Source organism: Pseudothermotoga sp. (genome assembly GCA_025060105.1).
Lineage (GTDB): Bacteria > Thermotogota > Thermotogae > Thermotogales > DSM-5069 > Pseudothermotoga_A.
In genome coordinates this window covers 173,014-215,413 of sequence record JANXCS010000004.1, presented here as the reverse complement: position 1 = coordinate 215,413, position 42,400 = coordinate 173,014, and the positions used below count along the sequence as shown (strand labels likewise).

At 45.1% G+C, this 42,400-nt stretch carries 40 protein-coding genes and 4 tRNA genes (1 of these 44 cut by a window edge); 26 read left to right on the top strand and 18 right to left on the bottom strand.

Translation table 11 applies throughout. The features are described 5' to 3' along the window. Window positions 1-197 precede the first annotated feature (197 nt). Window positions 198-728: a hypothetical protein gene (locus NZ875_05795; protein ID MCS7175247.1), complete on the top strand. Its 531-nt coding sequence runs from the start codon at window positions 198-200 to the stop codon at window positions 726-728. Window positions 729-778: 50 nt separating this feature from the next. Here the strand turns inward: NZ875_05795 and NZ875_05790 are convergent, their stop codons facing one another. Beyond that, complete coding sequence (locus NZ875_05790) at window positions 779-979, bottom strand: cold-shock protein (protein MCS7175246.1); 201 nt, start codon at window positions 977-979, stop codon at window positions 779-781. A gap of 80 nt (window positions 980-1,059) precedes the next feature. Next, the gene (gene mgtE, locus NZ875_05785; protein MCS7175245.1) at window positions 1,060-2,403 is read right to left on the bottom strand and encodes a magnesium transporter; all 1,344 of its coding nucleotides are present in this window, start codon (window positions 2,401-2,403) and stop codon (window positions 1,060-1,062) included. A gap of 308 nt (window positions 2,404-2,711) precedes the next feature. Between mgtE and NZ875_05780 the strand changes: the two genes are divergently transcribed. Both NZ875_05780 and NZ875_05775 read left to right on the top strand, forming a co-directional pair. Then, window positions 2,712-3,467 (top strand): FMN-binding protein, encoded by a 756-nt coding sequence (locus NZ875_05780; GenBank protein ID MCS7175244.1) that lies wholly within the window; start codon window positions 2,712-2,714, stop codon window positions 3,465-3,467. A gap of 293 nt (window positions 3,468-3,760) precedes the next feature. Beyond that, window positions 3,761-6,136, top strand: a complete 2,376-nt coding sequence (locus NZ875_05775) for an AAA family ATPase (protein MCS7175243.1) — start codon at window positions 3,761-3,763, stop codon at window positions 6,134-6,136. Here the strand turns inward: NZ875_05775 and tsaB are convergent. The 14 genes from tsaB to NZ875_05705 all read right to left on the bottom strand — a co-directional run bounded on the left by tsaB (window position 6,133) and on the right by NZ875_05705 (window position 16,845). Continuing rightward, window positions 6,133-6,795, bottom strand: a complete 663-nt coding sequence (tsaB, locus tag NZ875_05770) for a tRNA (adenosine(37)-N6)-threonylcarbamoyltransferase complex dimerization subunit type 1 TsaB (GenBank protein ID MCS7175242.1) — start codon at window positions 6,793-6,795, stop codon at window positions 6,133-6,135. The genes NZ875_05775 and tsaB overlap by 4 nt on opposite strands. Beyond that, on the bottom strand, window positions 6,792-8,513 hold the full coding sequence (locus NZ875_05765) for a CehA/McbA family metallohydrolase (protein MCS7175241.1): 1,722 nt from the start codon (window positions 8,511-8,513) through the stop codon (window positions 6,792-6,794). The genes tsaB and NZ875_05765 overlap by 4 nt, the downstream gene beginning before the upstream one ends. Before the next feature lie 4 nt (window positions 8,514-8,517). Then, entirely contained in the window at window positions 8,518-11,280 is a 2,763-nt protein-coding gene (gene uvrA, locus NZ875_05760) for an excinuclease ABC subunit UvrA (protein ID MCS7175240.1), read from the bottom strand. Between the two features lie 146 nt (window positions 11,281-11,426). After that, window positions 11,427-11,501, bottom strand: a tRNA-Gly gene (locus NZ875_05755). 4 nt (window positions 11,502-11,505) lie between these two features. Continuing rightward, window positions 11,506-11,593, bottom strand: a tRNA-Leu gene (locus NZ875_05750). A gap of 2 nt (window positions 11,594-11,595) precedes the next feature. Beyond that, window positions 11,596-11,671 (bottom strand) — tRNA-Lys (locus NZ875_05745). Between the two features lie 68 nt (window positions 11,672-11,739). Further along, complete coding sequence (locus NZ875_05740) at window positions 11,740-12,297, bottom strand: hypothetical protein (GenBank protein ID MCS7175239.1); 558 nt, start codon at window positions 12,295-12,297, stop codon at window positions 11,740-11,742. 19 nt (window positions 12,298-12,316) lie between these two features. Next, on the bottom strand, window positions 12,317-12,505 hold the full coding sequence (locus NZ875_05735; GenBank protein MCS7175238.1) for a hypothetical protein: 189 nt from the start codon (window positions 12,503-12,505) through the stop codon (window positions 12,317-12,319). Between the two features lie 109 nt (window positions 12,506-12,614). Beyond that, window positions 12,615-14,120 carry a YifB family Mg chelatase-like AAA ATPase gene (locus tag NZ875_05730; GenBank protein MCS7175237.1) on the bottom strand — a complete coding sequence of 502 codons (1,506 nt, stop codon included), beginning with the start codon at window positions 14,118-14,120 and terminating at the stop codon, window positions 12,615-12,617. Between the two features lie 12 nt (window positions 14,121-14,132). Next, window positions 14,133-14,492, bottom strand: coding sequence for a divergent PAP2 family protein (locus tag NZ875_05725; GenBank protein ID MCS7175236.1), 360 nt, complete (start codon window positions 14,490-14,492; stop codon window positions 14,133-14,135). Further along, window positions 14,485-15,570, bottom strand: coding sequence for a redox-regulated ATPase YchF (gene ychF / locus NZ875_05720; protein MCS7175235.1), 1,086 nt, complete (start codon window positions 15,568-15,570; stop codon window positions 14,485-14,487). Before ychF ends, NZ875_05725 begins: the two co-directional genes overlap by 8 nt. Further along, complete coding sequence (locus NZ875_05715) at window positions 15,567-15,863, bottom strand: DUF1844 domain-containing protein (GenBank protein ID MCS7175234.1); 297 nt, start codon at window positions 15,861-15,863, stop codon at window positions 15,567-15,569. Before NZ875_05715 ends, ychF begins: the two co-directional genes overlap by 4 nt. 4 nt (window positions 15,864-15,867) lie before the next feature. Beyond that, complete coding sequence (locus NZ875_05710; protein ID MCS7175233.1) at window positions 15,868-16,422, bottom strand: macro domain-containing protein; 555 nt, start codon at window positions 16,420-16,422, stop codon at window positions 15,868-15,870. A 9-nt stretch (window positions 16,423-16,431) separates the two neighbouring features. Continuing rightward, the gene (locus NZ875_05705) at window positions 16,432-16,845 is read right to left on the bottom strand and encodes an OsmC family protein (protein ID MCS7175232.1); all 414 of its coding nucleotides are present in this window, start codon (window positions 16,843-16,845) and stop codon (window positions 16,432-16,434) included. A gap of 54 nt (window positions 16,846-16,899) precedes the next feature. Here NZ875_05705 and NZ875_05700 point away from each other — a divergent pair, with 54 nt between their 5' ends. From NZ875_05700 to NZ875_05685, 4 genes are read left to right on the top strand one after another with little or no spacing between them, the layout of a single operon-like run. Next, complete coding sequence (locus NZ875_05700; GenBank protein ID MCS7175231.1) at window positions 16,900-18,435, top strand: ABC transporter substrate-binding protein; 1,536 nt, start codon at window positions 16,900-16,902, stop codon at window positions 18,433-18,435. A gap of 7 nt (window positions 18,436-18,442) precedes the next feature. Further along, window positions 18,443-19,405, top strand: coding sequence for an ABC transporter permease (locus NZ875_05695; protein ID MCS7175230.1), 963 nt, complete (start codon window positions 18,443-18,445; stop codon window positions 19,403-19,405). Further along, window positions 19,402-20,265 carry an ABC transporter permease gene (locus NZ875_05690; GenBank protein MCS7175229.1) on the top strand — a complete coding sequence of 288 codons (864 nt, stop codon included), beginning with the start codon at window positions 19,402-19,404 and terminating at the stop codon, window positions 20,263-20,265. Before NZ875_05695 ends, NZ875_05690 begins: the two co-directional genes overlap by 4 nt. 1 nt (window position 20,266) lies before the next feature. After that, window positions 20,267-20,956 (top strand): hypothetical protein, encoded by a 690-nt coding sequence (locus NZ875_05685; GenBank protein MCS7175228.1) that lies wholly within the window; start codon window positions 20,267-20,269, stop codon window positions 20,954-20,956. 1 nt (window position 20,957) lies between these two features. Here NZ875_05685 and NZ875_05680 read toward each other — a convergent pair whose 3' ends face one another. Then, window positions 20,958-21,551 carry a histidine phosphatase family protein gene (locus tag NZ875_05680; GenBank protein MCS7175227.1) on the bottom strand — a complete coding sequence of 198 codons (594 nt, stop codon included), beginning with the start codon at window positions 21,549-21,551 and terminating at the stop codon, window positions 20,958-20,960. Window positions 21,552-21,675: 124 nt separating this feature from the next. On the opposite strand from NZ875_05680, the gene udk reads away from it, so the two are divergent. From udk to mnmE, 13 genes are all read left to right on the top strand, one after another. After that, a complete protein-coding gene (gene udk / locus NZ875_05675; GenBank protein MCS7175226.1) occupies window positions 21,676-22,293 on the top strand; it encodes a uridine kinase in 618 nt (205 codons plus the stop codon). After that, window positions 22,290-24,710 (top strand): hypothetical protein, encoded by a 2,421-nt coding sequence (locus tag NZ875_05670; GenBank protein ID MCS7175225.1) that lies wholly within the window; start codon window positions 22,290-22,292, stop codon window positions 24,708-24,710. The genes udk and NZ875_05670 overlap by 4 nt, the downstream gene beginning before the upstream one ends. A gap of 4 nt (window positions 24,711-24,714) precedes the next feature. After that, window positions 24,715-26,175 carry a glycogen synthase gene (locus NZ875_05665; protein MCS7175224.1) on the top strand — a complete coding sequence of 487 codons (1,461 nt, stop codon included), beginning with the start codon at window positions 24,715-24,717 and terminating at the stop codon, window positions 26,173-26,175. Window positions 26,176-26,187: 12 nt separating this feature from the next. Continuing rightward, window positions 26,188-27,189, top strand: a complete 1,002-nt coding sequence (gene galT, locus NZ875_05660; GenBank protein ID MCS7175223.1) for a galactose-1-phosphate uridylyltransferase — start codon at window positions 26,188-26,190, stop codon at window positions 27,187-27,189. Between the two features lie 82 nt (window positions 27,190-27,271). Continuing rightward, window positions 27,272-27,544 carry a stage V sporulation protein S gene (locus NZ875_05655; protein MCS7175222.1) on the top strand — a complete coding sequence of 91 codons (273 nt, stop codon included), beginning with the start codon at window positions 27,272-27,274 and terminating at the stop codon, window positions 27,542-27,544. 3 nt (window positions 27,545-27,547) lie between these two features. Further along, window positions 27,548-27,796 carry a hypothetical protein gene (locus tag NZ875_05650; protein MCS7175221.1) on the top strand — a complete coding sequence of 83 codons (249 nt, stop codon included), beginning with the start codon at window positions 27,548-27,550 and terminating at the stop codon, window positions 27,794-27,796. Between the two features lie 57 nt (window positions 27,797-27,853). Beyond that, window positions 27,854-27,928: transfer RNA gene (locus NZ875_05645), tRNA-Gly, on the top strand. A 68-nt stretch (window positions 27,929-27,996) separates the two neighbouring features. Beyond that, the gene (rpsO, locus tag NZ875_05640) at window positions 27,997-28,260 is read left to right on the top strand and encodes a 30S ribosomal protein S15 (protein ID MCS7175220.1); all 264 of its coding nucleotides are present in this window, start codon (window positions 27,997-27,999) and stop codon (window positions 28,258-28,260) included. Window positions 28,261-28,326: 66 nt separating this feature from the next. After that, on the top strand, window positions 28,327-30,501 hold the full coding sequence (locus NZ875_05635) for a polyribonucleotide nucleotidyltransferase (GenBank protein MCS7175219.1): 2,175 nt from the start codon (window positions 28,327-28,329) through the stop codon (window positions 30,499-30,501). Between the two features lie 16 nt (window positions 30,502-30,517). After that, a complete protein-coding gene (locus NZ875_05630) occupies window positions 30,518-31,753 on the top strand; it encodes an insulinase family protein (GenBank protein ID MCS7175218.1) in 1,236 nt (411 codons plus the stop codon). Further along, entirely contained in the window at window positions 31,743-32,795 is a 1,053-nt protein-coding gene (locus NZ875_05625) for an HD domain-containing protein (protein ID MCS7175217.1), read from the top strand. The genes NZ875_05630 and NZ875_05625 overlap by 11 nt, the downstream gene beginning before the upstream one ends. A gap of 18 nt (window positions 32,796-32,813) precedes the next feature. Then, a complete protein-coding gene (locus tag NZ875_05620; protein MCS7175216.1) occupies window positions 32,814-33,263 on the top strand; it encodes a GatB/YqeY domain-containing protein in 450 nt (149 codons plus the stop codon). Window positions 33,264-33,267: 4 nt separating this feature from the next. After that, window positions 33,268-34,620, top strand: coding sequence for a tRNA uridine-5-carboxymethylaminomethyl(34) synthesis GTPase MnmE (mnmE, locus tag NZ875_05615; protein MCS7175215.1), 1,353 nt, complete (start codon window positions 33,268-33,270; stop codon window positions 34,618-34,620). 27 nt (window positions 34,621-34,647) lie between these two features. On the opposite strand, the gene NZ875_05610 is transcribed toward mnmE, so the two are convergent. Further along, window positions 34,648-34,920, bottom strand: a complete 273-nt coding sequence (locus tag NZ875_05610; protein ID MCS7175214.1) for an HU family DNA-binding protein — start codon at window positions 34,918-34,920, stop codon at window positions 34,648-34,650. Window positions 34,921-35,188: 268 nt separating this feature from the next. On the opposite strand from NZ875_05610, the gene NZ875_05605 reads away from it, so the two are divergent. The 6 genes from NZ875_05605 to NZ875_05580 all read left to right on the top strand — a co-directional run. Continuing rightward, window positions 35,189-36,463, top strand: coding sequence for a hypothetical protein (locus NZ875_05605; protein MCS7175213.1), 1,275 nt, complete (start codon window positions 35,189-35,191; stop codon window positions 36,461-36,463). Between the two features lie 13 nt (window positions 36,464-36,476). Continuing rightward, on the top strand, window positions 36,477-39,143 hold the full coding sequence (gene ppdK / locus NZ875_05600) for a pyruvate, phosphate dikinase (GenBank protein ID MCS7175212.1): 2,667 nt from the start codon (window positions 36,477-36,479) through the stop codon (window positions 39,141-39,143). 32 nt (window positions 39,144-39,175) lie between these two features. After that, entirely contained in the window at window positions 39,176-39,769 is a 594-nt protein-coding gene (locus NZ875_05595; GenBank protein MCS7175211.1) for a methyltransferase, read from the top strand. Between the two features lie 3 nt (window positions 39,770-39,772). Next, window positions 39,773-40,459, top strand: coding sequence for an energy-coupling factor ABC transporter ATP-binding protein (locus NZ875_05590; GenBank protein MCS7175210.1), 687 nt, complete (start codon window positions 39,773-39,775; stop codon window positions 40,457-40,459). Continuing rightward, window positions 40,446-41,069 carry an energy-coupling factor ABC transporter ATP-binding protein gene (locus NZ875_05585; GenBank protein MCS7175209.1) on the top strand — a complete coding sequence of 208 codons (624 nt, stop codon included), beginning with the start codon at window positions 40,446-40,448 and terminating at the stop codon, window positions 41,067-41,069. Before NZ875_05590 ends, NZ875_05585 begins: the two co-directional genes overlap by 14 nt. A 63-nt stretch (window positions 41,070-41,132) precedes the next feature. Then, window positions 41,133-42,400: the 5' portion of an ABC transporter substrate-binding protein gene (locus NZ875_05580; GenBank protein MCS7175208.1), read on the top strand. Its footprint extends 586 nt past the window's final position; 1,268 of the gene's 1,854 nt are visible here — the first part of the coding sequence; the start codon lies at window positions 41,133-41,135; the stop codon falls past the right edge of the window.

Genomic DNA, 42,400 nt, shown 5'->3' with positions numbered 1-42,400 from the left:
GCGATCATGAACGGTGACAAATCCGCGTTGATAGAGTTCTTGATGAGAGATCCCAGAACAAATTCTCTCGAGCAGGCTGAAGGTGTGATTGAGGAAATACTGGGCTTGGAGGAGAATCAAAAAATGAGACTACATTACGAGAAAGGCATGAAACTGTGATATACTCCTTTTAAGATTGCTAGAAAGGAGGAGTTGAGATGAGAAAGCTCATCGTTTTGACTGTCGTACTCTTTTCTGTACTAGCCTTGGCAGGAGTCAACCTCGATGTCTTTGGAGGTTATCACTTCACACTCAGTGCTAGTCCAACTGTTGGAGCAAGCATAACTTACTTGAGCTTTGGCTTGCAACTAGCGTATGAGGTTACTCAAGGCGTTCAAATTGGCGGAGGTGTGGGTCTGGCATACTTCCTTCCAGATGCGACGACCGCAACAGCGTTCTTAGGTGCGGCAAGTTCAACGCAGTACACGCTTGACTTCATCGTGAGTGCTAAGTATTTCATACCGATCAATGATTTTTCTGCCGTCATGGTTAGAGGCTACGGTGGACTATCCATACCTGGCTTCAAAGAATTCAACAAACTCGGCTACATAGTTGGAGCAGGTGTGTTCTACGTCTTCGATATGGTAGATTTCAATGTTGGCCTCGGTGCTAGTATTGAGATGAGAACTTACAAGAGTTCTACGATCACCTCAATTCCGGTGGGAGTCATAGCGAGCGTAAGGTTCTAAGGTAAAATGAAAGCCCCGGTTTTTGACCGGGGCTTAATTATGGTCAGGAATCACTTAACAACCTTAACATGAGCAGCCTGGGGACCTTTAGGACCTTCTTGAATTTCAAACTCGACTTCCTGACCTTCCTTGAGGGTTTTGAAGCCTTCCATTTCCACAGCTGACCAGTGGACGAAGACGTCTCCACCCTCCTTCTTGGTTATAAAACCGTACCCCTTTTTGGGGTCAAACCACTTAACAGTACCTCTCATGACACAACTCCTCCTCACCGAAAAACTGCCCTTTTGGGGCTTAGCTCAATTATACACCCCATGGCTGGAAAAAGTAAAGATCAAACTGATAGCATCAAGTTCGCTATGGTGAAGTATATCCATATGCCCATTAGGTCCACGATCGTCGTCAACAAAGGCCCCGCCATGATGGCAGGATCGATCTTCATGGCTTTCGCAATGAAGGGTAAAGAAGCTCCTATTATGTTCGAAATCACGACCACTACGAACAGAGCTGTAGAAACAGCGAGCATGATCTGCGTTACTCTGGTGATGAAAATGGCGCGCAACAAAACGGTTATTGCCAAAATGAATGCTAATATGGCGCCAATGAGCAATTCTCTGAGAATAACCCTCCACCAATCTTTCTGTTCGATCTCTCCGAGCGCCATTCCCCTTATCACGAGTGCAGATATCTGTGAACCGATGTTTCCTCCTGTATCGACCATTGCAGGCATGAACGCAGCGATGATAGGCAGTGTGGCAAGCAATGCTTCGAATTTCGCTATGATACCACTGCTCAAAGTACCCAACAACAACAGCGCCACGAGCCACGGTAAACGATTGACAGAAAACTGCCAGACAGAAGTGTGAAAGTATGGTTGTTCAGTAGTGACGATGGAACTCATCTTCTGAATATCTTCAGTCGCCTCTTCGTCTATGACATCCACGACGTCGTCTATGGTGATGATACCTACGAGTCTTTGTTCACTGTCAACAACAGGAACAACGAACAAGTCGTATTTTCTCATGATCTGAGCCACTTCTTCTTGGTCCGTGGTCGCATAAACGTAGATGGGTTGATCGTCCATCACTTGTTCTACGAGCGCGTCTGGATCAGAGAAGATCAAATCTTCGAGTCTCACCACACCCAGAAGTTTTCTTTGTCGATCTATGACTGGCATCAAATAGATCGTTTCCTTGTCCTTGCCCTCCTTCCTGATCTTCTCTAAAGCTTCCTTCACGACAGTGTCTGGGTACAACTCGACACATTTTGGGGTCGTCAAACGGCCAGCTGAATTCTCAGGATAGTTGAGCAAAGACAAGGTTTCTCTTCTTTCCTCGGGGGTCAAATAAGACAGAAGTTTGTTAACAACATTTGCAGGCATTTCTTCGAGTAATTCTGCGCGGTCATCTGGACTCATGGAAGAAATGATCTCTCTCAGCTTTTCTTCTTTGAACAGTTCTATGAGTGCGATCTGATCGTCTGGTTCCAATTCACTGAAGACTATCGCAGCTTGATCTTTTGGAAGTAAACGAAAAACGACAATTTTTTCATCTGGGGGCAACTCTTCAATCATTTCGAGTATGTCTGCAGGTTCTTGTTGAGAAAGGATCATCTTCAACGTGCGAAAATCTCCTCTTTCAATGAAATTTTTGATGTCCAGTTTCACCCTAACCTTCATCGGATCACCTCCAGACACGATTTATGGCGGTAAACTCAGAGAACTACTGGTACCTTCCAAGGAACTTCACCTCCTCAAAAAAGACTTCTTCAAACTTATTTTACGTTTTGGACCACCAGCTGGTGCTGTTTGAAAATTGAAGATATGCGAATGAAAGAGTTAAGAGTTTTGTAAAAGTGAAATCGGTTTGCATCGGCTGTGAGTTACTGATGAGTAACATTAAAGAAAATAACATTGCACTTTCGTGCATATGTGGTAAAATACAAAATGTAAAAATATACTGAATCTATTTGAAAGGAGTGATCTTTTTGAAGAGATTCCTCATTCCATCTTTGATCACCGCTCTTTCGTTGGTCTTGATAGTGTTCATGTATGGTAACAGTGCGAGCAAGGTTCATAGGGATGGAACGTTCGTCGCAGCTTCTCAGGGAGACAAGTACGGTTACGTTGTGGTGACTTTAACTATCGAAAATGATAAGATCAAGAACGTGGCGATCAAGGAATTCGATGGTTTCGGTGTAGAAAAACTCTACGATGTTTATGGCGCATACTTTCCAATATTGAAGCAAGCTCACGAAACACTAGCAAAACGCATAGTTGAAGCAAACAGTTGGCAAGTGGACGTGTTCACTGGAGCAACTGGTACTTCTAAGAAAGTGATGGAGGCCGTCAAGTTCGCTCTTGAAAAAGCCAAGGTTGAACCGTCCCAGACAAAGTATTTGAGTGGAACTTTCATGGGCGTTTCTGACTTCACAGCCAGAGGTCATGCGGTCGCTTGGGTCACGATCGAGAACGACAAGATAATTAAAGTGGTCTTCGAGGAAACGACGCCTTCTCTCAAAGATGGTAAACCTGTTTTGGATGCAGCTGGTAGACAGGTGTGGGTTTTCAAAGGTGGAGATTATCCCTGGCCAGAATTTCATCAGGCCAAGGAAGCCATAGCCAAGGCCATCATTGAGAAACAAACGTATCAAGTGGATGTCTATACGGGAGCCACATCCAGTTCCAACAAATTCATTCAGGCTGTACAGAGAGCTCTAGAATGGGCAAAGGCACGTCAATGAGTGAGAAATGAATCTGAATCTTGAGTGGGGCGCTGGAAGCGCCCCTTTCGTTTTATACTTGAACTGGAGGTGGCGAAATATGCCGATTTACAGATACATTTGTCCCAAATGTGGAGAAGAACAAACCTTCTTGATGCGCATGAATGAAGAAAATCCCAAGTGTCCAAAGTGTGATGTGGAGATGGAAAAACAAATTCCCCGGGTTCAATTGAAGGGGACAGCTGGTTCATGTAACGTTAGTTGCTCTTCTTGCTCTGGTTGTTTTTCGCGCTCTTGAGGGTGGGGTGTTTTCGATGATGAAAGTTTCTCACCGTGATCTGGCTTACAAATGTCAGTATCTGCCGAAATTCAAAACGACCGAGGAAATAGAACCGGCGCATGGATTCATAGGACAAGATCGCGCACGGAAGGCAGTCGAACAAGCTTTAGAAATAAAGGAGAAAGGTTTCAACGTTTTTGTGGTGGGATTGCCGGGTACTGGAAGGAGGAGTTTCGTTACATCTTATCTGCAGTACGTAGCTGCGTCGATGCAAACGCCAAAAGATTGGATATACGTGTACAACTTCTCCAACCCATCGGAACCTGAGGCGATTTCTTTGGAACCTGGCAGGGGTAGGACTTTCAAGCAAGATATGCAACAGCTCATCGACGAAGTGATGGATGCTTTGGAAAAGATATTCGAGAGCGAGGAATATGGGAGGAAAAAATCTGAGCTTGAAGATGAATACATACAGAAGAGAACGAAGCTTTGGGAAGAACTGAAGCAAAAAGCCACGGAACTAGGTTTCGCAGTTCAGGTGACTCCAACAGGTGTGGTGAGCGTGCCTGTTTACGATGGAAAACCTGTCACACCTGAGGTTTTCGAATCTCTGCCAGAAGAGATACGACAAGTTTTCAACGAGAACAGTCGAAAGCTGAAGCTCATCGTGGAGGGTACACTTTACAAATCGCGTAAACTCGACAGAGAGTACAGAGAGAAGCTCATGGCCCTCGACAAAGAAGCCGCCCTGTTCACGATCGGCGCGATGTTCGAGGAATTGAAGAGTCAATACGAATCGAACTCGCTCATTTTGAGATATCTAGCGAACGTCCAAAACGACATACTTGAGAATCTAACACAGCTGCGCAGTGAGGATCAAGAAGTTCGTCAAGCTTTCAAGAAGAGATACTCAGTCAACCTCGTTGTAGACAACTCCGCTACGGTGGGTGCACCGGTCGTATTCGAGAGAAACCCCACCTATGCCAATCTCGCGGGAAAAGTTGAGTATTACAGTAAGAGCGGGATGCTTTTTACTGATTTCACGATGATCAAGCCTGGAGCTTTCCACCGTGCAAACGGAGGTTTCCTCATATTGGAGGCGGAGAACGTCTTGAGATATCCTTACGCTTGGGAATACGTTAAAAGATGCCTCATGACGGAACAAATAGTGGTGGAGAATTTGGAATCTGCCCTCGGTCTGTCGAGCATCGTTTCTCTCAGGCCTCAGCCTATACCGTTGAATGTTAAAGTCTTTCTCATATGCTCACCGAGACTCTACTATTTGCTTCACATTTACGATGAGGATGCAGAAAAATTGTTCAGAATAAAAAGCGAGTTCGATTGGGAAATGGAGGCAAACGAGGAAAATGTGAGAAAGTACTTGGGCTTCATCTCTTCCACTTGCTGTAGATTGGACACACCCCACTTGGAGAGGGCTGCAGTGGAAAAGGTGCTTTGGTATTCATCGAGGCTCGCAGGTGATAAAACGAAGCTTTCCGTCAGATTCGGTGAGATAAGCAGTCTCGTGAGAGAAGCGTGTAATATCGCTATCAAAGAGGGTTCAAAAGTGGTAAAAAAAGAACACGTCGATGAGGCGATGAAACAACGTGAAGAGAGGGTAAGTTTGCTACAAACCAAATACGATGAACACATTAAAACCCGAGACTTGATGATCGAAACCGAAGGAACTCGAGTGGGACAAGTCAATGGTCTCACGGTGATAGATTTGAAAGATCATTCTTTCGGCGTTCCGGTGAAAATAACCGCGAAGGTTCACTTGGGCGAAGGCGGAGTTATAGATATACAAAGAGAAGTCGATCTGAGTGGTAACATCCATAACAAGGCTGTACTGACTATAGAGGGTTTCTTCAGAGAAAGATATTCTAAGCACGTTCGCCTAAGTCTCAACGCAACTTTGAGCTTCGAACAAGTGTACAGCATCGTGGAGGGAGACAGCGCTTCTATCGCGGAAGTTCTAGCGTTGATTTCAGCCATTGCGAATGTGCCTCTGAGACAGGATATAGCCGTCACTGGTTCTATGAACCAGCACGGTGAAGTACAGCCAGTCGGTGGTGTTACTGAAAAAGTTGAAGGATTTTACAGAGCTTGTAAATTGCGCGGATTTACGGGAACTCAAGGTGTCGTCATTCCAAAATCGAATCTGAAGAATTTGATTTTGAAAGATGAAATTTTAGAGAGCATCAAAAAGGGAGAATTTCATATTTGGGCTATAGAACACATAGATCAAGCCATAGAACTCTTCACAGGCAAAAAAGCTGGAGAGATGACCAAAGATGGTACGTTCGAGAAAGACTCGGTGAACTACCTGGTGGTTCAAGCTTTGAAGCAAGCAAGAAAGGCTGAGCAGGAGAGCACGAAAATGAAACGAAGGCGTAGAAAAAAATCCTAGCCTTTCAGGCGCTTTTCTAGGTTCATTTCGGCGATCGATTTCTGTAGATACATCGGCTCAACTTGGTGCGGTTCAAGCACCAAGTTTTTTTCGAAGTTTCTCAGAGTTTCTTTGAGTAACAATTCGCCTCTAAGGACTTCCAATTCACTGGGTACCACTTCACCGTAATTCTTGAAAAAGTCCTTCGCATCCCCAACGAATATGGGATTTTCCAGAGTGGAAACCGTTTCGATGGCTTCTTGAACGCTGAGTATTTTGGGAGCCACCGTTTCTTCACCTTTTCTATAGCAAGAAAAATAGACAAAGCCCTCTCGAGCGTGCTTCACGACGACTATGTCTCCAACATGATAGATGAAATTCATAGCCAGTATTTTTGAAGAAACTACTGGGACGATCTTCTTTTTGAATGCACACGCTATACCCTGAACGGTGGCGATACCTATCCTTAAACCAGTCAAACTGCCAGGTCCTATGCCGCACGCCAACACGTCTACTTCTTCGAAATTTATACTCGCAAGCTTGGAGAAAGATTCTATCATCGGTGCGAGTTTTACGATGTGCCTTGATTCACCAGAGTATGAGGCAGAGTACGTATTTTTGTTATCACAGTAAGCGAGACAGATCTGTTCGGTGGATGTGTCGAGCGCGAAGATTTTCATCTCAACATCTCCTCAAGAAGGAATTTCACATCTTCGGGAGAATCGATCCTTGCGAAGAAAAATCGGTTCGATCTGTACTGCTTGAACAATCTTCCATCAACACCAATGAACACAGAGCCATTTGCTTCCACCAGATTCAGTCGGTCATCTACCTCTTTCAGAAAGCGAGAGAAGCTTTCTTCAATTAAGCACCCGTCGAAAGCTATCATCGCTATCTTTCCATCCAAAGAGAGATGTTGTTTGAGAATTTCTATCTCTAAGTCGTTGAGCCGTCTGCTTTCAGCGAAACTCGTTTTTTTCGGAAGGGGCAAGATCACAATTTTCTGTGCTGGAACTTTTTTGAAGTATCTGTTGTTCAGTTCGATGTGAATCCCAACAGTTTTGGAAACTTCTGAGAGCCATTTGTTGATTTTGGGTTCATCGTTGTCGTGACTGACGTCCAGAAGCATAGTTTCTCCTACGATTTGTGTTGTGCCTCTCCAACCTAATAAGCCGTTGATATCGATGCGAACATCGATGAGACCAGAGGTCAAATCACTGTAAGTTTTGTTGAAAGTGAGTTTGCTTCTTGGCTCCATTTTGGTCGTAAATGTTTCACACTTGTTGGCGACAGTAATTTTTATTTCGGCTTCGGTTGCCTCATTAGAAATGTTGACCAGATCAAAGGAAAGGTTCAGCGTTTTTGGCTGGTTCGTGATCCTCACGTTGAGTGGGTAAATATCCAGCTTTCTGAGCCATATGGGTGAAGAAACGATCCTGTCTCCATCCTTTTGAACGGCGAAAACGAAGTACCACTCGTTGATGTCTGGTGTGACCAACTCTATCTCGACCTCAAAGTAAGGTTTTTGCACTGTCCATTCTGTTACTGTGCCGCTCTCGGAAATGAGGTACAGTTTTTCAAAAGGTTCATCGTCTTCACAGCGAATAGCGAGTTTACAACGTTCGCGCGCCATCACGATCGAACCCATGGGGAAGGAATCGCACGAAAACCAGAGTTTCGCATCTTTATCTTCGGAAGCGTAAGTACGTCTGTTCCACAGAGCTTCGAGTACCGATTCGAAAGTCAATTTATCTGTCAGTATGACTGTGCGTGTATCGTTCGAAGATCCCCAGTTACCCTTGTGGTTATCCTGCCCTGCCGTAGCGCCGAGATGCCAGCCTTTTTTCAACGCCAGAATATAATTGGATAACATTTCGTCGCTCATCGTTCGACCTCGCCAGCTTCCGTTGCCAACTTCGATCAGGTTGATGTATTCGTCTACTTTTGGATCGTAATCAAAATCGTAGAAAGTTCCGAACGTGGCGATGGGATGGTTGAACTGCGCGAGGGCCTTGTTCTTAATGATCCAGCCGTACAGTTCATTCAAATTGTACGTTCTATCTATCCACTCGTCCGTACAATAAACGTTGATGTGACCAACTCCTCCAGTCCATTCAAAACCCCACAGCGCCAAGAACCGATCATCTTCCGATGCTGTCAGCGCAGATTGTTTGATGAGACTCAACTTATCTTTGCCGTTCAATTTTTGTGAGAAGTATTCCGCGTGATCTGTTATTGCTTGAATTTGAACGTAGCTTTTTGCATGTTTGAAAGCTTCTTCGGGTGTACCTGTTCCATCCGAATAGGATGTGTGAGCATGGAGATTTGCAAAATAGAATCGATATCCAAAACCCAAAGTAACTGTCACTAGTAGAACAGTTAAGAACAATTTTCGCACGTTATCACCTCAAAACTTCCTTGAGAAATCTTCCTGTGTGTGACGTTTCTACCTTTGCAACTTCTTCAGGAGTGCCACAGGCCACCAGGAATCCCCCATCGTCGCCACCTTCTGGTCCAAGATCGATCACGTAGTCTGCGTTCTTTATGACATCGAGGTTGTGCTCGATGACTATCACGGTGTTTCCCTTGTCGACCAACTTGTGAAGCACACCTATCAACCTTTTGACATCCTCAAAATGGAGGCCAACGGTTGGTTCGTCCAATATGTATAAGGTCTTACCAGTGGCTACCTTTCTCAGTTCAGAAGCGAGTTTTATTCTCTGCGCTTCTCCACCAGACAGCGTCGTTGCCGCTTGACCCAGTTTTATATACCCCAACCCCACCTCGTTGAGTAAGCTCAGCGTTCGACGAATGGTAGGTACATTTTTGAAAAACTCCAAAGCTTCCTCCACCGACATTTCGAGCACCTCGTATATGTTCTTCCCTTTGTATCTGACTTGAAGCGTTTCTTCGTTGTATCTTTTGCCTTTGCAAACATCACATTCAACGTAAACGTCTGGTAAGAATAGCATCTCGATCTTGACCAAGCCGTGTCCCTGACAAGCTTCACATCTTCCACCTTTCAAGTTGAAACTGAACCTGCTTTTGTTGTAACCCTTCGCTTTCGCTTCCGGAGTCATTGCGAATAGTTCTCTTATATCGTCAAAAACTTTCGTGTAAGTGGCCGGATTACTGCGGGGAGTTCTACCTATGGGTGATTGATCTATTGCGATGATCTTGTCTATGTTCTCCAAGCCTTCTATTCTGTCGTGTTCTCCAACGGGTAGCTTGGTCTTGTAAATCGAATTCATGATCGCGGGATACAGTGTATCTATGACGAGCGAAGACTTTCCCGATCCCGAAACTCCCGTGATACATATGAATGTGCCGAGTGGAAACTTGACGGTGATGTTCTTCAGGTTGTTGTGCCTCGCACCCACCACAGTCAAGAACTTCCCATTTCCCTTCCTCCGAGTAACTGGGTATTCTATCTTCCTCATGCCCGATAGATATTGCCCAGTTAAAGACCCGTCTGGGTTCTCGATCAGATGCTTAACGGTTCCAGTGAAGATCACTTTTCCCCCGCGATCTCCACCGTACGGGCCGAGATCGACTATGTAGTCGGCGTTCTTTATGATTTCTTCGTCGTGTTCGACGACTATAACGGTGTTACCAAGATCTTTCAATTTCTTGAGTGTGTTGATCAATCTCAAGTTGTCGCGCTGGTGCAAACCGATCGTGGGTTCGTCGAGTACGTATGTGACTCCCGTCAGCCCAGAGCCAATTTGAGTTGCGAGCCTGATCCTTTGAGCTTCCCCACCAGATAAGGTGTTGACTGGCCGAGAAAGGGTCAGATATCCCAAGCCAACGTCGATCATGAATTGTAGTCTTTTTCTGATCTCCGTCAGAAGATCGCCAACGATTTTGATTTCTCTCTCAGACAAAGAATTTTGTAAATCTTCGAAGAATTTGTGAGCTTTGTCTATAGTCAAATTCGTCACATCGATTATGTTGAGACCCCTGATGGTGACGGCGAGCGCCTCAGGCTTGAGCCTTTTACCGTTACAAACAGGACAGATCCTTTGTACGATGAAATTCTTTTCTATCCATTCTTTCACGTCTTGCGAGGCGGTCTGCTCATAGCGTCTTTCGACGTAATTGACTGCACCTTCGAAATCTGCATAACCATAGAGAAGAGCATCTTGAACAACTGATGGCAGTTCTCTGAATGGAACTTTGGTGGAAGCACCAAACAGTTTCACAATTTTGCTCACGATGGAAAGATAATACTCACTCTCACCGAAGGGTAAAAGTGCTCCTTCTTCTATACTCAAGTTCTCGTTCACAACGAGTGAAGGGTCTATCTGGAGGTTGTAACCCAATCCATGACAATTCGGGCAGGCACCGTAAGGGTTATTGAACGAAAAGAGTTTTGGATTTATCTCTGGAAGGCCTATACCACAGACAGGGCACATCATGTGCTCACTGAAAAGGAGGTTTTCGTTCGTATCGGCATTCTTGATTTCCACAAAACCGTTGCTCTCTCTGAACGCGATCTCTATATCGTCTGCGATCCTGTGTTTCTCGTTCTCAGATAGTATCAATCTATCGATGACGAGTTTTATCGTGTGTCGCTTGTTCTTGTCCAATTCGCCCACTTCTTCGATTCGAAAAATCTGTCCATCGATTTCAACACGAACAAATCCTTTAGAAGCGAGTGTTTGTAACTCTTTCTTGAATGTACCTTTCTTATCGATCGCGATGGGTGCAAGTACGTAGACGCGTGACGAAGCTGAAAACTTTGAAAAAACGTCTTTGACGATTTCGTCTATACTCTTCTTTTCAACGGGTCTACCGCAGGAAGGACAGTGTGGTTCGCCTATTTTTGCGAACAAGACCCTCAAATGGTCATAAACCTCCGTCGTTGTGCCCACCGTAGACCTCGGATTGTGTGATGCGCTTTTTTGATCTATCGCTATGGCTGGGGAAAGACCTTCGATAGAGTCTACGTCAGGTTTTTTGAGCTCCCCCAGAAACTGTCTCGCGTAGGCTGAGAGCGATTCTAAGTATCTCCTTTGGCCTTCAGCGTATATCGTGTCCATGGCGAGGGATGACTTTCCTGAACCTGACAATCCAGTTATAACCGTGATGGTGTTCTTCGGTATTTCCACGTCTATGTTTTTCAAGTTGTGTACTTTTGCACCTTTTATTCTGATGGAATTCAAAACTTTTTGACACCTCCGCACCAAATATCAATTATGATCCATGCGCGACAAGATCTCATTGAAGCTACTTGAAAATTGTTTTAAGTATGGAGTTCTTTACGATCGAAAACAATGAAAAAACCCCCTGTGACACAGGGGGTTATCTTTGGAGCGGGCGACGGGTTTCGAACCCGCGACCTTCTGCTTGGCAAGCAGACGCTCTACCGCTGAGCTACGCCCGCAATTTGGTGCGAGAGGTGGGACTTGAACCCACACGGACTCATCGCCCACTGGATTCTAAGTCCAGCGCGTCTGCCAGTTCCGCCACTCTCGCCCTGGTGACCCGCCTGGGACTCGAACCCAGGACCCCCTGATTAAAAGTCAGGTGCTCTGCCTGCTGAGCTAGCGGGTCAACCAGTCGACAGTGCAAGTACAATCTTATCACAGGACCTTGGGTCTTTCAAGAGGTGAAAAGGTCCGTCAAATCTTTTGCAACTTTTCAACCAATTGCCTCATCACTTCACTCTCATTGGTCTTCTTTGTGAAGCCGTGAACACCGAGCAAATTGTATTTCTTCTTCAAAGACCTCGAGACATCTTCAGGTTTAGTCACTTCCGAAACGGTCACGAGTAATATTTTCGATGGACCGAAATGTTCAATGAAAGTCCGTGCAGCTGGTGTGATTGATCCGGCCCAGATGGGTGTGATCAGAACGAATCGATCAGCGTTGAGCTCTTCTTCAATTTCGATCTTCGTTCGCCTTCCAGTCAAAGCGTAGAAACCTGCCTTCATGAAACCAAGAAAGCCAGACCAATTCACATCATCGTACAACCTGACAGCGCGAAAACCTGTCGTTTCAGCGATCTTTTTTGCTATTCTCTCGCAAGTTCCACTTCTCGTGAAATACACTATCATCCATTCCATAGCTTTCACCAAAGAGATTATACAAAAAGCTTTCAAACTTGGTGGAGTAAGTTGAAACGAATCAAACACCGTTCTTGACAGTTCTACAGTTCTTTCTGCAAAGTTTTTCGTCAAAAACTTCAGATGATACCACCTAGAAAGTGATTCGGATTGAAATACAGTGTTTGTCGAGTAACATCGCCATTTTCCTCAGTTTTTTGGATCGACCATCGAATCTGATAGCATCATCGATCATCAAATAAACTTTTTGAGCAACTCGTTGTATCAGAGGACAGACAACAATGAAATCAGCATCGTCCAGATCCATTTTTGGTTGAACCATTCAGCGTTCGTAAGCTCTATCGTCTGGAAATCTTTTCAAAAACCAGCGTTTCTAATCAAGATGGTTTTTTATTATCCTCTCACTCCCGTTGGATCGGACCAGCTCGAGATCATTCTTGGTTCAGTTTGTACTGAATTGACTCGGCAACATGTTTGTACTCGACATTTTGTGAATTTTCTAGATCAGCGATAGTCCTTGCGACCTTCAAGATTTTGTCTATCGATCTAGCTGACAAATTGTACTTCGAAACTGTGAGCTTCAAAAGTTGTTCTGTTTTCTCATCGACTTTGATGAACTTCTTGATCAATTTAGAGTTGAGCTGGGAGTTCGTTGAGATTTTGACATCTTTATATCTTCTCTTTTGGATCTCTCTCGCTCTGCAAACACGCTCTCTTATCTTCACACTGCTCTCGGAGGAATCCTTTGAAAAGTACTCTTCTGGATCTATCCTTCCTACATGAACGAGTATGTCAATCCTGTCCAGTATAGGTCCAGAAATTTTCTTGTTGTACCTGATGATGTCGTAAGGCGAACAGTTGCAAACGGTTTTCGGATCACCGTAGTTTCCACACGGGCAGGGATTCATTGCTGCGATGAGCATGAAACGGGCAGGATAAGTCACAGTTACCTTGGCCCTCGCGACCGTCACAGAGCCTTCTTCGAGGGGTTGTCTGAGAGCCTCTATAACGTCTCTGCGAAACTCAGGTAATTCATCTAGAAAAAGCACACCGTTGTGTGCAAGACTTATTTCACCCGGTCTCGCGTCGTTCCCTCCACCTATGATGGCCACACTCGATGCGGTGTGGTGTGGTGCACGAAAAGGGCGTTTGAGTTTTTCAAAATCGATTTGACCCACCGCACTGTAAACCATCAAGGTTTCCAAAGCTTCCTCCTCAGATAAGGGTGGCAATATCGTGCAGATCCTTTTTGCAAGCATGGTTTTACCTGCCCCAGGGCTTCCCTTCATCAGCACGTTATGTGCGCCTGCGGCAGCGATTTCCAAGGCACGTTTAGCGAGAGTCTGACCTTTCACATCGGAGAAATCGAGATCTTCATCGTAGGAGAATGGCGGAAGTCCTTCGAACTCAACAGGTTCATGGACGATCATTCCGTTGATGAACTCAACGACCTGTTTCACGTGGTCAAAACAGTAAATCTTTAGATTTTTCACCATTTTGGCTTCCACTTCGTTTTCTTTTGGAACGATTATAGGCTTTGAGAATCCACCCATTGAGAGCTGTAATAACATGGTGAGCACGCCCTTGACCTTTCTGATTCTACCGTCGAGCGATAGCTCTCCGATGCAAAGAAAGTCAAACTTTTTTAGATGTCCACAAGCTTGCAGAACGCCCATCGCTATCGGTAGGTCCAGAGAAGTACCTTCTTTTTTAAGATCCGCAGGTGCCAAATTGACGATGATCCTTCCGTGTGGAAAATCGAACCCAGAATTTTTCAAAGCGCTCTTGATCCTCTTCTTGCTCTCTTTCACTGCGGTGTCCCCAAGTCCAACGATGTCCACATCGTGTATGACACTTCTTCTGTCGATATCCACTTCTACTTCGACTGGAAAGACATTCAAACCAACGAGTGTTGCAGAAGAGAGCTTTGCAGGCATTGAAATCCTCCTTCACCAAAGAGGAATTCTCGCTGGTAGAAGGTGAGAGACGATGAACCCTACCGCAATACCAGCGAAGGCTTCGAGCCAGGTGTGGCCCAAATCTTCCCTGACGTAGGGTCTCAAGTTGACCGCGTCCGACACGACAACCATGAGCAAAGCTACGGCAACTGCCGTGATGGGAGATGCGTAGCCTAGACATCTTCCAAGTGTGAATGCGAGTCCAGCCATAGCTGCCGCATGACCTGACGGCATACCACCGTATTTTTTGAAAGCCTTAAAATTTCGATGTGTGACGATCTTTATGAGCTGCGCAACCAGAAAAGAAAGAACTGTCGCAACCAACGGCGTATTTTTCAGAAGATCAAGCATGGAAGAGAAAATGGACAACGTCTCCCTCCCTGATCAAATAATCCTTACCGTGTGATTTAACCGCGCCTGCTTCACGTGCTTCCTTGAAGGAAGAATAGTGAACCAGTTCTTCGAAAGGAATCACTTCAGCTTTTATGAATCCCCTTTGGATATCCGAATGGATCATCCCTGCCGCATCGTACGCCGATGTTCCTTCAGGGATCAACCAGCTCCTCGCTTCATTTTTTGTTGCGGTGAGGAAGCATATGAGCTTTAGGGCGCGTTTGATCTGTGTCAAGAACCTTTTCTTAAGGTTCTCTCTGAATCCATAAGCTGAGAGTAATTCCATCGCTTCTTCGGCCGAGAGTTCTCTCGCCTCGAACTCCAACTGAGCATTAACCGCGAGAAAAGCAGAGGATCTTTCGTTCGCCATTCGCTCAACGATTCTGTCCAAGCCGTTTTCTAGTCCCCAATCGTCGACGTTCGCAACGTACACGATCGGTTTTTCTGTGAGGAGAAACAAGGAATCCAAAATAGATTGTTCTTGTTGATTCCTCTGAAGGGTTCTTGCGAGTTTGCCAGCTCCAAGATGTGCTCTCAATTGTTCGAGAAAGTGAAGCTCAAATCGCGCGTGTTCTTCCCCAGCCTTAGCTTGTTTGGAGATCTTTTCGATCCTTTTGTTCACTGTCTCTAGATCTTTCAGTATCAATTCGACCTCCACTATTTCGATGTCCCTCGCAGGATCGATACTGCCCATGGGGTGGGAGACATCGTCGATTTTGAAACAACGAACAACATGAAAAATCAGATCCACTTTGCTTATATGATCGAGGAACTGATTACCCAATCCTTCCCCTTTGCTCGCCCCTTTCACTAAACCGGCGATATCGACGATGTGAAAAAAAGGATGAACTTGCTGTTTGGAACCTTCCATCCGAGCGAGCTTTGTCAATCTCTCATCCTCAACGGCGAGTATTCCTACGTTGGGATCTATCGTGCAGAATGGGTACTTTTCTGCTGGGACACTTTGATCCGTCAGTGCGTTAAAAAGCGTTGACTTTCCACTGTTTGGGAGGCCAACTATGCCTGCCTTTTTCATGTTTTTACCTCTTTCGTCTTGCTGTACTGATTGAAGTAGTTCAGTTTCAAGTTAGCCAAGACCGCTTCGAGTTCTCTTTTGAGATCTTCTTCCAGATCATCCTCAATCGCTTTCAAAACCGCATCGAGTACATCGATGCCCATCCTGGCCTCTTTGAGATCTTGTCTCAGTTCACCGTATTCGTCTCTCGTGAGGCCCAATCTTGCCCAACAGCGACCAGCAATGGTGTTGAAGAAAAGAACTATCAACTCTTGCATGGAAAGTTTTACAACTTCTTTCTCCTCGTTCTGCACCTTCTCACCTCCCGCTCCTTTCAAAAACGGAGAGAAAGATTCTACTCGTCTCCTCATCTATGTTGCAAAGCCTTATGAGTTTCAAGCAAGTATTTTGCCTCTCTGTGAGGAAATCCGTTATGGCCTTAAAAAAGACCTCGGCACACTGATCCTTCGGAAAACCGAAAATACCGCTACTTATAGCCGGAATACTGATCGAAGTTACACTCATTTGCTCCGCCTTTTTCAAAATGTTCTGAACGGTTCTGTAGAGTTTTTCGTGTTCGTTCCCCTCACCCCATCTGGGACCGACAGCGTGAAAAATGTATTTCGCTCTCAGTTTTCCTGCTTTAGTGACTGCTACCTCTGAAACTGGAACTGGTCCATTCTTTTTCACATATTCGTCGCTTTCCTTTTGTATTTCTTCCCCACCTGCGCGGACTATCGCGCCGGCCACGCCTCCACCGTGTTTCAAATGAGAGTTAGCGGCGTTCACTATGACCTCGGTGTCCTGTTTCGTGATATCATCTTGAACGATTTCGATCGTTGTGCTGAAAAATTTGAAACTCGCTAAAAGCATGAGTTCACCTCATTCATAGATGATCTCGTAAGTTAGATCTGCGGATTTTTTCAACATACCAGAGACGCTACAATACTTCTCCTGTGAAAGCTGGACAGCCTTTTCAACCTGTTCTTTGAGTGGTTGGTTTTTGAATTTGAAGATATACTTCAAATGGATCTTCGTGTACACTTTTGGATGATCTTGCGCGCGATCCGCTGAAACTTCCATTCTAAAACTTTCCACCTCGTCGATCACTTTCATTTTGGAAAGTATCGAGATCACATCAATACCGGTACAACCTGTGAGTGCTGCGAGTACGAGTTCCATCGGACTTGGTCCTGCGGATAAGCCTCCGTTTTCTTTCTTCGCATCCATCAAAATTTGCCTGTTTGAATCTGTGTAAGCAAGAAATGCCATCTTACCAAGCCATTCTGTTCTCAATCGAAGCACCTCCTGTATAATAATAACAAACGAAATTCGAAGGGGGTGTAGAGAATGAAACGAGTTCTCATACTAACGCTACTCGTAGTGGTTGTATCTTCGATGCTTTGCTCCCAGCTCAACGTGGCAGTTTTAGGTGAAGTGAGGTCTTTGAATCCCTTTTTGGTAAAATCTTCCGCTGAGCGCATCGTCGTTGGTTATCTTTATGAGACGCTTTTGACGGAACGTTCTGGTCAAATCGTGGGAGCTTTAGCTCAAGACTTCCAGGTGGACTTTTCGAACAACAGTTTGATCTTGAGGTTGAGAGACAGAAAATTCCACAACGGTTCACCCGTTACGGCCGACGATGTGGTTTTCTCGTTCAATTACATCCTTCAAAAGAGACTCCCACTCGGTCCGATCCTTGCTTACCTGACAGGTGCTGAGAAAATGGACGAGAAAACCGTGAAGCTCACTTTCAGAACGATGAACGTTTCGATGCTCTCTTTTGCACCCATGGCGATACCGATCATCCCGAAAGCTGTCTGGGAAAAGATCGAAAAACCACTGGAATTCCCGAACATTGAAAGACCAATCGGTAGCGGTTTACTCGCTTTCGAAAAATTGACTCCACAGAGTGTTGTTTTAAAGTTTTTCAAAGATCATCCAGATGCACCCCAGTATTTGCAAACCGTAGTTTTTCATACGGTCCAAGATGAGACCATGGGATTTTTGGGATTAGTGAAGGGTGACTACGATTATCTTTTCTGGAATCTTGATCCAGAGTTGGCTAAACAGGTCATGGAGAATCCCACCAAGTATCCCAACGTGAAGGTTGCTCTCATCGAGGGTGGCGTGGTGAACGTAGTGATGTTCAATCACAGAAAAGCCCCGATGAACGATGTGAATTTCCGAAAGGCTGTACTCCATGCTTTAAACTACGTAGAGCTCGTAGAAAAAGTTTACGGTGGTCTTGCAGACATCGCATCACTTGGACTGATACCGAAAAGAGCGAAGGTCGTGTACGATGAAAGTGTGGGGACTGTTCAACAGAATCTACCGCTGGCCAAGGAATTCTTGAAGAAGAGTAACTACGATGGGAGAAAACTGACGCTTTTGGTTTCTTCCGATAGGAGATCGATGGATACAGCTGAGTATATCAAACTCTATCTGAAAAACGTCGGTATTGAGGTTGAATTGGATGTTCAAGGGCCAGAAGGTTTGACGACGAAGTTGAAAAAGGCTGACTTCGATCTGGCACTGCACGCTTACAATCTTGGGAGCCATCCAGAAATGGCATTCTACCATCTACATTCATCTAGAGGTACGATGAAGGATGGTCAAGTGACGGGGTTCAATTACGGCGGTGTGAGTATTAAGGAGCTCGATTCGGCACTTGAATCTATATGGATGGCATTCTCTGAAAATGAGCGCATTCAAGCTTTTAAGAATTTACAAAAACTCATTGCAGAATTCGTCCCCGTTGTGCCTATACTTGTGCCTGTGGATATAGAAGCCTACAGTGTTAAGAACTTCACAGGTTGGATTGTTTCACCAACGGAAGGTGTGATGAATGTAGAATCGTTGAAATCGCTTAAACCTGTAAGGTGACATTCTCATGAGTTTTTCTTACCTTATAAAGAGAATAATCCAGATGTTTTTGACGATCATACTCGCATTGACTGTAAGTTTCATTCTCATAAGGGCTCTGCCGGGCGATCCGGCAGAGCGTTTTTATGGCGATCCCAGGATTCCTGAAGAAGTCAAGCAGGAGATAAAGGCCGCTTTCGGTTTGGACAAACCTGTGCTCATTCAATATTTGAGCTTTTTGAAACAGTTCTTCAGAGGAAACCTTGGAGTATCGTACACTTACAACAGAAGCGTCGTGAGTGTGGTTTTGGAACGACTACCCTGGACGTTGTTGCTCACGGCTGTTCCAACGCTTCTCGGTATGCTGGCTTCATTGCAACTCGGTGTTTATATAGGTTGCAAGCGGAATTCTTTCGCAGACAGATTCGTTCGTTATGTGGCTTTTGCCCTCCATTCTGTTCCCACGTTTTGGTTTGCGTTGCTGTTAGTACTTTTGTTCTCTTTCAAACTCGGTTGGTTTCCACTTCAGGGAATGATCGATTCGAACGCAACAGGCATTTCTGCGTTTTTAAGTTTGCTTCGGCATGCCTTTCTCCCTTGGCTTGTGATTTTCATGGTGAACGTACCGGGATTCGCTATGTATGTTAGAAACATGGTTATTTCGATTCTCAACGAAGAGTTCATTCTCACAGCTAAGGCGAAAGGATTGAGCGAACGGCGGATAAGAAAGAGGCACATCCTCAGGAACGTCTTGGGTCCTCTTTTTTCCATGCTCACGCTTCGTATCGCTGGTATGCTGGGTGGCGCTGTGCTCATCGAGACCATTTTTTCCTGGAAAGGCATGGGTCTTTTAGTACTCGAAGCTTCAAGGAACTCAGATTATCCTTTATTGCAAGCAACGGTCATCATAACGATCGTTTCTGTAATTCTCGCCAACTTCATCGCGGATGTGTTGCAAGCAGTGTTCGATCCAAGGGTGAGATTTGAATGAGACGCAGAAGAATCTTCTACTTTTTCTATGAGCTTTTCAGTTCTTTTGAAGGAACGGTTGGGTTTGTGATTCTTTGCTCATTCGTCTTCTGTGCAATCTTTGCACCACTGATTGCTCCTTACAATCCTTACGATATCACCCAAAGAGGTCGTAGGCTTCAACCTCCTTCAAAGCGACACATCATGGGCACAGATTGGTACGGTGCTGATATCTTCAGCCAGATCGTTTATGGAACTAGAACTTCACTGACTGTAGGAGCTTTGACAGCTCTCGGTGTCACCGTCGTTGGTGGTTTGCTCGGAGTGATCGCGGCCGCTTTTGGTAAGGGGATCGACACTTTAATAATGAGGACCGTCGATTTCGTCATGGTGTTACCAGGTCTTCCGATCATGATAATGATCCTGACGTATCTGGGGAGTAGTTTTTGGACTTTAGTGTTCGTACTGGTCATCTTTGGTTGGGCTGGCGTTTCGAGGGTGGTTCGCGCAATAGTTCTTTCTGAAAAAAAGAGGGGTTACGTTGAGGCGGCCTTTTGCGCTGGGGCGAGCAAGTGGTACATCATCAGGAAACATCTATTGCCTGCTTCATACCCCGTTTTAGCGGTGAACGCGGCTTTTTCCGCCGCCGGTGCGATGCTCGCGGAAGCGGGGTTGTCTTTCTTGGGCTTTTCAGATCCAAGGGTTGTTTCATGGGGCAAGATGCTGAGCTTGGCGAGAACGTGTAACGCACTCGTTCTTGGTGCATGGTGGTGGATCGTTTTCCCAGGGTTGGCCATCTTTCTTGCTTCTTTTTCGATAATGTCGCTCGGTGTGGCGAGTGAAAGGATCTTGAATCCCAAAATTTCTAACAGGAGGGAATGATATGAAATTCACAACCAACAACGTTTTTGTGAATGTTCACGGAGAGGAAAAATGTTACAAGCTTCACGAAATGGATGAAGCATTTTTCAACTGGCAGATTCAAACACGCACCAAGAGTTTGAAGATCTTTCTAGGTTTGGAAAAGGGTGTGCCGAATTTTTCACCACACACCGTTGTCATGTCAACTTTCTCGAAGGAGGGTGAGTTTCCAATAAACAGTTGCATCAAAGGACTCGGCTTGGTACCAAAGCAGGAGTATCTTGAAGAACTCGCAAACAAGGCGATCAACCTCATAGAGATGGCGAGACAAAAGGGTGTGAACGAAACGTTCAAAGAAAGAGTACAATTTTTGCTCGATCTGTACGAAAAACCTGAAATTTTTGATAGAAGAATACTTTCAAGTATAGAAATGTTCTATAAAAACAGTTATCGAAATGTGCTGAAAGATCCCAGAGCGACGTTGTTGTTTTACGATCAAATGAGCGGTTACAGCGTAATGTTCAATGTCGTAGTAGAACTCGTTCCCCGTGGAGACACGTTCTATAAGTATGTCACCGCTGTTCACGATTTATTCCACGTACCAAAGGATCCGAACGTGAAAATTGATAGGTACGAATACGTTTACAGATTCTGGCCGATCGAGGCGTACGACAAAACTCCAGGTCCCAAGGCGAGTAGCAAGATATTTTGAGTCAATCAAGATGACAAGTGTCGTTCAAATAAACTAACCGCGATCTACTCTGCGTTTCAACGAGACTGATTGAGGCGTTGTCCAATTTAAAATTTTTGTGCTCTGTGAGTGGTAACTTCAACACCCAACAAATGAACGTTCGAAGTATCAATGCGTGTGACACCACCGCAACGGACTCGAAGGCTTTCTTGTTGATCTCTTCAACGAACCGCAGAAAACGATCTTGAACTTCTTGGAGGGATTCTACACCTTCGATCTCAGCGTTGGGTTGTGTTGACCAAAGCGTGTATTCGTTGTAGTACCTTTCGAGTGTTTCTTGCATCGTCAGACCATTCCACAGAGATATCTCACACTCTCTGAGCCGTTCGTCGATAAAAAGTGGAACGTTCAACATCTCCGAGATGACGGAAGCGGTCTGCTTGGCTCTCAAAAGCGGACTAGTGTAGATCGCTTCTACATGTTGCTTTGAAAGTTTCTGAGCGATCTTCTTTGCTTGTTCAAAACCAGCTTCGTTCAGAGGCACATCGGTGTTTCCCTGCCAGAGGCCTAGATCGTTCCAATCGGTCTTGGCATGTCTGATGAGAAAAATTTTCAAAAACATCACCGTCCGGAAATTCCACCAAGATTTGGATTCCATTCAATTATATTGATGATCGGTAAGTTTTGCTTGGCTATTTTCAACAGGATGTGTTAAATTGAGTTATGTAGGGGTTGAAAGCTTGATCATGATCGGTATAGGTGGAGGAACTGGTTCTGGGAAGACTACTGTTGCGAGAAGGATCGTACAGCATCTGGGTGAAGAGAGATGCGCGATATTACCAATGGACAACTATTACAAAGATATGAGTCATATGCCACTGGAAGAACGCAGAAAAGTCAACTATGATCATCCAGATGTTATAGAGTACCAACTGCTCGTCGAACATCTGCGGAAGTTGTCTTCTGGTCACACGGTTCAGGTTCCTACCTACGATTTTGTGACCTACACTAGGAAGAATGAAACGATCAGTTTTTCACCAAGGCAAGTGGTTTTGGTCGAAGGCATCTTTGCGCTCTATTATGAAGAACTCAGAGAACTTTATGAACTCTCAGTTTATGTGGATGCCGAAAGCGATATCAGATTCATAAGAAGGCTCATGCGTGACATCAAAGAGAGAGGAAGAAACGTTGAGAACGTGATAGCGCAATACCTTGAAACTGTTAAACCTATGCACGATGCCTACGTGGAGCCAACGAAACGCTACGCAGACATCATCGTGCCAAAGGGTGGTTACAACGACAGGGCAGTGGAGGTCGTTGTCAACTACATAACTAAAAGATTGGAGAGAAGCGGATGAGATCGTTACACTCGTTTTTCCTTATCATCGTTGCTTCCACTCTCTGGGCAGCAGGAACTTTCAACATGTTATCCACAAAATATCTGGACATACTTTACGATGATGGTTTGGCAAGATCGGCGTACAGATTGTCCCAAAAAGCAGATGAAGTGTACGAGAACTTCACGGCTGAGTTCAAATCCTCCTTGCGGAAGCGACCGAAAGTTTATCTGCTCAAATCTGATCTTTCTAACGGTTATGCAAATCCATTGAACAACGTGATCGTCATCTACGTGAGCGATATGGACCCGTACCAATTCACACCAAACTATGAAGACTGGGTTGTATTCTGTTTCAGACATGAACTTGCTCATCTTTTTCTTGCCAATAAGTTCGCACCTTATGCAGAAAAACTCTCGATCTTTGGGCATTCTGTAGCTGCTGCCGTTCAATCGATCTTGACTCCCATGTATTTGCACGAAGGAGTCGCAATAGTTTACGAGTCGAAAGAGCAGGGAGAAGGTAGGGCAAACGATGTGATTTTCGATCTTTACAAACAGAACGCTTTGTCCACAGATATCGGTTTGAGATACGCTTCCTCCATCAACACAACGCGTTTCACACCTGGTGGAGCGAGTTACACTTTCGGCTACGCTCTGCTCGAAACGATTGAAAAGAAAAAGAGAGGGGCAACTGTCCATTTGGTGGAGGATTTCTCCAAAGATCCACTCGCAACATTCTATAGGCATCTCAGGAAAATTGCTTCTCCCAAAGAGCTTGAAGAAGCTTGGTCGAACGTTGAGCGTTCCTTTGATGGTGAAAAGCTGACCGAACTTTCCCTGCTGGCTTCAAAATTGAACTTGGAATTGTGGAGAGTTTATTACATCTTCAAAGGTTATGATGAAACAAGTGCGATCTATTTCTACGATATCTTCGAAGGCAAACATCACAAGTTGTTGGAAACTCCAAGCATAGTGAGTTTCTCGGTGAATTCTCGAAGAGAACTCGCAATTGTGAAAATGGTAGTTGAAGAAGGAAGGTACGTTTCTAAACTGTTGCTCTGGAACGGTTCTGTGAATGATTTAAATGTGAAACATGTGATCGACGTATCGTGGGTAGACGATGAGAGGTTAGCTTTAATCGTTCAAGAGAACGACATAAGAAAGATCAAAGTTTTGGATGTGAAAAGATCCATCACTCAAGACGTTGTTATTCCACACAACTTAACACCGCTTCAAATCTCCGCTTCGAAAAATCGCATCGTTTTCACAGCGAAGGATGCTAGAAATGTTGATCTTTACATGCTTGAGAGTGAAAGATTGATCAAACTGACGAGTGATGGAAAAGCAAAGCTTTCACCTGTCGTTCTGGGAGATGTGATTTATTTTGTCAGCGATCGAAAAGGTGAACTTCGAACGTTCAGGTTAGATCTTCGAACGAATCAAATCCATGAATTGGGTGTCAGCAACAGTATCTCTGCTGTACAGTATGAAGGATACATCTTTTCGATCAAGCCACTCCCAGGCGGTTATGCACTGTTCAAGGAAGATGCCAAGATCGTTGAGCAGCGTATCGAAGAACCCAAAGTGATTCTCGGTAATGACTGGTTAAAGTTGGAAGATGTGGAAATTTCTTCAATACAGTACCACGATGCGTTGAAGATGAGATTCTTACTGCCGTTTCCATGGATAGATTTGATTCAAAAGGATTTTGGAGCAGGCGTGATGGTTGGTTTTTGGGACGATTTGATGGATAACGTTCTTGCGGGAGCATTTGTGAAAACTGTCAACATGCATTATGGTCAAGTGTTCTTCAACAGTTCAAGGGGATTAACGGTATCACTTTCGACGTTGAACCAAAGGTTAACGATCGACTTAAGTATATCTAGCAAAACCTCAAAGAGTTTAAAAAACGATGTGTTTTCCGTGGCGATGGGCTTGGACATATCGAGTGATGGAACGATCCCAAAACTCGCGTTCGGATATGCTTTAGGTAGTGTTGGAGGACTTATACACCTAAAAAGATTCGCTGATTTTTCTTTCACCGTTGGAATATTGCCAAGTATGTACTTCGGACTCTCGAAGGCGTTCTTATTCAAAGGATTGTTGCTGGAAGTGAGCGGGAGGTTGGGGCTTGAAGGCCCAGTGTACGAGATGGAGGTGGTTCTCCCGACGATAAGAACAAATTTTGGTAGCTTCGACGGATTCTTTGCGCTCGACGGTCTCGCACTGAGTTTTGGCATGTTGCGTGGCACAGATGAAGAGTACTGGGCTAAGTTGTACTTCAATGGGCATATCTCTTACCAAATTCCGTTGATACCTTACGTCAAGTTGGGATTGAAAGATGGAAAATTTTTCTTTCAAGTTGGATTGGAGGAAGTTCTCAGCAGTCTTCTTCAGTTTCAAAAGGATCATGCTATAATTCCGACAGCGAGGTGAAGATATGAGGGTCGCGATGATTGCTTATGAAGTTCACCCCTTTGCCAAAGTTGGGGGACTTGCCGATGTGATTGGTGCTTTGCCCAAAGCGATAGAAAAAAGTGGGGCTAAGGTTTCGATCTTCATGCCCTTGCACAAGCTGGTTCTGAAGAATAGCGAGAAGTTTGGATATCGAATCGTGGAGGTTGCCAAATCTATACCCGTTGAGAACGTACAAACGCAAGAAAAATTCGATCTTTACAAATCGCAGTTGCCCGGTTCCAACGTCACTGTTTACTTCATAGCGAACAATTACTATTTTTCAGCGGACAACGTGTATGAAGGGCCTGATCTCGCGGAACAAGCGATATTTTTCTGTGCGGCTTCTATTCAAGCGATAAAGCATCTTTCTGAGCAATTCGACATCGTGCATGCTCATGATTGGCAGACGGGTTTGGTCCCAGTTTATTTGAAAACACTCTATAGAGTCGATCCTTTCTTCAGTAGAACCGCGATTGTTTTTACGATCCACAACCTCGGATATCAAGGTGTTTTCAGCCCGAATTACATGAAGTTCGCTGGCCTTCCAGGATATCTTTTCAACATAGATGGATTGGAATTTTACGGTCGTATAAACTTTCTGAAGGGCGGAATATTGTTCAGCGATGTCATCACCACCGTGAGCCCAACCTACGCGCAGGAGATCCAAACGGAAGAATACGGTGAGAAACTCGACGGTGTGCTGAGACTCAGAGCGGAAGATCTCTACGGAATTTTGAACGGGATAGACTACGAAGATTACAATCCTGCGACGGATAAAAAGATTTACGTCAATTACGATCTGAACAGTTTGGAGAAGAAATATGAGAACAAAAAACGTCTACAGAAAGATTTGAACCTCCCGGTGAGGGAAGACGTACCCCTCATCGGTATGATAAACAGGTTGGTAGATCAGAAAGGACTAGATTTGATTGAAAAGATCGCAGATTACCTTTTCTTGTTCGATGTGCAGTTCATAGTTTTAGGTACCGGCGAAAAAAGATATGAGGAAATGTTTCAAAGGCTTCAGAAGGATTATCCAGACAAAGTTTCAAGCAATATAAAGTTTGACATAGAACTCGCGCAGAAAATTTACGCTGGTTGTGATATGTTCCTCATGCCTTCAAGGTATGAACCTTGTGGGTTGGGTCAAATGTACAGTTTGAGGTACGGCACGGTTCCAATAGTGCGCTATACAGGAGGTTTAGCTGACACTGTGAAGGAATACGATGCACAGACAGGCCTAGGTAACGGTTTTGGCTTTAGAGAGTATGACCCTGCTCATTTACTCCTGGCAGTTGCGAGGGCGATTCATTTCTACCGGAATGAAAAGCACCATTGGAAAAGAATTATTCAAAACGCGATGCAAACGGATGTCTCTTGGGAGCGTTCTGCCAAGCAATACTTGAAAGTATATCAAGAAGCTCTGAAGAAGAGAAGAGTTTGAGGAGGATCGAACATGCCCGAGTTCAGAAAAGATCCGGTGTTAAAACGCTGGGTGATCATCGCCACCGAACGTGCGAAACGACCACACGATTTTGCTAGGCCAAAAGTCGAAGAAAAAGCTGCGTTCTGTCCTTTCGACTACGGCAACGAACACACGACACCGCCTGAGGTTCTCGCGTTCAGGCCAGCTGATACTGCTCCAAACACACCTGGTTGGTGGGTGAGGATCGTTCCGAACAAATTCGGTGCTGTGAATCCTACTCTTTCCCCGAAACGGTATGGAGTTGGCATGTTTGACGCGATGGATGGGTTTGGTTATCACGAAGTGATCGTTGAAACTCCTGATCACAACACTCATTTGGCGCTGATGGATCACAAGCAAGTCGAAGAAGTTGTTTGGGCTTACAAGCTTCGATATGAGACCATAGCCAAAGATTCGAAGGTTCAGTACATCCTCATTTTCAAAAACCATGGTCGCGATGCTGGAGCTTCGTTGCTCCACCCTCACAGTCAACTGATCGCATTACCCATTGTTCCGAAAAGAGTTCAAGAAGAGCTGTCTGGTTCTAAGGAATACTATTCTTACAAAGAAAGGTGTGTTTTCTGCGACATAGTCAGCCAAGAACTGGAAAGAAAAGAAAGGGTCGTTGAAGAAAACGAAGATTTTGTATCGATAGAACCCTTTGCGGCGAGATTTCCATGTGAAACTTGGATACTTCCAAAACGTCACATGCACTCCTTCGGTGACGTAACAGAGAGGGAAGTAAAGAATTTTGCAAAGATCTTGAAGAACACGTTGTATAGGATTTTTGCCGCACTGGATAATCCTCCGTACAATTTCATGCTACACACTGCCCCAACGGACGGTGAGGGTAAGATTTATTACCATTGGCATTTGGAAATCGTTCCACGTCTCACGAACGTTGCTGGATTCGAATGGGGTTCTGGATTCTACATAAACCCGATGCCACCGGAAGAAGCCGCAAAGTATTTGCGGGCAGTTGAAATAACTTGAATGTATGGTAAAATCACTCGTAGCACAGTACCCTTAGAAACTGTGCACGAGATATTTTTACAGATCAAGGAGGATTGGTCGAATGGAGATTTTGAAAGTCAGTTCGAGTTCGAATCCGAACAAGGTGGCTGGAGCCATCGCAGGTGCTCTGTCGAAATCGGACAGAGTCGAAATCCAAGCGATAGGTGCGGGGGCTGTTAACCAAGCTGTCAAGGCAATAGCCGTTGCTCGCAGATTCCTAAACGAGAACGGCAAAGATCTTTACATGGTACCCGGTTTCATGGAAGCCAAGATCGAGAACGAAACGCGCACTGGCATATCTTTCAAGGTTTTTGTGACGGCTAAGCAAGCTTGATGAATGGACGATGTGCTCCTGCAGATCGCAGAAGCTTGTTTGCACGATGAACGATTGATCGAAGTGGTGAAAAGTATTGCTTCCATGGCAGAGGTGGAAAAAGAGCTTTTCAAAACCAGGTTGAAAGTTTATTTTTTGAACAAAACTGGGGAAATCGATCTGCAGGCATATGAATTTTTCAGAATCTTGTTGCAGGAAAACAACGCCAAGCGTGTTTTGGAACTGTTGAAAGAAAAGTTTTCCACGAGCTGAGTTTCCGTCATCAGTGTTGATGAACCACTCGAATGTGGTATAATTATTTTTTGGCGAGCGGGCGTAGCTCAGTGGTAGAGCATCAGCTTCCCAAGCTGAGGGTCGCGGGTTCGACCCCCGTCGCCCGCTCCAGACCTCAACTCGGATGAGGGTGAAATTCCCCTTCTGGGTTGAAGGCTGTAAGAGGTGGAGGTGTATGCATGGACAAAGAGCAGAAGCAACAGATCATTGAACAATTCAGAATCAACGAGAAGGACACAGGTTCAGTGGAGGTACAGATCGCACTTCTGACGGCTCGCATCAACCATCTCACTGAGCATTTGAAATTGCATCCAAAGGATTTTCATTCCAGACGAGGCTTAATGAAGATGGTCGGAAGAAGGCGAAAGATGCTGAGATACCTCAAGAGAGTGAATCCCGAGTCCTACAGAAGCTTGATTGAAAAGTTGAATTTGAGGAAATGAAGAGGAAAACGAAGGAGAGGGCGGGCGCTGGCCCGCTTTTAGTTTCTTGATGGAGAGGTGATAGTTTTGAAATACTGGCATCGAACCATTTTGGGGAAAGAGTTTTATGTTGAGCATGGAAGGTTGGCGAAACAAGCCAACGGAGCCATTTTGGCGAGAATTGGTGACACGACCGTTCTAGCAACTGCGGTCATGTCTGATCAAGTGACCGAGGGTGTCGATTTCGTGCCGCTAACTGTAGAATTTCAAGAACGGTTTTACGCGGCTGGAAAGATACCAGGAGGGTTCATTAAACGTGAGGGTAAACCGAGCGAAGCTGCCATACTTTCAGCCCGCACCATCGATAGACCTATAAGGCCTCTGTTTCCGAAGCATCTTAGAAATGAAGTTCAAGTGATAGTCACCGTCATTTCAGCTGATCCAGTCAATCCCCCAGACGTGGTTGGTGTGATGGCTGCATCCTTGGCGCTCAACGTATCAGATATACCCTTCAACGGCGTGGTCGCTGCCGTGAGGGTTGGACTCATCGATGGAGAAGTGATTTTCTTTCCAACGGATGAACAAATTGAAAGAAGCTTGATCGATATCGTGGTCGCTGGAACAGCGGATGCCATAACGATGGTTGAGGGTGAGGCGAAAGAAGTCAGTGAAGAGCAGATGATAGAGGTTTTGTTCAAGGCTCATGATGCGATCAAGAAGATCGTTGAATTCGAGCAGGACATCATCAGTGAATTCAACGTATCCAAAGTTCAAATCGAGGAGAAAAAGTTACCCGAGGAAATCGAGAAGGATTTCCTCTCATTGATCGATGAAGCAGAGCTCCGTAAGAGATTACTCACACAAGGCAAAAAAGCAAGGGCTCAAGCAATCGGTGAATACTACGAATCGATCGTTAATCGTCTCAAGGAAAAATATGCTGAAGAGTTGCTGAATCAATACATCATTCAACTTAAAGATCTGTACGAGGAAAAAATGAAGCACAGAATGAGGAGAATCATCGTTGAGGAAGGCATCAGGCTAGATCTGAGAGGTCCTAAGGATATCAGACCGATAAGTTGTGAAATTGGTTTGTTACCGAGAGTCCATGGTTCCGCGCTGTTCACCAGGGGAGAAACCCAAAGCTTGGGTATCGTAACGCTGGGTGCCCCGATGGACGAGCAGATCATCGACACGATTCTGGAGGAAGGCACCAAGAGGTTCATGCTGCATTACAATTTCCCACCGTTTTGCACCGGGGAAGTGAAACCACTCAGGGGACCAAGCAGGAGGGAAATAGGTCATGGACATCTCGCAGAACGTGCTTTGAAATTCGTTTTACCATCGGAAGATGAGTTCCCTTACACGATAAGGGTGGTCTCGGAGATACTCGAGTCCAACGGCTCATCATCGATGGCTACAGTGTGCTCAGGTTCGCTCGCACTCATGGATGCTGGTGTACCTGTGAAGAAACACGTCGCTGGTGTTGCGATGGGTTTGATCATTGAACCTGATTCAGAAGTGGTGTTGACAGACATAATGGGTGCGGAAGATCATTGGGGTGATATGGACTTCAAAGTGGCCGGCACAAAAGATGGTATCACCGCTTTCCAAATGGATTGCAAAGTTTCGGGTGTTTCAAGGGAACTCTTGTATCGAGCTCTGAATCAAGCCAAAGAGGCAAGATTGTTCGTACTCGAGAAGATGTACAACACCATCGACAAGCCCAGATCTAGCCTTTCTGTGTATGCACCCATCATAAAAACGACGGTTGTTGACCCGACGAGAGTCGGAGAAATCATTGGACCGGGTGGGCGTGTAATAAAAGGCATCATAAAGGAATTCGACGTTCAAATATCCGTGGACGACGAAACTGGTCGTGTGAGCGTTATAGGTAATAGCGAACAGAAGGTTGATTCAGCGATCAACAAGATAAACGAAATAGTCAGAGACATAGCAGTTGGAGACATCTTCGAAGGTAAAATCACTCGCATAGAACCTTTCGGAGTTTTTCTGGAAGTCGGTCCGGGCAAGATAGGACTTCTGCATCAGAGCAAAATAGCAAGCAACATTAAAACTCTAAAGATCGGCGACACGTTGAAAGTTAAAGTGTGTAACATTGACAATCTGGGCAGACTCCAATTCGAAGAAATACCATCTTCAGACCATTCTGAAGGGGAAAGAAAGCCGACCCGGGAAAGATTGATGAAGGAGGAAAAAGGCCCAGTACGCCCCAGAAACAAGCCAAAATCGGACGAAGATTGAAACGGAGGCACGTGTCATGAAAATTGAAATCACAAAGGCTTCAAATGGGCACATTTACTACGTGCCCATTTCTTCAGTCAAAACACTGTCGCTCGCGTTCATCGTACCAGTTGGCTCTGCCAATGAGGAGCCAAATGAGGCTGGCTTAGCCCATCTCATTGAGCACGCTGCGTTCAAAGGTACCAAAAAGTTTGATGAATTCACATTGAAATTCAATCTTGAGATCGTTGGAGGGGGTCTAAACGCTTTCACGACGAAGGATTTCACCGTTTACTTCGCGAAAGTACCTCACGACCATCATGAGAAAGCCATCGAAATTCTCTCGGAGATAGTTTTCAACCCCCTTCTGGAAGAGAGATCGATAGAGCTTGAAAAATCTGTTATAATTGAAGAAATAAAAACTTACAACGAAGATCACGAAAGTAGAGTGCAGGATCTATTCGCTGAGACTTATCTTGAGGAACCGTACTCGCGGCCGGTGAGTGGCTACAAAGAGACAGTCGAAAGACTCAACAGAGAAAAGGTCCTAGCCTTTCATTCGTCGTACTATGGAAATGTAGACGTAGTTGCTGCCGGCAAAGTGACCAAAAGCGTTCTAGAAAAGTTGAAGAAAGTTCTTGAGGCAAACAACAGAGGTATCGATCCTCCGAAGATTGATGTTCTTTTCAAGCCAGAAAGAACTGTTTGTGAGGGTAAAAAAGACCTGACGCAGGTACATCTGATAAGTGGGACGCGTCTCGATTGTGGCGTATCCAGTGAAGATTATCCTGCATTCATGGTATTGAGCACTTTGCTTGGTAGCGGTATGAGTTCACTTTTGTTCATGCGGATAAGAGAGCAACTTGGACTCGTTTACGATGTGGATGTCTTGAACACCGTCTGGAAGGACAAAGGTATCTTCGGTGTGTACGCTTGCACGAGCTTGAACAAATTGGAGAAGTATGTTGAAGAATTGAAAAAAATAGCGAAGCAAGACATAACCGAGGATCTGTTCGAGTACGGAAAACAGCGCCTAATGGGCAAACTCAAGATGATGACCGAGAGTGTCTCGAGCATATTTGGATATGTACTAGAACTTTTGATGGCGAAAGGTGAACCATTGACCGTGGACGAGATGTTGAAGAGGATCGAAGCAGTTACTCTAAAGCGTGTGAGGACTCTTTGGAGGCAGATTTGTGAAAGACCGTGGCACTGGGTAGGTGTAGTGCCGGCCGGCACCGAAAGTGGTGTGGTGAGGGCGATTGAAGATTGAAGCCTCACAGATCATTTTGAAGAGTGTGGAAGCGCTCACGGGAGTAGAAGTTTCCCTGGAAACTATCAAGGGCCCAGATGGACGGATCTTGATCGACGCTGGAAACAATATCACACCGGACAAGATCGAGATTCTCAAACTCAACGGCATCGATCGAATCTGGGTCAAGGTGAACGAGTTTTTACCTCCGGTAGTTGATCCGCAGAAGATCGAAACGGCCAAAGAGGAGATTAAACGGGTATTCATTTCCGCCGTTGAAAAATTCAAAATAGATAGTGAACAAGTTTGGAGGGCTTCACAGACTATCTTGAGTGACGTTTTAAAAAGCTATGGTGACAAGTTGTCACTCGTCTTTCTCGTTCAGCAAACTGACGAGGAGTACACGTACACCCACGAAGTACACGTGAGTATGATTTCAACCCTGATCGGATTGGAAATGGGTTTAAAACTGGAGTCACTCTCTCATCTTGCTTTCTCTTCCATGATCCACGATGTGGGCAAAGTTTTGGTCCCACGAGAAATACTCTTAGCGCCAAGGCGGTTGACACCCGAAGAGTTCGAAATCATGAAAAAACATGTGATGTTCGGTGAGAGAATTTGCAGAAAATCTGGTTTGAACGATGAAAATGTTTTGAGCAGCGTTAGAGATCATCATGAGAAGATCGATGGATCTGGTTATTTAGCTGGATTGAGAGATCAGCAGATAAGTTTGTTTGCACGTATCGTGAGCGTCGTTGATATCTACGATGCACTCGTTTCGAGTAGATCTTACAAGCCATCTTGGACGCCGTACAAAGCCATATCAGAACTTGTGAAATTGGCTTCCCTGGGAAAACTGGATCCCAAGGTGGTACAGACCATGATCTCCATACTGGGACTTTATCCTATAGGTACTACAGTTATGCTCAGCAATGGACACAAGTCCATCGTGGTTGGTGTGAATAGAAACAATCCTTTAAGACCGATTGTTCAAACGGAGTACGGTGAGATCATCGATCTGACCGAGGTGAGAGATCTCAAGGTGGCTTCAGTGATCGAATGAAATTTGGAGGTGAGCACTGTGGAATTGAAAGCAAGGTTGAGTCAAGATCTAAAAGATGCCATGAAAAACAAAGAGGAAGCGAAAGTGAGGACTTTGAGAATGATTTTAGCGGCAATCAAAAATTTTGAAGTTGAAAAGATCGGACCAGCCACGGACGAAGAAATACTTCAGATCATGCTGAAAGAGATAAAAAGAAGGCAGGAAGCTATAGAAATGTACGAAAAAGGCGGAAGACAAGACTTAGCTCAAGCAGAGAAAGAGGAAATTCAAATTATACAGTCCTACATGCCTAAGCAAATGAGTGAGGAGGAAATAAGAGAGCTTGCCAAGAAGATCATCTCAGAATTGAAACTGGCCGGACCAAAAGACATCGGAACAGCTATGAAAGCCATCATGCCACATGTCAAAGGAAGAGCCGACGGTAAACTCGTCAACAAGATCGTTTCCGAACTTCTCGCTGGGAGTTGAGAGATTGTCAGATACAATAGCTGCCATATCGAGTCCCAGAGGTATCGGTGCAATATCGGTGATTCGTTTGAGCGGCCCGGATTCTTGGAAGATTTGTCTCCAAACCCTCAGCAGTGTACCAAGCACCATTGAACCACGAAGAGTTTACCATAATTTTGTCTTGGACGAAAACGGCCAGGTACTGGACGAAGTTGTGGTCGTCTTTTACAAATCTCCCAACTCTTACACGGGTGAAGACATGGTGGAAGTGATGTGTCACGGTGGACCCATCGTGACCCAAATGGTTTTAGAAAGATTTTTGCAAACTGGCGCGAGACTTGCGGAAGCTGGTGAGTTCACCAAGAGAGCTTTTTTGAATGGCAAGATGGACCTGACCAAGGCTGAGTCTATAAAACAAATTATAGAAGCAACATCGAAAACAGCAGTTAAAATGGCAGCGGCGAATCTTTCGGGCAGATTGGCCAAGCTGGTTGAACAGTTACGAGAAGATCTTCTAGGTGTGCTTGCCCAGATAGAGGTTGAGTTCGATTATCCTGATGAAGTTTTGACCGAACCAACGCAGATGAAGACGATGCTTTTAGAGCTTACCGGCAAAGTGGATGAAGCTTTGAAGAATGCGGATAGCAGATTGGCTATCTCGAAAGGTTTGAAGATAGTCATAGTAGGTAAACCTAACGTTGGTAAATCGACCTTACTCAATGCCTTACTCAATGAGGAAAGAGCGATCGTGACGGAGGTACCGGGTACAACCCGTGACATCATAGAGGCCAGTGTAACTATCAAGGGTATCACGTTCACATTGCTCGATACTGCGGGCATAAGGGACACACACGATAGGGTTGAAAAAATAGGTGTAGAAAGGGCTATAAACGCGGCAACTCAGGGGGATTTGATTCTTTTTGTTCTCGATGCGAGTTCCCCCTTGGATGAGGACGATTTGAGGATACTACAACTCATAAAGCAAAAAAGATACTTGGTTGTGGTGAACAAGGTCGATGTGGTTGAAAAGATAGATATCGAAAGCCTAAGAGAAGCGCTTGGAACGAACGCTCACGTTCTAGTGATCTCTGCCCTTAAGAGAGAGGGTGTGGAGCAACTCGAAGAAGAGATAGTAAAACAAGTTCAAGATCTTTTTGAAAACAGTGAAGGCTATATCACCACAGCACGCCAGTACGAACTTCTATTGTCATGTCAAACAAACCTCGAATCGGCGATCGAAGAAATGAATCTCGAAAAGTTGGATATCGTAGCAGAAAGATTGAGAGAATGTCTCAAAGCACTCGATAATTTGCTGGGGAAAGAATACACGAGTGATCTGATCGAACGTATATTCAAAGATTTCTGTGTTGGAAAATGAGAAGGGGGCTAGGTGGCCCCCTTAAACTCACTTAACTTTTTCCTTCAAGACTTTGCCGGGTCTGAATTTTGGTACTTTCCTTGCGGGTATCGTGATTGGTTTCTTCGTCTGTGGGTTCACACCCTTCCTCTGTGCAGCTTTGCGGACCTCGAAGCTTCCAAAGCCAACGAGTTGGACCTTCTCACCCTTGGCCAGAGCTTCAGTGATGGACTCGAGCATCGTGTCGACAATCTTCTTGACATCTTTCTTCTTGAGTCCGGCTTTCTTCGCGACCTTGTCGACGAGTTCCTTCTTGTTCATCCTTCAACCCCCCTCCTTACAGCGATTTCGGGAGATCATATCTCCCTCTTGCTTGTATAATAGCACTTTGGGGCGAGTCATTTCAAGTGGGTCTAGAATTTTTCGATGAAAACGTTGAATGAAGTTATAAGAAATACGGTGGAAACAGGAACTAGATGAAGCCAGAGAAAAATTCTCGCCATATTTTCAAATTTTTGGAAATCTAGAGCCTGATATTGGCTGATTTTATGGTATTATTGAGTGAAAAATCTTGTAGGGAGGTATCCCGATGAGAAACTTGATCGTGCTATTGATGCTGACAAGTACGATTTTGTTCGGCATCAGTGAGTTCATTCCTGCAGGTTACGACTCAATACTTTTGAGTAGAAACAACGCCAAGTACTATGATCAAATGAAGAAAATACCTCTGTTCGACACACTCATCAACGGACTCGGTCTTGAAAACATGATCCAAGGTGTTGTGGCCAGTCAGCTTGTGAAGTACGGCACAAAAATTGAACAGTTCAACGAACTACTCTCAAACCAAATTCTGCTTGTCCAGAAAGGAGAAAACTTTCTCTTAGCCGCAGGTCCCGCGAAAGAAGCAGAAAAGTTGGCCAAAGCTGTTGGTGATCTACTGGGCAGTGAGATGGTCTCAAAAGCTCAAAAAGGTTATGTGTTCATCTCGAACAAGCGTGAATTTATAGATCTATGCTTAAGTGGTGGTGGCAGTGTACCGAACGAAGTGCTCAAATGGTTTGAGGATAATTCAGTATGGGCTGTTGGCTACGCTCCAAAACTCAATTTGAGTGGGGCTGAGTTCGAATCCGTTTTTGTGGTGAAAGTCGAGCAAGATAAGCTGACCGGTTTTCAAAGATTGAGGGCAAAGAATGATGCCGCAGTCAAAGTTTTGGCAGACGCAAAACCAGCGTCTTCGTATGCGCTACACAGAGATACAAATCTCTCTGGAGAGATCTTCATCTTTTCGAACGTTCAGAGCGCCGCAAGCTTAAAAGGTACTTACGAGCAAATTTTTGGCACCATACCTGCAACTTTCTCCGGTATGATCGCACAAACCTTTGGAATTTCGAACGATCTGGGGAACATGGTTGAAAAGATCCTCGGCCTTTCTGAAAAAACCACAGGAAGAATGGCTGTGTCGATCGGCGTGGCACAGTTCATACAGAGCCTTTTCGAAACTCAAAAGGAAGGTAAAGCTACTAACCCGTCTTTCTATGCGGTGATCGAATCAAAAATTTCGATACAAGAGATAGCCAAAACTCTCGGTCGAGGCGAGATCGTAGCAGACACTCTGAAAATTGATAATTTCACCGTGAAGAGTGATGGCAAGTATGTTAGAGTGTTCAGCGATCAGCAGAGCAAAGAGAGGTTTTCTCTAGAAAAAGCTTTGAAAATTTTTGATCCTGCGAAGCATTCTCTGTTCGTCTTCGTGGACCTTGCTCCCATCGTTGAAAAATTGCTCGGGATAGCCTCTCAATCGGTTTTAGTAGTTGTTGGCACAGTGGAGAACAACAGTTATACTACAAACTGGTATATCAAATGAGGGAGGTGTTTTGATGAACAAGAAGTTGGTTTATTTCTTTGCCGACGGTTCGGCTGAAGGAAACGCTGAGATGAAGGACATACTCGGCGGTAAAGGTGCGAACCTAGCAGAAATGACGAACTTGGGAATACCAGTTCCCCCTGGATTCACTATTTCCGCTGAGGTGTGCAGATACTATTATCAACATGGTTACACTTATCCTGAAGGTCTTAAATATCAAGTTGACGAAGCGATGAAGAGGCTTGAGAAGGTCACAGGTAAAGGTTTCGGTGATCCAGACAAACCACTACTCGTGTCGGTTAGATCGGGCGCAGCCATATCGATGCCAGGTATGATGGACACTATTTTGAACCTCGGATTGAACGATCGAACGGTTAAAGGTTTAATCAAAATGACGAACAATCCACGGTTTGCCTACGATGCCTACAGAAGGTTCCTGCAGATGTTCGGTGACACGGCGCTTGGAATTCCGAGGAGTAAATTTGAAAACGCACTCGAAGAAGTCAAAAAACAAAAGGGTGTCAAGCTGGACATCGAGCTTGATGCCAACGATCTGATGAAATTGGTCGATATTTACAAAGGCATCTACGAAGAAGAGGGTAAGGAATTCCCTCAGGATGTAGAGAAACAACTGTGGCTTGCGATCGATGCGGTATTCAGAAGTTGGATGAGTGACAGAGCTGTCAAATACAGGGAAATACACAACATCAAAGAGGATGAATTGCTCGGAACGGCTGTCAACGTCGTTGCCATGGTTTTTGGGAATATGGGTGAGCGATCTGGAACAGGTGTCGCTTTCACACGCAATCCCAACACAGGAGAAAAAGAAGTCTACGGAGAATTCTTGCAAAACGCGCAAGGTGAGGATGTAGTTGCAGGGATCAGAACACCAGTTCCACTTGCGGAATTGAAACGTTTGATGCCAAAAGTTTATGACGAGCTGATGGCGATAATGGACAAACTGGAGAGACATTACAGAGACATGCAGGATATAGAGTTCACGATCGAGGAAGGCAAGCTCTACATGCTCCAGACAAGGAGCGGAAAGAGAACCTCTAGAGCGGCCATCAAGATCGCTGTGGATATGGCGAAAGAAGGTATCATCACCAAACAAGAAGCCGTACTGCGTGTCAAACCTGAAGATGTGGAACGTGTACTGCATCCTCGTTTTGAGGATAAAGCGAGAGCGAAAGCAAAAGTGATAGCGAAAGGTTTGCCTGCTTCTCCTGGTGCCGCGACTGGTATGGTTATTTTCAATTCTAAAAAAGCTGAGGAAATGGGGAGAAGCGGGCAAAAAGTGATACTCGTCCGACCTGAAACGAGCCCTGAGGATGTCGGGGGAATGGCGTTCGCACAGGGTATACTCACTTCCAGAGGTGGTATGACATCCCACGCAGCAGTTGTTGCCAGGGGTATGGGTAAACCAGCGATCGTTGGTGCAGAGACGATCGAAGTCAAGGAAGAAGAGGGATTGTTCAGGGTCAACGATATCTTCGTCAAAGAAGGTGAGTGGATATCAATAGACGGTTCCACAGGAGAAGTCCTCCTTGGAAAAGTTGATACGATCAAACCTGTGGGTCTCGAAGGTGAAGTGGCAGAGCTTTTGATGTGGGCAGATGAAATCAGAAAACTCGGTGTTAGAGCCAATGCCGATATACCAAGGGACGCCGAAGTGGCGAGGAAGTTTGGTGCAGAGGGTATAGGACTCTGCAGAACCGAGCACATGTTCTTTGAGAAAGATAGAATACCTAAGATGCGCAGGATGATCGTTGCGAAGACGAAGGAAGAAAGGGAAAAAGCACTGAATGAGTTGTTACCATTGCAGAAGGAAGACTTCAAAGGCTTGTTCAAATTCATGGCTGGTTATCCCGTCACGATCAGGCTGATAGATCCACCACTCCATGAGTTCTTACCGCACGACGACGAGCAGATCGAAGAGACGGCGAAGGAGCTTGGCATATCACCGAAGGACTTGAAAGACATCGTTAAATCTCTGACTGAGCTGAACCCAATGCTCGGTCATCGTGGTTGCAGGCTCACCATAACTTATCCTGAGATAGCAATCATGCAGACAAAGGCAATCATAGGCGCTGCGATCGAATTGAAAAAGGAAACGGGTATGGATGTCATACCGGAGATCATGATACCTTTGGTGGGACACGTGAATGAGATATCGTTCTTGAAGAAGATCATCAAAGAGGTTGCTGACAAAATGATAGAAGAGTCAGGTTTGAAGATCGATTACAAAATAGGAACGATGATCGAAGTACCGAGAGCTTGCGTTACAGCCGATGAAATAGCAAAAGAGGCAGAATTCTTCAGCTTTGGGACGAACGACTTGACACAGATGACATTCGCGTTCAGCCGAGATGATGTTGGTAAGTTCCTGCCGGAATACTTAGAAAAGGGTATACTCGAGCACGATCCATTCAAGACACTCGATTACGATGGTGTTGGTGTGTTGGTTGAGATGGGTACTAAGAAGGGGAAACAAGCGAGGCCCAACTTGAAGGTCGGTGTGTGTGGAGAACATGGAGGAGATCCAAGGTCCATCCATTTCTTCCACAAAGCTGGCTTAGACTATGTGAGTTGTTCACCGTACAGGGTACCTATAGCGAGGCTTGCAGCGGCTCAAGCTACACTCATTCACGACAAAAAGTTGACCAAATCTGTTGACTGAGAGCTGGGGGCCAACGGCCCCCTTTTGTTTCCATGGAGCACTATTACGTTGAAAAACCGAGGTGCGAATTGAGGATCAAAACAGCCATATTGAAACTGAAGAACGGAAGAATTTATCAATTCCAAACGCCGTCTGGCGTTTTCAGTTTTGGTGAAATAGACAAAGCTACACGAATATTGATAGAACACTGTCAGATCCATGGTAAGAAGGTGCTCGATCTTGGTTGTGGTTATGGTGTGATCGGTATTGTGTTGAAATCAGAATATCCAGATTTGGAGATATACATGAGTGATATCAATGAAAGGGCTGTGGAGTTCGCCAAGATAAACGCGAAGAAGAACAATGTAGATGTCGTGATCAAGCATGGAGCTTTCTTCGAACCGTGGAAAAACGACACTTTCGATCTTATACTCATGAATCCACCACTCGCTGCAGGAAAGGAAACTGTGCTGAGACTGATCAAGGGATCTTTTGAACATTTAAACAACGGGGGGTCTCTTCAAGCGGTTGCACACCATAACAAAGGTGGCTCTTACGTGAAACGAACGATGGGGGAAGTCTTTGGAAACGTCGAAGATATTCACAAAGAAGGTGGAATACGCATCTACAAATCTGTAAAGGTGTGAATCATGCTCGAACTGATCGATGTCAGTTTCAGTTATGGCGATGGTTGGGCTTTGAAGAACATCAATTTGAAGATAGAGGAAAATTCATTCGTCCTCGTTGTCGGGGCGAACGGTTCTGGTAAGACCACTCTGTTTAAACTCCTCGCTGGTTTACTACCACTTCAATCTGGGTTTATACGTCTGAATGGGAAAGATTTGAAAGAAATCGATTTGAAAAAGATTTGTTGTTATGTTTTCCACAATCCATTCGATCAAATCATTGGTTCCACCGTTGAGGAAGATATCGCATTTGGATTGGAAAATTTGGGATTGAGTAGGGATCAGATACGAGCAAGGGTACAGAAAACGCTTGAAAGTTTTCAACTTGACGAAAGAAGGCATGATGATCCTTTCACACTTTCTGGTGGAACTGCGCAAAAACTTGCTGTGGCATCTTTATATGCACTTCAACCAGAAATTTTCCTTTTGGATGAGCCCACATCCATGCTGGATGATGAAGGTGTATATGAGATACTCAAAGCTTTGGAGGAGCTCAAAAAAATGGGCAAAACGATCCTCATCTCTACGCATGAGCCAAAGATTTTCTTCAATCTCGCGACGCAAATCATTCATATGAGGAGAGGAAGCGTGGATTTTTTCGGAAGCTTAGAGGATTTTTTGGAAGAAAGGTTCGAAGATGTCGAATGTTGAATTGAAATTGATTGGAATCACTTTTGGATACGATGAGAATAAAAAGTTGTTCGATGGTTTCAGTATAACGGTACGGGCAGGCCAATTACTACTCATTCGTGGGCCAAATGGAAGTGGTAAATCCACTCTACTCAAATTGATGGCTGGTTTGCTCAAGCCTCAATTTGGATCCGTTCTGCTGAATGGAACCCCTTTGAAACGAGAGGATTTCAAAAAGATCGGTTATGTCATGCAGAGGGCCGAGGATCAGTTCTTCTGTGAAACAGTGTTTGAGGAAATAGCCTTCTCAGCGCGCAATTTTGGCTTTGACGACGTCGAAGTACGTGTGAAAGAAGCGATCAATGCCGTCGGTCTGACCGACAAGATTCTCGAAAAGAGTCCATTCCAACTTTCTGAAGGTGAAGCTAGGCGCGTTGCGATTGCGTGTGCTCTCGTTCATGAACCGGATCTTTTGCTCTTGGATGAGCCACTCATAGGTTTGGATCGGATGGGAAAGGAGAGCGTGCTAGAGATCCTCAAGGCTCAGAAGGGATGTGGAAAAGCCATCGTGGTGACAGCCCAACGATCGAATGTTTTTCATAGCTTAGCGGACATCATTGTGGAGCTTTGACCGGGCACACGTTGAGGTGTATAATTTGCTTTGTGCGGTACATATTGTTGGGGGGTTGAGAAGATGAGGAGATTTTGGATCGTGTTGGTTTTAATCGCGACAACGTTGATCTTTGCGCAGATCAAGAATCCTGACACCATCATAACTCTCACGATCGGCGAGCCAGACACATTGGACCCACACTTCGCTTATGATACGGCGAGTGGGGAAGTTTTAGGGCAGATCTATGAGTGTTTGATCGAGTATGTTGGGTCCAGTGTTGTTGAAATGGCACCGAGACTGGCCACAGCTGTACCAAGTTTGGAGAATGGTCTCATCAAAGATGGTGGCAAGACGTACATCTTCCCGATCAGGAAAAATGTGAAATTCCACAACGGTGCAGTGTTGACGCCAGAAGACGTCGAGTACAGCTTCGAAAGAGGTTTGCTCTTCGACCCATCTGGTGGACCCATGTGGATGCTTTGGGAGGCTCTGTTCGAGGTTTATTCGTTGGATGAATTCGTTGAAAAAGTTGTGGGCAAACCTCTCAGCGAATTACTTGATCGAACGACGAAAGAACCTTTGCCACAGTATCGTGATGCGCTGATCAAAGTTTACACGGACTACATCGATCCTGCCATTGAAGTCAGTGGTGACAGTGTGGTCTTCAAGCTCTCCAGACCATTTGGTCCATTCCTTTCAATCATATGTGGTTTTGCGAACTGGGGCATGATTTTGAACAAACAGTGGGCCATTCAGCAAGGTTGTTGGGATGGTAAACCTGACACTTGGTGGAAACATTGGGACCTTCCAAAGGAAGAATCTCCTCTGTACGCGAAGGCAATGGGAACAGGGCCGTTCAAGCTTGTCGAGTGGGACAGGGCTCAGATGAGGGTTGTTCTCGAAAGATTTGATGGTTATTGGAAAGGACCAGCGAAGATAAAAAGGGTGATCATCTGGACGATCGAAGAGTGGTCTACTAGGAGAGCCATGCTCGAAAAGGGAGATGCAGATATTGTTGCTGTTCCATCACAATATCTGCCACAAGTTGAGAACATGCCTGGTGTAACCATCACTAAGGGTCTTCCTATTATAAGCGTTACATCACTCCACTTCAATTGGAACGTGAAGCCGGATAGCAAGTACATCGGTTCTGGTAAACTGGATGGCAACGGTATCCCACCAGACTTCTTCAGTGATGAGCATGTTAGAAGGGCGTTTGCCTACGTTATAAACTACGATGCTGTGATAAAGGACGTTCTGCGCGGTCTTGGAAACAGAGTGCCCGCGGACTTACCCAGCAGTTTACTTGGTTACGATCCAAAATTGCCCATGTTCGAGTTCAGCATCAC

Excerpts from the sequence above, each read along its gene's own strand:
- NZ875_05775 (MCS7175243.1), top strand. The coding sequence starts at position 3,761 with ATGATGAAAGTTTCTCACCGTGATCTGGCTTACAAATGTCAGTATCTG.
- NZ875_05610 (MCS7175214.1), bottom strand. The coding sequence starts at position 34,920 with ATGAACAAGAAGGAACTCGTCGACAAGGTCGCGAAGAAAGCCGGACTC.
- NZ875_05590 (MCS7175210.1), top strand. The coding sequence starts at position 39,773 with ATGCTCGAACTGATCGATGTCAGTTTCAGTTATGGCGATGGTTGGGCT.
- NZ875_05725 (MCS7175236.1), bottom strand. The coding sequence starts at position 14,492 with ATGCTTGATCTTCTGAAAAATACGCCGTTGGTTGCGACAGTTCTTTCT.
- NZ875_05730 (MCS7175237.1), bottom strand. The coding sequence starts at position 14,120 with ATGCCTGCAAAGCTCTCTTCTGCAACACTCGTTGGTTTGAATGTCTTT.
- galT (MCS7175223.1), top strand. The coding sequence starts at position 26,188 with ATGCCCGAGTTCAGAAAAGATCCGGTGTTAAAACGCTGGGTGATCATC.
- NZ875_05795 (MCS7175247.1), top strand. The coding sequence starts at position 198 with ATGAGAAAGCTCATCGTTTTGACTGTCGTACTCTTTTCTGTACTAGCC.
- NZ875_05650 (MCS7175221.1), top strand. The coding sequence starts at position 27,548 with ATGGACGATGTGCTCCTGCAGATCGCAGAAGCTTGTTTGCACGATGAA.
- tsaB (MCS7175242.1), bottom strand. The coding sequence starts at position 6,795 with ATGAAAATCTTCGCGCTCGACACATCCACCGAACAGATCTGTCTCGCT.
- NZ875_05690 (MCS7175229.1), top strand. The coding sequence starts at position 19,402 with ATGAGACGCAGAAGAATCTTCTACTTTTTCTATGAGCTTTTCAGTTCT.
- NZ875_05605 (MCS7175213.1), top strand. The coding sequence starts at position 35,189 with ATGAGAAACTTGATCGTGCTATTGATGCTGACAAGTACGATTTTGTTC.
- rpsO (MCS7175220.1), top strand. The coding sequence starts at position 27,997 with ATGGACAAAGAGCAGAAGCAACAGATCATTGAACAATTCAGAATCAAC.
- NZ875_05585 (MCS7175209.1), top strand. The coding sequence starts at position 40,446 with ATGTCGAATGTTGAATTGAAATTGATTGGAATCACTTTTGGATACGAT.
- NZ875_05700 (MCS7175231.1), top strand. The coding sequence starts at position 16,900 with ATGAAACGAGTTCTCATACTAACGCTACTCGTAGTGGTTGTATCTTCG.
- NZ875_05735 (MCS7175238.1), bottom strand. The coding sequence starts at position 12,505 with ATGGTTCAACCAAAAATGGATCTGGACGATGCTGATTTCATTGTTGTC.
- NZ875_05685 (MCS7175228.1), top strand. The coding sequence starts at position 20,267 with ATGAAATTCACAACCAACAACGTTTTTGTGAATGTTCACGGAGAGGAA.
- NZ875_05710 (MCS7175233.1), bottom strand. The coding sequence starts at position 16,422 with ATGCTTTTAGCGAGTTTCAAATTTTTCAGCACAACGATCGAAATCGTT.
- ppdK (MCS7175212.1), top strand. The coding sequence starts at position 36,477 with ATGAACAAGAAGTTGGTTTATTTCTTTGCCGACGGTTCGGCTGAAGGA.
- NZ875_05655 (MCS7175222.1), top strand. The coding sequence starts at position 27,272 with ATGGAGATTTTGAAAGTCAGTTCGAGTTCGAATCCGAACAAGGTGGCT.
- NZ875_05695 (MCS7175230.1), top strand. The coding sequence starts at position 18,443 with ATGAGTTTTTCTTACCTTATAAAGAGAATAATCCAGATGTTTTTGACG.
- NZ875_05790 (MCS7175246.1), bottom strand. The coding sequence starts at position 979 with ATGAGAGGTACTGTTAAGTGGTTTGACCCCAAAAAGGGGTACGGTTTT.
- NZ875_05595 (MCS7175211.1), top strand. The coding sequence starts at position 39,176 with ATGGAGCACTATTACGTTGAAAAACCGAGGTGCGAATTGAGGATCAAA.
- NZ875_05665 (MCS7175224.1), top strand. The coding sequence starts at position 24,715 with ATGAGGGTCGCGATGATTGCTTATGAAGTTCACCCCTTTGCCAAAGTT.
- NZ875_05630 (MCS7175218.1), top strand. The coding sequence starts at position 30,518 with ATGAAAATTGAAATCACAAAGGCTTCAAATGGGCACATTTACTACGTG.
- NZ875_05670 (MCS7175225.1), top strand. The coding sequence starts at position 22,290 with ATGAGATCGTTACACTCGTTTTTCCTTATCATCGTTGCTTCCACTCTC.
- mgtE (MCS7175245.1), bottom strand. The coding sequence starts at position 2,403 with ATGAAGGTTAGGGTGAAACTGGACATCAAAAATTTCATTGAAAGAGGA.
- ychF (MCS7175235.1), bottom strand. The coding sequence starts at position 15,570 with ATGAAAAAGGCAGGCATAGTTGGCCTCCCAAACAGTGGAAAGTCAACG.